Origin of the sequence: Burkholderia sp. MSh2 (assembly GCF_000731655.1) — a bacterium.
GTDB classification, from domain to species: domain Bacteria; phylum Pseudomonadota; class Gammaproteobacteria; order Burkholderiales; family Burkholderiaceae; genus Burkholderia; species Burkholderia paludis.
In genome coordinates this window covers 56771-114441 of sequence record NZ_JPGM01000025.1, presented here as the reverse complement: position 1 = coordinate 114441, position 57671 = coordinate 56771, and the positions used below count along the sequence as shown (strand labels likewise).

47 protein-coding genes and 1 tRNA gene (2 of these 48 running past the window's edge) are annotated in these 57671 nt (G+C 66.6%); 33 read left to right on the top strand and 15 right to left on the bottom strand.

What is annotated here, in order from left to right:
- From hrpA to GQ57_RS17035, 5 genes are all read left to right on the top strand, one after another.
- Positions 1–2828, top strand: the 3' portion of a protein-coding gene (hrpA, locus tag GQ57_RS17055; RefSeq protein WP_034198486.1) for an ATP-dependent RNA helicase HrpA. It extends 1384 nt beyond the left edge of the window; only the last 2828 of its 4212 coding nucleotides appear in the window; its start codon lies off the left edge, out of view; it ends in the stop codon at positions 2826–2828.
- A gap of 145 nt (positions 2829–2973) precedes the next feature.
- Positions 2974–3963 (top strand): YVTN family beta-propeller repeat protein, encoded by a 990-nt coding sequence (locus GQ57_RS17050; protein WP_031399501.1) that lies wholly within the window; start codon positions 2974–2976, stop codon positions 3961–3963.
- Positions 3964–3979: 16 nt separating this feature from the next.
- Positions 3980–4954: a sterol desaturase family protein gene (locus tag GQ57_RS17045; RefSeq protein WP_031399500.1), complete on the top strand. Its 975-nt coding sequence runs from the start codon at positions 3980–3982 to the stop codon at positions 4952–4954.
- 111 nt (positions 4955–5065) lie between these two features.
- Complete coding sequence (locus GQ57_RS17040) at positions 5066–5893, top strand: EI24 domain-containing protein (protein ID WP_031399499.1); 828 nt, start codon at positions 5066–5068, stop codon at positions 5891–5893.
- Entirely contained in the window at positions 5890–6705 is an 816-nt protein-coding gene (locus tag GQ57_RS17035) for a competence/damage-inducible protein A (protein ID WP_034198485.1), read from the top strand. Before GQ57_RS17040 ends, GQ57_RS17035 begins: the two co-directional genes overlap by 4 nt.
- A 123-nt stretch (positions 6706–6828) precedes the next feature.
- On the opposite strand, the gene GQ57_RS17030 is transcribed toward GQ57_RS17035, so the two are convergent.
- Positions 6829–7293 (bottom strand): rhodanese-like domain-containing protein, encoded by a 465-nt coding sequence (locus GQ57_RS17030; protein ID WP_031399497.1) that lies wholly within the window; start codon positions 7291–7293, stop codon positions 6829–6831.
- A 405-nt stretch (positions 7294–7698) separates the two neighbouring features.
- On the opposite strand from GQ57_RS17030, the gene glnA reads away from it, so the two are divergent.
- The 4 genes from glnA (at position 7699) to GQ57_RS17010 (ending at position 14169) form a co-directional block, all read left to right on the top strand.
- A complete protein-coding gene (glnA, locus tag GQ57_RS17025) occupies positions 7699–9114 on the top strand; it encodes a type I glutamate--ammonia ligase (protein ID WP_031399496.1) in 1416 nt (471 codons plus the stop codon).
- 161 nt (positions 9115–9275) lie between these two features.
- Positions 9276–10418 carry a nitrogen regulation protein NR(II) gene (gene glnL, locus GQ57_RS17020; RefSeq protein WP_031399495.1) on the top strand — a complete coding sequence of 381 codons (1143 nt, stop codon included), beginning with the start codon at positions 9276–9278 and terminating at the stop codon, positions 10416–10418.
- 46 nt (positions 10419–10464) lie between these two features.
- Positions 10465–11982, top strand: a complete 1518-nt coding sequence (gene ntrC, locus GQ57_RS17015) for a nitrogen regulation protein NR(I) (protein WP_034198484.1) — start codon at positions 10465–10467, stop codon at positions 11980–11982.
- 78 nt (positions 11983–12060) lie between these two features.
- On the top strand, positions 12061–14169 hold the full coding sequence (locus GQ57_RS17010; protein WP_034198483.1) for a prolyl oligopeptidase family serine peptidase: 2109 nt from the start codon (positions 12061–12063) through the stop codon (positions 14167–14169).
- Between the two features lie 19 nt (positions 14170–14188).
- On the opposite strand, the gene xth is transcribed toward GQ57_RS17010, so the two are convergent.
- Positions 14189–14965, bottom strand: a complete 777-nt coding sequence (xth, locus tag GQ57_RS17005) for an exodeoxyribonuclease III (RefSeq protein ID WP_034198482.1) — start codon at positions 14963–14965, stop codon at positions 14189–14191.
- A 181-nt stretch (positions 14966–15146) separates the two neighbouring features.
- On the opposite strand from xth, the gene GQ57_RS17000 reads away from it, so the two are divergent.
- From GQ57_RS17000 to GQ57_RS16990, 3 genes are all read left to right on the top strand, one after another.
- Positions 15147–15223: transfer RNA gene (locus GQ57_RS17000), tRNA-Met, on the top strand.
- A gap of 347 nt (positions 15224–15570) precedes the next feature.
- On the top strand, positions 15571–16500 hold the full coding sequence (locus GQ57_RS16995; protein ID WP_152603282.1) for a hypothetical protein: 930 nt from the start codon (positions 15571–15573) through the stop codon (positions 16498–16500).
- 298 nt (positions 16501–16798) lie between these two features.
- Positions 16799–17902 (top strand): acyltransferase family protein, encoded by a 1104-nt coding sequence (locus GQ57_RS16990; protein ID WP_081896682.1) that lies wholly within the window; start codon positions 16799–16801, stop codon positions 17900–17902.
- 53 nt (positions 17903–17955) lie between these two features.
- Here GQ57_RS16990 and GQ57_RS41785 read toward each other — a convergent pair whose 3' ends face one another.
- Positions 17956–18579 (bottom strand): hypothetical protein, encoded by a 624-nt coding sequence (locus tag GQ57_RS41785; protein ID WP_152603281.1) that lies wholly within the window; start codon positions 18577–18579, stop codon positions 17956–17958.
- Positions 18485–19075: a hypothetical protein gene (locus GQ57_RS41780; RefSeq protein WP_152603280.1), complete on the bottom strand. Its 591-nt coding sequence runs from the start codon at positions 19073–19075 to the stop codon at positions 18485–18487. Before GQ57_RS41780 ends, GQ57_RS41785 begins: the two co-directional genes overlap by 95 nt.
- A gap of 256 nt (positions 19076–19331) precedes the next feature.
- Between GQ57_RS41780 and GQ57_RS16985 the strand changes: the two genes are divergently transcribed.
- The 4 genes from GQ57_RS16985 (at position 19332) to GQ57_RS16970 (ending at position 25195) form a co-directional block, all read left to right on the top strand.
- A complete protein-coding gene (locus tag GQ57_RS16985) occupies positions 19332–19850 on the top strand; it encodes a sigma-70 family RNA polymerase sigma factor (protein ID WP_031399489.1) in 519 nt (172 codons plus the stop codon).
- Positions 19847–20812, top strand: a complete 966-nt coding sequence (locus GQ57_RS16980; RefSeq protein WP_052001350.1) for a FecR domain-containing protein — start codon at positions 19847–19849, stop codon at positions 20810–20812. The genes GQ57_RS16985 and GQ57_RS16980 overlap by 4 nt, the downstream gene beginning before the upstream one ends.
- A 115-nt stretch (positions 20813–20927) precedes the next feature.
- On the top strand, positions 20928–23399 hold the full coding sequence (locus GQ57_RS16975) for a TonB-dependent receptor (protein WP_034198479.1): 2472 nt from the start codon (positions 20928–20930) through the stop codon (positions 23397–23399).
- An 8-nt stretch (positions 23400–23407) separates the two neighbouring features.
- The gene (locus GQ57_RS16970; protein WP_034198478.1) at positions 23408–25195 is read left to right on the top strand and encodes an alpha/beta hydrolase-fold protein; all 1788 of its coding nucleotides are present in this window, start codon (positions 23408–23410) and stop codon (positions 25193–25195) included.
- 27 nt (positions 25196–25222) lie between these two features.
- Here the strand turns inward: GQ57_RS16970 and GQ57_RS16965 are convergent, their stop codons facing one another.
- Positions 25223–25915: an aspartate/glutamate racemase family protein gene (locus GQ57_RS16965; protein WP_034198477.1), complete on the bottom strand. Its 693-nt coding sequence runs from the start codon at positions 25913–25915 to the stop codon at positions 25223–25225.
- 136 nt (positions 25916–26051) lie between these two features.
- On the opposite strand from GQ57_RS16965, the gene dinB reads away from it, so the two are divergent.
- Complete coding sequence (dinB, locus tag GQ57_RS16960) at positions 26052–27215, top strand: DNA polymerase IV (RefSeq protein WP_034198476.1); 1164 nt, start codon at positions 26052–26054, stop codon at positions 27213–27215.
- 61 nt (positions 27216–27276) lie between these two features.
- On the opposite strand, the gene GQ57_RS16955 is transcribed toward dinB, so the two are convergent.
- The 4 genes from GQ57_RS16955 to fixL all read right to left on the bottom strand — a co-directional run bounded on the left by GQ57_RS16955 (position 27277) and on the right by fixL (position 33852).
- Positions 27277–29364: a M3 family metallopeptidase gene (locus GQ57_RS16955; RefSeq protein ID WP_031399483.1), complete on the bottom strand. Its 2088-nt coding sequence runs from the start codon at positions 29362–29364 to the stop codon at positions 27277–27279.
- Positions 29365–29603: 239 nt separating this feature from the next.
- The gene (gene folD / locus GQ57_RS16950) at positions 29604–30461 is read right to left on the bottom strand and encodes a bifunctional methylenetetrahydrofolate dehydrogenase/methenyltetrahydrofolate cyclohydrolase FolD (RefSeq protein ID WP_031399482.1); all 858 of its coding nucleotides are present in this window, start codon (positions 30459–30461) and stop codon (positions 29604–29606) included.
- Between the two features lie 239 nt (positions 30462–30700).
- Positions 30701–31339 carry an oxygen response regulator transcription factor FixJ gene (gene fixJ / locus GQ57_RS16945; protein ID WP_006493245.1) on the bottom strand — a complete coding sequence of 213 codons (639 nt, stop codon included), beginning with the start codon at positions 31337–31339 and terminating at the stop codon, positions 30701–30703.
- Positions 31336–33852 (bottom strand): oxygen sensor histidine kinase FixL, encoded by a 2517-nt coding sequence (fixL, locus tag GQ57_RS16940; protein WP_031399481.1) that lies wholly within the window; start codon positions 33850–33852, stop codon positions 31336–31338. Before fixL ends, fixJ begins: the two co-directional genes overlap by 4 nt.
- Before the next feature lie 273 nt (positions 33853–34125).
- On the opposite strand from fixL, the gene aceE reads away from it, so the two are divergent.
- The 3 genes from aceE to lpdA all read left to right on the top strand — a co-directional run bounded on the left by aceE (position 34126) and on the right by lpdA (position 40593).
- Complete coding sequence (gene aceE / locus GQ57_RS16935; protein WP_034198475.1) at positions 34126–36822, top strand: pyruvate dehydrogenase (acetyl-transferring), homodimeric type; 2697 nt, start codon at positions 34126–34128, stop codon at positions 36820–36822.
- 68 nt (positions 36823–36890) lie between these two features.
- A complete protein-coding gene (aceF, locus tag GQ57_RS16930; protein ID WP_034198474.1) occupies positions 36891–38543 on the top strand; it encodes a dihydrolipoyllysine-residue acetyltransferase in 1653 nt (550 codons plus the stop codon).
- A 271-nt stretch (positions 38544–38814) separates the two neighbouring features.
- The gene (gene lpdA / locus GQ57_RS16925) at positions 38815–40593 is read left to right on the top strand and encodes a dihydrolipoyl dehydrogenase (RefSeq protein WP_034198473.1); all 1779 of its coding nucleotides are present in this window, start codon (positions 38815–38817) and stop codon (positions 40591–40593) included.
- 211 nt (positions 40594–40804) lie between these two features.
- Here the strand turns inward: lpdA and GQ57_RS16920 are convergent, their stop codons facing one another.
- Positions 40805–41371 carry a phasin family protein gene (locus GQ57_RS16920; protein WP_031399477.1) on the bottom strand — a complete coding sequence of 189 codons (567 nt, stop codon included), beginning with the start codon at positions 41369–41371 and terminating at the stop codon, positions 40805–40807.
- A gap of 663 nt (positions 41372–42034) precedes the next feature.
- On the opposite strand from GQ57_RS16920, the gene pbpG reads away from it, so the two are divergent.
- Positions 42035–43207, top strand: a complete 1173-nt coding sequence (gene pbpG / locus GQ57_RS16915; protein WP_031399476.1) for a D-alanyl-D-alanine endopeptidase — start codon at positions 42035–42037, stop codon at positions 43205–43207.
- A 104-nt stretch (positions 43208–43311) separates the two neighbouring features.
- Here the strand turns inward: pbpG and GQ57_RS16910 are convergent, their stop codons facing one another.
- Positions 43312–44121: an IclR family transcriptional regulator gene (locus GQ57_RS16910; protein ID WP_031399475.1), complete on the bottom strand. Its 810-nt coding sequence runs from the start codon at positions 44119–44121 to the stop codon at positions 43312–43314.
- Positions 44122–44304: 183 nt separating this feature from the next.
- Here GQ57_RS16910 and GQ57_RS16905 point away from each other — a divergent pair, with 183 nt between their 5' ends.
- The 12 genes from GQ57_RS16905 (at position 44305) to iscX (ending at position 53509) form a co-directional block, all read left to right on the top strand.
- On the top strand, positions 44305–45027 hold the full coding sequence (locus tag GQ57_RS16905) for a (Fe-S)-binding protein (protein ID WP_031399474.1): 723 nt from the start codon (positions 44305–44307) through the stop codon (positions 45025–45027).
- 35 nt (positions 45028–45062) lie between these two features.
- Positions 45063–46475: a lactate utilization protein B gene (locus GQ57_RS16900; protein WP_031399473.1), complete on the top strand. Its 1413-nt coding sequence runs from the start codon at positions 45063–45065 to the stop codon at positions 46473–46475.
- 129 nt (positions 46476–46604) lie between these two features.
- A complete protein-coding gene (locus GQ57_RS16895; protein ID WP_031399472.1) occupies positions 46605–46832 on the top strand; it encodes a hypothetical protein in 228 nt (75 codons plus the stop codon).
- Between the two features lie 101 nt (positions 46833–46933).
- Entirely contained in the window at positions 46934–47416 is a 483-nt protein-coding gene (locus GQ57_RS16890) for a low molecular weight protein-tyrosine-phosphatase (protein ID WP_034198472.1), read from the top strand.
- Between the two features lie 115 nt (positions 47417–47531).
- Positions 47532–48071 carry a Fe-S cluster assembly transcriptional regulator IscR gene (gene iscR, locus GQ57_RS16885; protein ID WP_031399470.1) on the top strand — a complete coding sequence of 180 codons (540 nt, stop codon included), beginning with the start codon at positions 47532–47534 and terminating at the stop codon, positions 48069–48071.
- Positions 48072–48136: 65 nt separating this feature from the next.
- On the top strand, positions 48137–49360 hold the full coding sequence (locus GQ57_RS16880) for an IscS subfamily cysteine desulfurase (protein ID WP_031399469.1): 1224 nt from the start codon (positions 48137–48139) through the stop codon (positions 49358–49360).
- A gap of 68 nt (positions 49361–49428) precedes the next feature.
- Positions 49429–49836 (top strand): Fe-S cluster assembly scaffold IscU, encoded by a 408-nt coding sequence (gene iscU, locus GQ57_RS16875; protein ID WP_006754131.1) that lies wholly within the window; start codon positions 49429–49431, stop codon positions 49834–49836.
- Between the two features lie 142 nt (positions 49837–49978).
- Positions 49979–50302: an iron-sulfur cluster assembly protein IscA gene (gene iscA, locus GQ57_RS16870; RefSeq protein WP_014896627.1), complete on the top strand. Its 324-nt coding sequence runs from the start codon at positions 49979–49981 to the stop codon at positions 50300–50302.
- A 97-nt stretch (positions 50303–50399) separates the two neighbouring features.
- Positions 50400–50927, top strand: coding sequence for a Fe-S protein assembly co-chaperone HscB (hscB, locus tag GQ57_RS16865; RefSeq protein WP_031399468.1), 528 nt, complete (start codon positions 50400–50402; stop codon positions 50925–50927).
- A 54-nt stretch (positions 50928–50981) separates the two neighbouring features.
- Positions 50982–52850: a Fe-S protein assembly chaperone HscA gene (gene hscA / locus GQ57_RS16860; RefSeq protein ID WP_031399467.1), complete on the top strand. Its 1869-nt coding sequence runs from the start codon at positions 50982–50984 to the stop codon at positions 52848–52850.
- A gap of 88 nt (positions 52851–52938) precedes the next feature.
- Positions 52939–53280 carry an ISC system 2Fe-2S type ferredoxin gene (gene fdx / locus GQ57_RS16855; RefSeq protein ID WP_011352558.1) on the top strand — a complete coding sequence of 114 codons (342 nt, stop codon included), beginning with the start codon at positions 52939–52941 and terminating at the stop codon, positions 53278–53280.
- Positions 53281–53299: 19 nt separating this feature from the next.
- Positions 53300–53509: a Fe-S cluster assembly protein IscX gene (gene iscX / locus GQ57_RS16850; RefSeq protein ID WP_031399466.1), complete on the top strand. Its 210-nt coding sequence runs from the start codon at positions 53300–53302 to the stop codon at positions 53507–53509.
- A 138-nt stretch (positions 53510–53647) separates the two neighbouring features.
- On the opposite strand, the gene GQ57_RS16845 is transcribed toward iscX, so the two are convergent.
- From GQ57_RS16845 to recJ, 4 genes are all read right to left on the bottom strand, one after another.
- Entirely contained in the window at positions 53648–54370 is a 723-nt protein-coding gene (locus GQ57_RS16845; RefSeq protein ID WP_034198471.1) for a glycine zipper 2TM domain-containing protein, read from the bottom strand.
- A 348-nt stretch (positions 54371–54718) separates the two neighbouring features.
- On the bottom strand, positions 54719–56161 hold the full coding sequence (gene lysS / locus GQ57_RS16840) for a lysine--tRNA ligase (protein ID WP_407638591.1): 1443 nt from the start codon (positions 56159–56161) through the stop codon (positions 54719–54721).
- Positions 56162–56317: 156 nt separating this feature from the next.
- Positions 56318–57422 (bottom strand): peptide chain release factor 2 gene (gene prfB / locus GQ57_RS39555; protein ID WP_124455448.1). Its coding sequence is split into 2 segments (ribosomal slippage): positions 56318–57340 and positions 57342–57422, totalling 1104 coding nucleotides; the frame shifts between segments, so codons are not numbered across the junction.
- 153 nt (positions 57423–57575) lie between these two features.
- Positions 57576–57671, bottom strand: the 3' portion of a protein-coding gene (gene recJ / locus GQ57_RS16830; protein WP_031399463.1) for a single-stranded-DNA-specific exonuclease RecJ. 1602 nt of this gene lie beyond the right edge of the window; only the last 96 of its 1698 coding nucleotides appear in the window; its start codon lies beyond the right edge, outside the window — the gene reads right to left on this strand; its stop codon occupies positions 57576–57578.

Sequence of the window (57671 nt, the reverse complement as noted above, 5' to 3'; positions counted from 1 at the left end):
TCCGCTTGTACGAGGAAAGCGACTACCAGGCGCGCGCGCGCTTCACCGATCCGGAAATCCTGCGCTCGTCGCTCGCGTCGGTGATCCTGCGGATGAAGTCGCTGCACCTGACGGCGATCGAATCGTTTCCGTTCCTCGAACCGCCGCCGGGCCGCGCGATCGCGGACGGCTACCAGCTGCTCAACGAACTCGGCGCGGTCGACGACGACAATGCGCTGACGCCGCTCGGCCGTGAACTCGCGCGACTGCCGCTCGACCCGCGCGTCGGCCGGATGATCCTCGCCGCGCGTGACCAGCAGTCGCTGCGCGAGGTGCTGATCATCGCGAGCGCGCTGTCCGTGCAGGACCCGCGCGACCGTCCGGTCGAAGCGCAGGAACAGGCCGACCAGGCGCACCGCCGGTTTGCCGACGAGCGCTCGGAATTCCTGCAGTGGCTGAAGATCTGGGCATGGTTCGAGGAGGCGGTCGCGCACAAGAAGTCGAATCGCCAGCTGGTCGACGCGTGCCGGCAGAATTTCCTGTCGCACCTGCGGCTGCGCGAATGGCGCGACGTGCATTCGCAACTGCTGACGGTGGTGCGCGAGCACGGCTGGCGGCTCAACGAAGTCGAGGCGACCTACGAGCAGGTCCATCTGGCCCTGTTGACGGGCCTGCTCGGCAACCTCGGCCTGAAGGCCGACGACGATCCGCACTATCTCGGCGCGCGCGGGATCAAGTTCTACCTGTGGCCGGGCTCGGTGCTCGCCAAGAAGGCCGGCCGCTGGGTGATGGCGGCCGAGCTCGTCGAGACGAGCCGGCTGTACGCGCGCTGCCTCGCGAAGATCGAACCCGAATGGGTCGAGAAGATCGGTGCGCACCTGCTGAAGAAATCGCTGTCGGAGCCGCACTGGGAAAAGCGCCCGGCGCAGGTCAGCGCGTACGAGCGCGCGACGCTGTACGGGCTGCCGATCTATCACCGCCGGCGGGTCGCGTTCGGCAGGCAGGACCCGGCGCGTGCGCGCGAGCTGTTCATCCGCGGCGCGCTCGTCGACGGCGAATTCGATACGAAGCTCGCGTTCTTCGCGCACAACCGCAAGCTGCTCGCCGACATCGAGCAGCTCGAGCACAAGTCGCGCCGGCAGGACGTGCTGGTCGACGACGAGCTGATCTACGCGTTCTACGACCACGCGATTCCCGAGGGGATCCACACGGGCGCCGCGTTCGAGCGCTGGTATCGCGACGAGGTGAAGAAGGGCGGCCAGTCCGAGGACAAGTCGCGGCTGCTGTACCTGTCGCGCGACGACCTGATGCGCCACGAGGCGGCCGGCGTGACGACCGAGCTGTTCCCGAAGCGCGCGACGATGGCCGGCGTCGAGATGGCGCTGACGTATCACTTCGAGCCCGGCACGCCGCGCGACGGCGTGACGCTCGCGGTGCCGCTCTATGCGCTGAACCAGGTCGACGCGCGCCGTTGCGAGTGGCTCGTGCCGGGGATGCTGAAGGAAAAGGTGCAGTTGCTGCTGAAGTCGCTGCCGCAGAAGCTGCGCCGCCATTGCGTGCCGCTGCCCGAGTACGCGGCCGGCTTCGTCGAGCGGATGGGCCGCGAGCGTTTCGGCGCGGGCGGGCTCGTCGAGGCGCTGATCGCCGACGTGCGCGGCGAGACGCAGGTCGCGATGAAAACGGCCGACTTCAAGCTCGAGACGCTGCCCGCGCACCTGTTCATGAATTTCAAGGTGATCGACGAGCACGGTCGCCAGCTCGCGATGGGGCGCAACCTCGCGCAGCTTCGCCAGGAGCTGGGCGCGCAGGCACAGCAGCAGTTCCAGAAGATCGCGGCCGCGTCGACGATCGCGGTCGGCGGCGACGCCGATCCCGGTCAGGCCGTCGGCCAGGCGCCGGCGGCGCCTGCCGCGCCCGTTGCCGCTGGTCGCGGCGCGAAATCGGGCAAGGGCGCGGCGCCGCAGACGGCCGCCCCGGCGGAAGCCGGCGCGACCGCGCTGTACGAGAACCTGACGACCTGGAATTTCGGCAAGCTGCCCGAGCTGCTGGAGATCCGCCGGCGCGGGCAGACGTTGTACGGCTATCCGGCGCTCGTCGATCGCGGCACGCATTGCGACGTCGAGGTGTTCGATTCGCCGGAGGAAGCCGCGCGCATCCACCGGGCCGGCCTGCGGCGGTTGTTCGCGCTGCAGCTGAAGGAGCCGATCAAGTTCCTCGAGAAGAACCTGCCGGGCTTGCGCGAGATGGCGATGCAGTACATGTCGCTCGGCACGCAGGACGAGCTGCGCGACCAGCTGATCGACACGGCGCTCGACCGCGCGTGCCTGCAGGACCCGCTGCCCGACGACGACGCGAGCTTCCACGCGCGCCGCGACGAGGGCCGCAGCCGCCTGAACCTGCTCGCGCAGGAAATCGCGCGGCTGGTCGGGCAGATCCTGGCCGAGTACGCGGGGCTCGCGAAGAAGCTCGCGCAGGCGAAGCCGTTCGCGCAGGCGCACGCGGATCTGCAGCAGCAGCTCGGCGCGCTGGTCGGCAAGCGCTTCGTGATCGACACCCCTTACGCGCAACTGGCGCACTTTCCGCGCTACCTGAAGGGCATCGCGCTGCGGATCGACAAGCTGAAGGCCGATCCGGCGCGCGACGCGAAGCAGTCGGCCGACCTGCTGCCGCTGGCCCAGCAGTACCAGCGCGCGGTGTCGCAGCGCGGCGGCGTCGCCGACTCGCGGCTCGCGGAATTCCGCTGGCTGCTCGAGGAGTTGCGGATTTCGCTGTTCGCGCAGGAACTGCGCACGCCGATGCCGGTCTCTGTCAAGCGTCTGCACAAGGTCTGGGAGTCGATGCAGCGCTAGTGCGGCAGCGGTTTCCCGGCCCGGCGCCGGCGGCCGGTCCCGGCCGGCCGCGCCGTGCGTCCAAGTGGCGCAAGGTCGGCTTGCGTCAACCGGCGGGGCCGGTTGAACGTTTTACAATGACGGTTGTTCCACGACGTGAGTCTTCATGCGCACTTTTCTTTCCCTCGGCCGCACGCTCGCGCTGGCCGCCGCCGTGCTGGCGCCCGCCGCCCACGCGAATAACGTGATCGTCCTGAATTCGGCCGAAGCGACGCTTTCCCTGATCGACCAGCAGACCCGCGAGGTCGTCGGCACGATGCCGACCGGCAAGGAACCGCACCACCTGATGGTGACGCCCGACAATTCGTCGCTGATCGTTGCAAATTCGGTCTCGAACAGCCTGATGTTCCTCGATCCGAAGACGGGCAAGCTGCAGCGCACCGTCGAAGGGATCGACGATCCCTACCAGCTCGGCTTCTCGCCCGACCGCAAGTGGTTCGCGGCGGCCGGCCTGCGCCTCGACCGCGTCGACATCTACAGCTACGACGGCCGCGACCTGCATCTCGCGAAGCGCGTGCCGCTGGAAGTGATGCCGAGCCACCTCGCATTCACGAAGGACAGCAAGACGGTGCTCGTGTCGCTGCAGGTCTCCGGCGAGATCGCGGCGATCGACCTGGCGACGCAGACGGTCAAGTGGAAGATGAAGGTCGGCAAGGTGCCGGCCGGCCTGTGGCTCACGCCGGACGACAAGTACCTGCTCGTCGGGATGACGGGCTCGGATTATGTCGCGGTGGTCGACTGGCGCAACCAGAAGGTCGTCAAGCAGATCGTCACGGGCAAGGGCGCACACAACTTCCGCTCGCTCGCCGACGGCACCCACGTCGCGGTGACGAACCGGGTTGCGAACACGATCAGCATCATCGACGAGAACACGCTCACCAACGTCGGCGACATCACCGGCCTGCTGCCGGGCCCGGACGACATGGAGCTGTCGGCCGACAAGAAGACGCTGTGGGTGACGTTCCGTTTCGCGAAGAAGGTCGGGATCATCGATCTCGCGTCGCGCAAGCTGGTGCAGACGATTGCCGTCGGCCGCTCGCCGCACGGCATCTATTTCTTCGATCGCGCGCCGTGGCGCGCGGCGAACGGCGCGTAACGCACGGAGGCGCCCGATGCTTCACCTGATCGATACCTTCGTGTCGAACATCCAGACCTGGCTGTACGTCGACATCGTGCAGCCGCTCCTCTTCAAGTTCGACATGATGGACTACGACGAGGACACCTACGACGCGCTGTACTGGGTCGTGATCGGCGCGTTGCAGATGGTCGTGATGTTCGTGCTGCTGCGTCCGCTCGAGGCGCTGCGGCCCGTCGAGGACTGGAAGGACCGCAAGGCCGTGCGGGTCGACGTGATCTACACGGCGATCTCGAAGCTCGGGATCTTCTCGCTGCTGTTCTTCTTCGCGTTCCAGCCGCTGTTCGACAACTTCCAGGCGTGGCTGCGCCTGTACGGGGTCGCGAACCTCAACCTCGACTACCTGTGGCCGGGCGTCACGTCGCAGCCGATCGTCACGTTCGCGATCTATCTCGTCGTGCTCGATTTCGCGGGCTACTGGTATCACCGCTGGCAGCACAAGATCGGCATCTGGTGGGAACTGCACGCCGTGCACCACAGCCAGCGCCAGATGTCGCTGTGGTGCGACGACCGCAACCACCTGCTCGACGACGTGATCCAGGCCGGCTTCTTCGCGGCGATCGCGCTCGTGATCGGCGTGTCGCCGTCGCAGTTCGTCGTGCTGACCGCGGTCACCAACTTCCTGCAGAGCATCCAGCATACGAATGCGCAACTGTCGTACGGCTGGCTCGGCGAGCGCGTGCTCGTCAGCCCGATCTTCCACCGGCGCCACCATGCGGTCGGCTACGGTCACGAAGGCACCAAGTACGGCTGCAATTTCGGCGTGCTGTTTCCGTGGTGGGACATGATGTTCGGCACCGCGTCGTGGAACCGCACGATCGAGCCGACCGGCATCCGCGATCAGGTCGAAGGCGTGTCCTACGGCGAAGGCTTCTGGTCGCAGCACGGCCTCGCGTTCGTGCGGATCTTCCGGCGCCTGTTCCCCGCGAAGCGCGGCGCGGCGTCGGTCTGACCCGGCCATCCTCCCGTTGAGCGGCTCCCTGACGCGGCCCGCATGCGCTTTGGCGCATGCGGGCCGCGTGGTTTATCCTTTCCCCGTTTTTCTCCGTCGATACAGGCTCGCATGAACGACCTGCTGCGTTCCTTCGTCCGGGCACTGGCGAGTGCATTGCATCCGCGCATGCTCTGGCTCACCCTGATGCCGTTCCTCGTCTCGGCCGTGCTGTGGGGCGTCTTGCTGTGGTTCTCGTGGCAGACGCTGATCGACGCGGCGCGCGGCGCGCTCGACGGCTTCGTGCTGACGGCCGCGCTGTATCGCGCCTTCGACGCGATCGGCATGTCGCAACTGCATGCGGTCGTCGCGCCGTTCGTGGTCGTGTCGCTGGCGATTCCGCTGATCGTGCTGACCGTGCTGCTGCTGATCGCGACGCTGTCGATGCCGGTCGTGATCAAGCACCTGTCGAACCGGCAGTTCGCGGCGCTCGAGCCGAAGCGGGGCGGCACCTTCGTCGGCAGCGTTGCCAATTCGCTGTGGGCGGCGCTGGCCGGCGTCGTCGTGCTGGTCGTGACGATCCCGCTGTGGCTGATTCCGCCGTTCTTCGCGCTGCTGCCGCCGGTCATCTGGGGCTGGCTCACGTACCGCGTGATGACCTACGATGCGCTCGCGCTGCACGCGAGCCGCGACGAGCGCCGCGCCCTGGTGCGGCAGCGCCGCTGGCCGCTGATCGGCATCGGCATCGCGACCGGGCTGCTCGGCACCGTGCCGACCTTCGTGTGGGTGTCGTCGGTCTGGACGATGGTGCTGTTTCCGTTCGTCGCGGCGGCCATGATCTGGGTTTACGCTTTCATTCTCGTCTTCTCGGCGCTGTGGTTCGGGCACTATTGCCTGCGTGCGCTGGAGGACCTGCGCGCAAGCACGCGCGCCACCGCAATCGACATGGGGCAGGCATGAGCATCGGCATCATCATCATCGGCGACGAAATCCTTTCGGGCCGCCGGCAGGACAAGCATCTGGCGAAGGTCGTCGAGCTGCTCGGCGCGCGCGGCCTCGCGCTCGACTGGGCCGAATACGTCGGCGACGATCCGGCGCGCATCACGGCGACGCTCTCGCGCGCGATCGCGTCGGGCGACATCGTGTTCTCGACGGGCGGGATCGGCGCGACGCCGGACGACCACACGCGCCAGTGCGCGGCCGCCGCGCTCGGCCTGCCGCTCGAACTGCATCCGGAGGCGAAGGTGCTGATCGCGGAGCGGATCCGCGAAACGCACGCCGATCCGGCCGCGCCGGTCGACTTCGATGCGCCGGAGAACCAGCACCGCTTCAACATGGGCGTGTTCCCGGCGGGCGCGACGATCATCCCGAACGGCTACAACCGGATTCCCGGCTTCTCGGTCGGCGACCTGCACTTCGTGCCGGGTTTCCCGGTCATGGCGTGGCCGATGATCGAATGGGTGCTCGACACGAAGTATGCGCATCTGCACCATGCGACGCCGCACGCGGAGCGCTCGCTGCTGGTGTTCGAGCTGCCCGAATCGACCCTCACGCCGCTGATGGAGCGCATCGAGCGCGATTTTCCGGGCGTGCGCGTGTTCAGCCTGCCGAGCGTGGGCGATGCGGAGCGCGGCGGGATCTACGCGCGCCGTCACATCGACCTGGGCGTGAAGGGCGAGCCGGAGGCCGTCGCGGCCGCGTACGTGAAACTGCGCGAGGGTGTGCATCTGCTCGGCGGGGACGTCGTCGAGCCCGAGACGCCGCGCGCCTGAGCGGCTCCCGATCCGGCCGTACCGAGGCCGCGGGCCGTGCAACGCGGCCCGTCATCGGCATGTCATCGCCCGGCTCGACGATGGGATCGTCGCAGCCGGAGTGCGTGGCGTGTCGTCAGGCCGTCAGGCGCCGATCCACGGCAGTTTCCGGAAGCACCAGCCTTCGACCGTCTTGCGGTGGCCTTCGGCGTCCTTGGCGCCCTCGAAGCCTTCGAGCAGGTCGAACGCCCTGGTGAAGCCGGCCTGCGCGGCGGCGACCGCGGCGAGCTTCGAGCGTGCGGCGCTGCGACACAGGAACAGGATGGGCGTACCGGCCGGGAGGGCCGCCTTCAGTTCGTTGACGAATTCGGCGTTCGGCACGCCGCCCGGGTAGCGCGTCCATTCGAGGTGCAGGTACTGGCCGTCGCCGATGAGCGGGCGGCCGATCCAGTCGAGTTCGGCGCGGGTGCGCACGTCGACGAGGCGCGCCGCCGGGTCGAGCTGCAGCAGTTCGAAGGCTTCGGCCGGCAGCAGCGCGCCGGCGTAGTTGAGCGCGCCCTGGGCGCGGCGTTCGTCGGCCTTTGCGTAAAGCTGGTCGAGCGTACTCATGGCGGAGAGTCTCCTGTTGGTCAAACGACCATTCTAGCGCGGCGTCGCGGCACGGATGCCCGCATGCGGTACGGTGCACGCGCCGCCCACGCGTTCACCAAAACAGTGCAGAATGACGCGGATGCACCAGAATGATCCGGTCGGCGCGGCGCATCGCGGCGATCGCACCATTGCGGTGCCTGCGTTTGGCGGCCGGTGCGGCGTCGGGCCCCGGAATTGCGCAGTACAGCCCCGTCGCGGCGAGCGCCGGCGCGATTCGCGCCCATTTTTCGTACGGGTGGCACGGAAGCTGCTTTATAGGATTCGGTCGAATCGGGGCGTGCTGCGCCAAAGCAAGACCCCGGTCAGCTCGATAAACGAGGCGGTTCCCAGTCCGCCGGAATTGTTCAATCAGGAGAAGAGGTTATGAGTAAAACCGTCGCCGACGTCATGCAGCTCGTGAAGGACGAGGACGTCAAGTTTGTCGATTTCCGCTTCACGGATACGCGCGGCAAGGAGCAGCACGTGTCGGTGCCGGTTTCGGCGTTTGACGAAGACAAGTTCGAAAGCGGTCATGCATTCGACGGCTCGTCGATCGCTGGCTGGAAGGGCATCGAGGCGTCGGACATGCTGCTCATGCCGGACCCGAGCGCTGCCTTCGTCGATCCGTTCTATGAAGAGTCGACCCTCGTGCTGACCTGCGACGTGGTCGAGCCGGCCGACGGCAAGGGCTACGAGCGCGATCCGCGTTCGCTCGCGAAGCGCGGCGAAGCGTACCTGAAGAGCACGGGCATCGGCGACACCGCCTTCTTCGGTCCGGAACCGGAATTCTTCATTTTCGACTCGGTCCAGTGGAACACGGACATGTCGGGCTGCTTCGTGAAGATCAACTCGGAAGAAGCGCCGTGGTCGTCGGGCAAGGAATTCGAAGGCGGCAACACGGGCCACCGTCCGGGCACGAAGGGCGGCTACTTCCCGGTCGCGCCGGTCGACACGTTCCAGGACATGCGTTCGGAAATGTGCCTGCTGCTCGAGCAGCTCGGCATCCCGGTCGAAGTGCACCACCACGAAGTGGCGGGCCAGGGCCAGAACGAAATCGGCACGAAGTTCTCGACGCTGGTGCAGCGCGCCGACTGGACGCAATGGTCGAAGTACATCATCCATAACGTCGCGCATTCGTACGGCAAGACGGCGACGTTCATGCCGAAGCCGGTCGTCGGCGACAACGGTTCGGGCATGCACGTTCACCAGTCGATCTGGAAGGACGGCCAGAACCTGTTCGCGGGCAACGGCTACGCCGGCCTGTCGGAACTGGCGCTGTTCTACATCGGCGGCATCATCAAGCACGCCCGTGCACTGAACGCGATCACGAACCCGACGACGAACTCGTACAAGCGTCTGGTCCCGCACTTCGAGGCACCGGTCAAGCTCGCGTACTCGGCGCGCAACCGTTCGGCATCGATCCGCATTCCGCACGTGTCGAACCCGAAGGGCCGCCGCATCGAAACGCGCTTCCCGGACCCGATGGCGAACCCGTACCTGTGCTTCACGGCGCTGATGATGGCCGGCCTCGACGGCATCCAGAACAAGATCCATCCGGGCGAAGCTGCCGACAAGAACCTGTACGACCTGCCGCCGGAAGAGGATGCAAAGATCCCGACCGTCTGCGCGGGCCTGGACCAGGCACTCGAAGCGCTCGACAAGGATCGCGAGTTCCTGACCCGTGGCGGCGTGTTCACCGACGGCATGATCGACGCGTACCTCGCACTGAAGGAGCAGGAGCTGGCGAAGTTCCGCATGACGACGCACCCGATCGAGTTCGAGATGTACTACTCGCTGTAATCGGCAATGGCGCTTCGATTCAGCGCCGTCATGCCGGTTCGTTCCCGTCGCGCGGTCTGCGGCGGGAGCGGCGGAGTCTGAAAGGGGACGGCGTCCAGCCGTCCCTTTTTTGTTCCGGGAATTTTCATTTCATGGCCCGTTGGGGCGCGACAAGCACGCAGATGGTTCTGAAGAATCTGATCAAGGCGAGAACGGGGCAACCCGAGCGACTGACGGACGACGAGCGGCTCGCCCGCTCGGGCCTGCTGGCGGGGCTGGAAGCGTTGCCGACGGTCGTGATCGTGCTCGACCGCAAGACGCTGCGGATCGCGTTCGCGAATCCGTCCGCGGAGGCGATGCTCGACATCTCGCGCCGGCAGCTCGCGCAGCGGCCGTGGGGCGAGATCTTTCCGAACGCGAACGAGCTCGCATCGACGATCACCGCGATCGGCGAGGAGCGCTTTCATGCGACGCACCTCGATACCGTGCTCGACCGGCCCGGCCGCGAACCGCTGCACGTGCATGCGATCGTCGGTTTTCTCGAGACCGCGCCCGATTTCGTGCTCGTCGAGCTGTTCGAGAACGAGCGGCAGTCGCGCACCGACCGCGAGGAGCGCATCCACGACCTGACCGCGGTCAACAAGCAACTGATCCGCAACCTCGCGCACGAGATCAAGAATCCGCTCGGCGGCATTCGCGGCGCGGCCCAGTTGCTCGAATTCGAGCTCGGCGAGCGCGAGCGCGGCGAGTTGCGCGAATACACGCAGGTGATCATCAAGGAGTCCGACCGCCTGCAGACGCTCGTCGACCGGTTGCTGGAGCCGCACCGGCATCCGCACATCGTCGGCGACGTGAACATTCATGAGGTCTGCGAGCGCGTGCGCGCGGTGATGCTCGCGGAATTCCCGCGCGGGCTCACGATCGAGCGCGACTACGACGTGAGCGTGCCGGATCTGCGCGGCGACAAGGAGCAACTGATCCAGGCGCTGCTCAACATCGTGCGCAATGCCGCGCAGGCGCTGCGCGAACGGATCGCGCAGGGCGACGCGAAGATCGAGCTGCGCACGCGCATCGCGCGCAAGGTGACGATCGCGAAGCGGCTGTACCGGCTGGCACTGGATTTGCACGTGATCGACAACGGGCCCGGCATTCCGGAGGAGATCCGCGACCGGATCTTCTATCCGCTCGTGTCCGGGCGCGAAGACGGCAGCGGCCTCGGCCTCACGCTTGCGCAGACGTTTGTGCAGCAGCACGACGGGATGATCGAGGTCGAAAGCCGGCCCGGACGTACCGAGTTTCAGATTTTGCTGCCGCTCGACCACTGAGCGGCGACATTGCGATTCACCGGATTCACCAATATCTGACCGACCTATGAAGCCGATCTGGATAGTAGACGACGACCAATCGATCCGCTGGGTGCTCGAAAAGGCGCTCGCCCGTGACAGCTTCGCGACGAAGAGTTTCGCGAACGTGCGTGACGCGCTGGCCGCGCTCGACCACGAGACGCCGCAGGTGCTCGTGTCCGACATCCGGATGCCCGGCGGCTCGGGCCTGGAGTTGCTGCAGGCGATGCACGAGCGGCTTCCGGGCCTGCCCGTCATCATCATGACGGCGTTCTCCGATCTCGACAGCGCCGTCGCGGCGTTCCAGGGCGGCGCGTTCGAATATCTCGCGAAGCCGTTCGACGTCGACAAGGCGGTCGAGCTGATCCGCCGCGCGGTCGAGGAAAGCCTGCGCGGCGGCGCGCCGCAGGACGAGCGCGTCGCCGAGGCGCCCGAGATGCTCGGCCAGGCGCCCGCGATGCAGGACATGTTCCGCGCGATCGGCCGCCTGTCGCACTCGGCCGCGACCGTGCTGATCACCGGCGAATCGGGTACCGGCAAGGAGCTCGTCGCACGGGCGCTGCACCGTCACAGCCCGCGTGCGAACGGGCCGTTCATCGCGCTGAACACCGCGGCGATTCCGAAGGACCTCCTGGAATCCGAGTTGTTCGGTCACGAGCGCGGCGCGTTCACCGGTGCGCAGACGACGCGGCAGGGCCGCTTCGAGCAGGCGGAGAACGGCACGCTGTTCCTCGACGAAATCGGCGACATGCCGTTCGACCTGCAGACGCGCCTGTTGCGCGTGCTGTCCGACGGGCAGTTCTACCGGGTCGGCGGGCACAACCCGCTGCGCGCGAACGTGCGCGTGATCGCCGCGACGCACCAGAATCTCGAATCGCGCGTGCGGCAGGGGTTGTTCCGCGAGGATCTTTACCACCGGCTCAACGTGATCCGGCTGCGCCTGCCGCCGCTGCGCGAGCGCAGCGAGGACATCGCGCTGCTCACGCGCCACTTCCTGCAGAAAAGCGCGCGCGATCTCGGCGTCGAGCCGAAGCGCGTGTCCGACGACGCGCTCGCATACCTGACGTCGCTGCCGTTTCCCGGCAACGTGCGGCAGCTCGAGAACCTCGCGAACTGGCTGACCGTGATGGCGCCCGCGCAGACGGTCGAGATCAAGGACCTGCCGCCCGACCTCGTGCCGTCCGGCGCACCGGTCGTCGCGACGGCCGACGCCGCGGACGCGCACGGCGGCGCCGGCGAAGCGGCGCACACGCCGCCGGCGATCGGTATGGCGCCGGCGGCGTCCACGCCGGTGGCCGCCGCGCCGAACGGCGGCGCGCCGGCCGGCTATCCGCTGTGGGAGCACGGCCTGCGCACCGAGGTCGCCCGGCTGCTGCGCGAGAACTCGGCCGACGTGATGGACGAACTGGCGCGCCGCTTCGAGGCGGCCGTGATCCGCGAGGCGCTCGACTTCACGCGCGGCCGCAAGGTCGAGGCCGCGGAGCGGCTCGGCATCGGCCGCAACACGATCACGCGCAAGATCCAGGAACTCCATCTGGAGCCCTGAGCACGATTCGCGGCACGCGCGGGCATCGCGCGTGCCGCGATCGGACATAATCGCGGTTTGCCGTTACGCAGATCCGCCATGTCCGACTCCTTTCGCTGGCCCGCCGGGGCCGACCCGTTCCGTTTTCTCGAAGCGCTCGACAGCAAGCGCGCCCGCGCGTGGGTCGACGAGCAGAATGCGCGCACGCGCGCCGCACTGCGCGACGACGACGCATATCGCGCATTGGCCGCGCGTCTCGCGAAAGCGTATCTGCCGCGCGAACGCCCGGTGATTCCGACCCGCTGGCGCGAGTGGGCCTACGACCTGTGGCAGGACGATCTTCATCCGAAGGGGCTGTGGCGACGCACGCGCTGGGACGACTGGCGCGCCGGTCGTCCGGCGTGGGAAACGCTGCTCGACGTCGACGCGCTGGGCGCGGAGGAGGGCGAGTCGTGGGTGTTCGAGCAGGATGCCATCCTGTATCCGGACGGCGATCGCGTGCTGCTGTCGCTGTCGCCGGGCGGGGCCGACGCGGTCGTCGTGCGCGAATTCGATCTCGTCGAGCGTCGTTTCGTCGACGGCGGCTTCACGATCGACGAGCCGGGCCATCACACGGTCGGCTGGATCGATCGCGATACCGTCTACGTGAGCTGGGATCGCGGCGAAGCGCATGCGACGGCCGCCGGCTATCCGTATGAAGCGCGACGCTGGGTGCGCGGCACGGCGCTCGCCGATGCGCCCGTCGTCTTTCGCGGCGAACCCGACGATATCAGCGCGGGCGCGTGGTTTGACCCGATCGACAAGCGCCACGTCGCATGGCGCAGCGTCGACTTTTTCGATGCGCATGCATACCGGCTGACCGATGCGGGCGAATGGGCGCGCTACGACGTGCCGACGCATGTGGAGGTCGGCTTCTGGGAAGGCTGGCTCGTGCTGGAGCCGCGCCTCGACTGGGACTGCGACGGCGTGCGCCATGCGGGCGGCTCGCTGCTCGCGATCCGCGAGCAGGCGTTCCAGGCCGGATCGCGCGCATTCACGACCTTGTTTGCGCCGCAGCCGTCGACGTCCGCCTGCACGTGGACGCATACGCGCACGACGCTGATCGCGAGCTGGCTCGACGACGTGCACAACCGCACGATGCTGTGGCAGCCGCGGCAGGCCGACGACGGCGCATGGACGTGGGACGCACGGCCGTTCGACTGGCCGGGCGACGCGCAGATCGACGTCGAGCCGGTGGAGGCGACGCTGAACGACGAGGTCTATGTCGATGTCGACACCTATCTCGATCCGCCCGAGTGCTGGCTGGCCGATCTTGCCGATCGCGCGGACGATGCGCCGTCGCGCCGCGTGCTGCTCGACCGGCCGCCGGTGCAGTTCGACGCGGCCGGGCTCGTCGTGCGCCGCGCGAGCGCGCGCTCGCCGGACGGCACGACGGTGCCGTACACGCTGATCGGGCCGCGCGACTCCCTCGACGCGACCGACGGCGCCGCGCGCGTTGCGCGGCCGTGCCTGCTGTCCGGCTATGGCGGTTTCGCGATCCCCAACCTGCCGGGCTACAGCGACGCGTTCGGCATCGCGTGGCTCGAGCGCGGCGGCGTGATGGCGTTCGCGCACATCCGCGGCGGCGGCGAGTTCGGGCCGCGCTGGCACGTCGGCGCGCAGCGCGAAAACCGCCAGCGTTCGTTCGACGATTTCATCGCGGTGGCCGAGGATCTGGTCGCGACCGGTGTGACGAGCGCCGCCCGGCTCGGGATCGAAGGCGGCAGCAACGGCGGGCTGCTGGTCGCCGCGTGCATGGCGCAGCGGCCGGAGCTGTTCGGCGCGGTGCTCTGTCGCGTGCCGCTGCTCGACATGCGACGCTATCCGAAGCTGCACGCGGGCGCCGCGTGGCTCGACGAATACGGCGATCCGGACGATCCGCGCGAAGGCGCAGCGCTGGCCGCGTATTCGCCGTATCACCGCGTGCGCGAAGGCGTCGCCTATCCGCCGTTGCTGTTGACCACGTCGACGCGCGACGACCGGGTGCATCCCGCGCACGCGCGCAAGATGGCCGCACGCATGCATGCGCTCGGTCACGAACGGGTGTGGTACTGGGAGAACACCGACGGCGGCCACGGCAGCGCCGACGATCTCGAACGCGCGGAAGCCGACGCGGCGGAGTTCGGTTTCCTGTGGGCCCATCTCGGGCCGGCGCCCGCGCGGCGTTGAGCGCGCGGGCGGGGTGTGGTCAGCCGACCACCGCGATGACGGGGGTGTGGTCGGACGGCTGATCCCACGTGCGCGGCGTACGATCGACCTCGCACGACGTGCAGGTCTGCGCGAGCGCCGGCGACAGCAGGATGTGGTCGATGCGCAGCCCCGCGTTGCGGCGGAACGCCATCATCCGGTAGTCCCACCACGTGAAAGTCTTCTCGGGCTGTTCGAAGCGGCGGAACGCATCGACGAAGCCGAGCTCGATCAGCTGCGCGAAGTGCGCGCGTTCCTGCGGCGACACGAGGTTCTGGCCTTCCCATTTCGCGGGATCGTGCACGTCGCGGTCTTCCGGCGCGATGTTGTAGTCGCCGAGCAGCGCGAGCTTCGGGTAGCGCTGCAGCTCGGTGCGCAGCCATGCCTGCAGCGCGTCGAGCCATTGCATCTTGTAGACGAACTTGTCGGAGTCGGGCGCCTGGCCGTTCGGGAAATACGCGGACACGATGCGCACGCCGTCGACCGTCGCGGCGACCACGCGCTGCTGCGGATCGTCGAAGCCGGGGATGTTGCGCACGACGTCCGCCTCGTCGACGGAAAGCGTGTCGCGCGCGAGGATCGCAACGCCGTTGTAGGTCTTCTGGCCCGTGAACCAGCTGCGGTAGCCGGCCGCCTCGAGATCCGCGCGCGGGAATTTCTCGTCCGGCAGCTTCAGTTCCTGCAGGCACAGCACGTCGGTTCCGCTTTGCGCGAGCCAGTCGATCACATGCTGCTTGCGGACGTTGAGCGAATTGACGTTCCAGGTGGCGATTTTCATGAACGGGAGTGTGCGTGCGGGGTGAATGCGAAGGCCGCCATCTTACCGCGAGCCTGCGGCGCGAACGCGTTCGACGCGGAGCGGAGCGGGGCGCGCGTGCCGCCGCCTCCGCGAGGTTGACGAAAATTGTGACAAAAGTATTGACGTGAGTACTTCATCACCCTATAATTTATTTCTCTGACGCGGGGTGGAGCAGTCTGGCAGCTCGTCGGGCTCATAACCCGAAGGTCGTAGGTTCAAATCCTACCCCCGCAACCAGTTTCAAGCGAAAGGCCTTGATTTCATAGCGAAATCAAGGCCTTTTTGCTTTCCGGGTGGTGCTATACCATGGCTGCCCGAGAGCATCCGCAACCAAACGCGCAAGTGAGCGCTTCGGCCTGTACTCGCACCGGGTTCCCCCGGCTCTACGTCTCCCGGCACGGTGTCTGTTACTGGCGCGAACGCAATCGCTGGCGGAGCCTTCGCACCAATGATCCGCGTGAGGCGTCGGTTTGCGATGGAACGCAATCTCTACCTCGCGCGGCAACGACACCGCCAGGGCCGCATGAGCATCATTGACCCGAACTAACCCCGGCCCAAGCCCGATCCCGACGCCGATCTGCGCTTTGAGATCGACCGATGTGCGCCGGGGTATCTGCAAGACGGACGGCGCGCCCGAGGACGCCCGGGCGCTGCGCGAGACCCTCGAAATCGTTCGGCAAATGCCGCTGCCCGCGCCGGAGCCTACGGCCCCGCTGCCGGTTGGAATCGCCCCGAACGAAGCGGAAGTGCCGTGGGCCGCCATTGATGAGGCCGTGGCCGAGCGCGAGCGGCACGAGGCCGCCCTGCAGGGCGGCCTGATGCTCTCCGATGTGGCCGACATGTGGCTGACCGAGCGGACCCTGAAAAACACGCCGCGCATGGTCAATGTAAAACGCCTGCACCTGGAAGATTTCCGCTGCCGGATCGGTACTGCCGAGCCGAACGATGTGCCGATCAACATGCTGCGGAAATCCGTGCTGGTGGGCTGCAAGGCCGCGTTGCGGGCCGAACGCCAGACCGGCAAGACGGCCGACAACAAGCTGCTGACGCTGCATGATTTTTTCAAATATGCCATCAACAACGGGCACTACACCGCCTCGGATCTGAACCCGGTGGCCGGCTTGTTCGTGCTGAGCAAATGCGAATGGCTGGCCAAGGCGCGGTCCTGCGAGCCGATCACGCCGGACGACATGCGCGCCGTGTTCGAGTCCGCGGGCTTCAAGACCTGGGCCAGCGCGCCGGATCTGTGGTTTCCGCCGCTGATGGCGCTGTTCACCGGCCTGCGGATCAGCGAGGCGACGCGGATCGCTCCGGCGGATGTGAAGCTGGCCGACAACGGCGTCCATTACATCAGCATCACCGACGGCAAGACGGCAGCGGGCGTCCGTAACGTGCCGGTGTGCGATGCGCCGATCCGCCTTGGCGTCCTGCGCTACGTCGATGAAGTGCGAGCCGTCGGGCATGACCGGCTCTACCTGCACCGGCCGTTCGTGAAACCGTCGTGGGCGCATTGATCGCCCTGGACGGGGCGGCGGGTCAAGGATCGCGCAGCAACCCCGCAGGGGCTTGTCCTTGACGTGCTGAGCCGGCCGGACACGCTCACGCATGGGGCGGGCAGAGCCAGAGCGCTGCCCGCCCCATGCCGATCCAATACGGTGACCGCTGCTGCGATCTCCGCAAGGATTTCAAATCCTTGGGTCGCTTGCGCTCAGGGTCCCCCAGCCCGCCAAGCTGACGTCACCATGCGGGCCAAAACTGTCACGGAAACGTTGACCGGTTTAGGTAGGGCCAACGATACTATCGCCTCGGGGAATGTCAGCATTCAATAGAAAACAACGAGATAAAAATTCAAAAATGAAGTGCAATGAAAATAATTTCGATTTTTTAAGACTTTTTGCAGCATCAATGGTTTTATTCAGCCATCAGCATGCATTGATGGGGCGACCTGGTATAGATACTGGTCTAGGTGAACGTTTCGGGCTCGGGGGCTTGGGCGTTTGCATCTTTTTTATCGTCAGCGGTTATCTCGTCACCCAAAGCTGGCTGCGTGATCCGAACGCTTTCAGATTTCTGGCAAAGCGCTTCCTGCGGATCTGGCCAGGGCTGTTCATCGTGACGTGTATTGCCGCGCTCCTGGTCGGACCGATTGTTTCTGGCCTTGATGTCAAGAACTATTTTTCATCGCCAGGACTACGCGAATACTTTGGCAATCTCCGGGTGATAGGCGGCGGCACTTCCTACTTGCCGGATGTTTTTACCCACAACCCCTTTCCAAGGGCCGTCAATGGCTCCTTGTGGACTATTCCGGTTGAAGTGCATTGGTATCTAGTGCTCGTCGTTGCCGCGGTTGCAGGCGCGCTTCGCTGGCGCTGGATAGCGCTATTTGGAATCGTCGGCTTGGCCATTTATCACTTTGGTGTCTACCACGGCGAGACCAATCCTGTCCGAAATTGGTCGAGGGAATATGGGCTGTTCTTTCTTGCCGGAGCGCTGCTTCAACTATTTCGCGACTGGTGGGCGGATCGCCAAGTCTTGCTGATTGTCGGCTCCCTGACTGTCGGAACAGCGCTGTTCATGCTGGGCTGGCATGTGCTGGGCGTGTTGGTTGCGATGCCGTGCCTGGTCATTTTTACAGGCGAAGCTTCCACTCCGTTTCTTCGGCGGTTTGGTCGCTTCGGGGATCTTTCCTATGGCGTCTACATCTATGCATTTATTGTGCAGCAAACGCTGATATGGAAATTCGGGGCATCCGGGTCATTTACGCTTCACTTGCTTTCAACGGTTGTGGTGACCTTCATCTGTGCATGGCTGTCCTGGCATCTGGTTGAAAAGCGGGCGCTTTCATTCAAGCCGTCGCGGATACGCTCAGGAAAAGAGCGTATCCATGAGGTCGACCTGGAAAAAAATCTTGCATAGCAAGCTTTGCATCGTCGCTGGCAGATACGATATGCGTGGGGACTTGTCGAGGATCAACTTGCACAGAAATGAGTCTCAAAAAAAGAGTCCCATGCGCTGTAAGCGTCGGATTGGCCTGTCATGTATTCAACATCTGTTGTTCCGCCTGGACAACTGCAACCGCCGGTCTCCGGGTTAGCTTGGCACATGACCTGATCTGCGGGAACTAATGCACCACCGGGCCAGTATTTCCGAAGGACGTATTGGCCGCCGCCAGAGCCGCCAGTAGTCCACGCCCCACTTTTACAAAACAGGTCCTGCGCTCCGTCATTTCCGATTGCAGCATCAGGAGCGCGGCCACCTCCAGCCGATGCGCCTCCCGTCGGCTTCATGTAACTACCCTGAACCTTTCGAGTAACGGCCAGGTATCCGTTTCCGTAGATATTGTCGCCAGCGTTGAGGTATCCATTGGTGGTTTGCAAGCTGGTGGACGAGTAGATTTCGCCAGTCGCTGTGATGCTTCCTCCCGCGCCAACGCCGCCGGAAATGTTCGCATTGCCTAGGATCGTCGCTGTCCCAGTCATATCCAGGTTACCGTTCGATTTATCGTAGCTGGTGACGACCTGGGTGGATTGAAATTGCCCCGTGCCGGTGATATTGCCGGCGTTGTTGATGTTGTGAATGATGCCGTCCGACATGTTCAGGCCACCTGTCATTGGCAAGGAGCCGTCCCGGCGCAGGTAGACTGAATAGAGGTTGGTCCCCGTGCCGGCCTGAAAGCCCAGTAGGCCCAGCGATCGCCCGGTTGTGATCGGTGCGTTCCAGACGCCTCCGTAGCCGTCGATCTGCGCGGCACTGGCTCGGCCAGGGCTGTGGCGTGGCAACCAGTCCTGTCACGTCCCAGTTGGGCGACGTGCCGGAAACAGACAGGGTGATGTTGTAGCGCGCCCCGAAGCTGTTCGGGTTCTGATGGGTCGCGGGCAACAGGCCTTCGTTCACCAGAGTCTGGATCATGATCGCGCAGGTCGTGCCCGAGCAGGTGCGCGGGCCAGGATCGCCAGCCCCACCGGCTGCGTTCTGCAACTGGCTGATCGGCGTGTAACGATTGGCGATGTAGGTATCGACGGCTTGGCCGACCGTCTGCATCTGCTGTCCTACGATCCGGGCCTGGTTGCTCTCGGTATCGCTTTTCATGTCAAGGCCTCTGACCGGGTTTGGGGCGACGCTCCTACCCCCGCAACCAAGCACACCAGACGATGTGCAGCGCAAGTGACCGATGCGCGTTTCGTCGACAGGAACCCGGCTCCATGCCGGGTTTTTTGTTTTCCGGCCCCGGAAACGCTGCAGCGGGCAGGGATTCCCGCTTGCCAGGTTCGCCATCCGTCTCATAAAATGAATGAGAATCATTATTATTAATGGGGCGCTGCGCGACCAGGCGGCGTCGGGGAACATGGGCGTCATCGACAGTCATGCGCAACGGGGCTTCCGTGCGCTCTACAACGATCATCACGGCTGGCTGCGCGGCTGGCTGCGCAAGCGGCTCGGCAATGCGTGCGACGCGGCCGATCTCGCGCACGATACCTATCTGCGCGTGCTCGCATCCGGCACGACGCCTCAACCCGACGATTCGCGTCGTTACCTGACCCAGATCGCGAACGGCCTCGTGATCGACCTCTATCGCCGGCGGCATATCGAATCGGCCTATCTCGATACGCTGCGGTACCGGCCCGAGGCCGAGGCGCCTTCTCCTGAAACCCGCGCACTCGTGATCGAGACGCTGTGCGAAATCGACGCAATGCTTGATCGCCTGCCCGCGAACGCGCGCTCGGCGTTGCTGCTGTGCAAGCTCGACGGGCTGACCTATCGCGAGATCGCCGAGCGGCTCGGCGTGTCGGTGTCGTCGGTCGAGAAGTATGTCGCGTCCGCGCTGCGCGCGTGCTACGCGGCGCTTTACGGGAGCGCATCGTGAGCGGGCGGCAGGGCGACGCATTGCCCGAAGCCGTCGTCGAGCAGGCGATCGGCTGGCTTGCCCGCCTGTGGTCGGGCGATGCGACCGACGACGACCGGCGCCGCTGCGAGGCCTGGCGTGCCGAACACCCCGAGCACGAGCGCGCGTGGCAACGGCTTGCCGGCATCGACGCGAAGTTCGCCAGCGTGCCGGCCGATACGGCGCGCGGCGTCCTGCTCGCGCAGCCGGCCCGGCCCGCACGCCGGCGCGCGATGCGCGCGCTCGGCTGGGCGATCACGCTCGGCGGCGCGAGCTACGGCGTACGCAGCACGCGTCTGTGGCAATCGGCCGCGTCCGACTATGCGACCGACATCGGCGAAGTGCGCGACGTCACGCTCGCGGATGGCACACAGGTCTGGCTCGATACGGCGAGCGCGATCGACGTGCGCTTCGATTCGCACGAGCGCCGCATCGTGCTCGTGCGCGGCGCCGTCCACGTCGAGACGGCGCACGATGCGGCGGGGCGGCCGCTGCGCGTCGAGACGCGGCAAGGGGTGGCACGCGCGCTCGGCACGCGCTTCACGGTGTCGGACGAAGGCGTGCGCACCCGCGTCGACGTGTTCGACGGTGCCGTCGAGATCCGCCCGGCCCGCGCGGCCGGGCGTGTGCTGCGGCTCGAAGCGGGCGAAGCCGTCCGCTTCGACGCGGACGGCTTCGCGCCGCGCGAGCCGGCCGCGGCGCGCGCGAACGCATGGACGCAGGGCCGGCTGATCGCCGAACGCATGCGCGTCGACGCATGGTGCGCCGAACTCGCGCGCTACCGGCCCGGCGTCCTGCGCTGCGATCCGTCGCTCGCGCGCCTGTCGGTGTCGGGCGTGTTCTCGCTGACCGACACCGATCGCGCGCTCGCCGGCCTGCGCACCGCGCTGCCGGTCGAGGTCGTCTACCGCACGCGCTACTGGGTCACGGTCGTCCCGCGCTGAACGCCGGCACACGGTCATCAGAAAAAAATTTCGCGACGCGATTGAGGGTTTCGGCGGTTCGTTCGGAATACACGATGCACCTTCGCAACATTCCGAACCCAAAGGATTCTTCATCATGGCGTTCCGCCGGTTTTCCCCGTATGCAGCTTCCCGTTCCGCCAGCCGGCCCGCGCGCCGCCGCGCCGCGTCGCGCGCGCTCGAACCGGCGCTCGCCGCCGCACTGGCGCTTGCCATGCCGATCGGCGCGCAGGCGCAGCCCGACGATCCGCCGTCGCGCGTCGATACCGACGAGCGGCGCGCCTATGCGATTCCGGCCGGCCCGCTCGACGTCGCGCTGAATCGCTTCGCGGTGGCGGCCGGCGTCGAACTGGCGAGCGACGCGGCGCTCACGCAGCACCTTTCGAGCGACGGGCTGAACGGGCGCATGAGCGTCGCGGAAGGTTTCGCGCGCCTGCTGGCGCCGCACGGGCTCGAGGCCGTGCGCACCGGCGGCGGCTACCTGGTGCGCCGCCGCGCATCGGCCTCGACGGCCGCGGCGGGCGCCGGCGCGACGCTGCCGGCGATCATCGTGAACGCGCGGGCGGACCAGCTGCCCGAGGCGTACACCGGCGGGCAGGTCGCGCGCGGGGGCCGGCTCGGCATGCTCGGCAACGCCGATTTCATGGACGCGCCGTTCAACATCACGAGCTATACGTCGGCGCTGATCGAGAACCAGCAGGCCAGCACCGTCGCCGACGTGCTGGAGAACGATCCGTCGGTGCGCTTCACGACGTCGACCGGCCACATCGTCGAGAACTACACGATCCGCGGCTTCAACGTAATCGCCGACGATCTCGCATTCAACGGGATGTACGGGCTCGCGCCGTACGGTCACTCGCCCACCGAGTTCATCGAGCGCATCGAAGTGCTGAAAGGGCCGAACGCGCTGCTGAACGGCATCTCGCCGAGCGGCGGCGTCGGCGGGGCGATCAACCTCGTGCCGAAGCGGGCGGGCGATACGCCGCTCGCGCGGCTCACCACCGACTACATCTCGGACGGCCAGTTCGGCGTGCACGCGGATCTCGGCCGGCGCTTCGGCGACAAGAACCAGGTCGGCATTCGCGTGAACGGCGCCTATCGCGACGGCCGCACGACGATGGACGGGCAGAGCAAGAAGCGCGAACTCGCGTCGCTCGCGTTCGACGTGAAGGGCGAGCGCGCGCGGTTCTCGCTCGACGCCTATACGGACACGGAGCGCTTCGACAACGGCAGCCCGTGGATGGCGTCGTTCGCCAGCAAGGTCGTGAGCCCGCCGTCGCCCGGCACGAACCTGCTGCACGGCGCATGGGGCAAGCTCGAGAACCAGGCGATCGTCGCGCGCGGCGAACTCGACCTGACCGACCGCATCACCGCGTATGCGGGGATCGGCGGCCTCAGCTATCGCTACTCGGGTTTCATCAACGGGACGCGGGCCGGCGCGATTCAGCCGAACGGCAACTATCGCGCGGTCACGTACAACCAGAACGGCTACACCGACACGACGTCGATCGAGGCCGGCGCCCGCGCCAAGTTCAACACGGGGCCCGTCAGCCATCAGGTGTCGCTCGGCGTGACCTCGCTGCAGATCGAGTCGGGCACGATCAACCGGACGAGCGCGACGTTCGCGTCGAACATCTACGCGCCGATCGATCCGCCGCTCGCGCCGTCGCCGGGTTCTGCGCCGAAGACGTCGGAGGCCGAACTGACGAGCGTCGCGCTGGCCGACACGCTGTCGTTCGCGCGCGATCGCGTGCAGCTCACGCTCGGCTTGCGCAGCCAGCGGGTCCATGCGAAGACCTATGCGGCCGCGACGGGGCTGAAGACCGCCGATTACAACGAGACCGCGCTGACGCCGGCGTTCGCGATCGTCGTCAGGCCGTTCGGGCCGGACGTATCGCTGTATGCGAACTACGTCGAGGGGCTGACCCAGGGCGACACCGTGACCGACGTCACCGCGAAGAACTACGGGCAGATGTTCGCGCCGTACAAGAGCAAGCAGGTGGAGGTCGGCGCGAAGTGGGAGACCGAAACCTTCGCGAACACGCTGTCGCTGTTCCAGATCACGAAGCCGAGCATGCTGAAGGACGTCGCGACCAACCTGTACAGCGCCGACGGCGAGCAGCGCAACCGCGGCGTCGAATGGAACGTGTTCGGCCAGGTGGTGCCGAGGCTGCGCGTGCTGGGCGGCGTCGCATACACGCAGGCGCTGCTGACGCACACGGCCGGCGGCGCCTATGACGGCAACACGGCGTACGGCGTGCCGAAATGGACCGCGAACCTCGGCCTCGAATGGGATACGCCGTGGGTGCAGGGGCTGACGTTGTCCGGCCGCGCGGTGGCGACGAGCGCGCAGTTCGTCAACTCGACGAACACGCAACGCATCCCGGGCTGGACCCGGTTCGATCTCGGCGCGCGCTACGCGACGCAGATCGCCGGCAAGGCGGTCGTGCTGCGCGGCGCCGTCGAGAACGTCGCGAACCGCACGTTCTGGGCCGGCACGTTCAACGACGGCTTCGTCACGCAGAATGCGCCGCGCACCTTCAAGGTGTCGGCTACCGTCGACTTCTGAGGCGCACGATGACTCATCTCCTGAACCGGGCCACGCGCATCGCGTGCATGTGGCGCGTCGGCGCGGCGCTGGCGCTGGCGGCGATCGGCATGCCGATCTCGCATGCGGAAGGCGCGTTCGCGTCGGGCGACGTGGTGACGGGCAATGTCGCACGGGCGCCGGCGGCCTACGCACTGGCGCTCGACGCCGGTACGTTCGTCCAGGGCCGCCTCGACGGCGCGGCGGCCAATGTCGATCTCGCGACCGAAGACGGCCGGCATCTGCGGCGACTCGTGACGGCCGACGGGCAGTCGCGCGATTTCATGTTCGTCGCGCCGGCGAACGGCGGCTATGCGCTGCAGGTGTCGGCGCCCGACGCCGGTGCGCTGCCGCCCGACGGCCTGTGCGCATACCGGCTCGCGATCGTGAGCCGCGTGCCGCGCGCGCAGCAGCATGCGCCGGTGCCCGGCATCGCGAGCCCGCGCGTCGCGAAGCTGGCCGCCGAACTCGCGGCGGGCGGCACGACCGACGCGTTCTGGCGCGAGGCAGCGGCAAGCGGCACGCCGCTCGTCGAACCGGCGCCCGCGCAGCCGGCCCGTACCGATGCGACGATCGCGCGCGGCCTGAACCCGCCCGACGAAGCGACGCGGCTCGTCACGTTCCTGTGGCGCGGCGCCCGCGACAATGTGCGGCTGCTCGGCAGCCCGTCGGGCGAGCACGACACGTTGCTGCACCTGCCGGGCAGCGACGTCTGGTATCGCAGCTACGTGGTGCCGGCCGCGACCCGCATCAGCTATCTGCTCGCACCGGACGTGCCCGAACTGGATCTCGATGACGGCGCGCGGCGCCGCGCGATTCTCGCGACCGTGCAGCGCGATCCGCTCAATCCGCGCTCGTTCATGCACCCCGCGCCCGACGTGTACCAGGGCAAGTCGGTGCTCGAGTTGCGCGACGCTCCGCCGCAGCCGTGGATCGCGCCGCGCGCGAACGTGCCGGCCGGCACGGTGACCGCACACCGGTTCGCGAGCACGGTGCTCGGCAATACCCGCGACGTGTACGTGTATCGACCGGCCGGCTATCGTGCGGACGATCCCGCGCGCGCACTCGTCGTGGTGTTCGACGCGCACGCCTACGTCGACACGGTGCCGACGCCGACGATCCTCGACAACCTGATCGCGGAGGGACGCGTGCCGCGCACCGCGGCGCTCATCGTCGGCAATCCGGACAGCGCGACGCGCGGCCGGGAACTGCCGCCGAATCCCGCGTTCGCGCGCTTTCTCGCGGAAGAACTGATGCCGTGGGCGGCGCGCGAGGGCGTGAGCGCGCCGGCGGCGCGGACCGTGATCGCAGGGTCGAGCTACGGCGGCCTCGCGTCTGCCTACGCGGCGCTGCGTCACCCCGAGCTGTTCGGCAACGTGCTGAGCCAGTCGGGCTCGTTCTGGTGGGCGCCCGTGCAGGGCGATGCGCGCACGCGCACCGCCGAATGGCTCACGCGCGAGTACGCGGCGCGGGAGCGTCTGCCCGTGCGCTTCTATCTGGAGAGCGGCCGCTTCGAGGACGGCAAGGGGCCGGCAGGCATCGGCACGACGAGCCGCCATCTGCGCGACGTGCTGCAGGCGAGGGGCTACGCGGTGCGCTATGCGTCGACGGCGAGCGGCCACGACTACCTGCACTGGCGCGGGTCGCTCGCGTGCGGGCTGATCGCGTTGATCGGCACGCCGGGGCAGGGCGAGCGCGCGCCGTTCGCGGCCGCGTGCCCGTTCGAACAGCCCGGCGAGTCGCGCGAACCGTCGCGCGTACCGGCCGAAGCGTCCTGAGCGTCCTGGGCTGAAGGCGGCGGGCCGTTAGCCCGCCGCCCATTCGACCGCCGCCTTAGCATGCAGCGCGGTCGTGTCGAACACCGGCAGCGGCGAGTCGTCCGCGTCGATCAGCAGCGTGATCTCCGTACAGCCGAGGATGACCGCCTGCGCGCCGCGCTTCGCCAGTTGCTCGATGATCGTCACGTACGTCGCCCGCGATTGCGGCGAAATGATGCCGTGGCACAGCTCGTCGTAGATGATCCGGTGCACGTCGTCGCGCCCGCGTTCGTCCGGCACGAGCACCTCCAGCCCGAATTTCTCGCGCAGCCGTTCCACATAGAACGGCAACTCCATCGTGTAGCGCGTGCCGAGCAGCGCGACGCGCCCGATGCCCGCGTCGCGTAGCGCGGCGCCGGTCGGATCGGCGATGTGCAGGAACGGCAGCGTCACCGCGGCTTCGATCGCGTCGTGCACGCGGTGCATCGTGTTGGTGGTCAGCACGACGAGATCGGCGCCGGCCGCTTCGAGCTGCCGTGCGGCGCCGGCCATCCGTTCGCCAAGCGCGGCCCAGTCGCGCGTGCGCTGCAGCGCTTCGATCTCCGCGAAATCGACCGTGACCAGCACGCTCTTCGCGTTGTGGTGGCCGCCGTGCACCGCCTTCGAATGGCGGTTGATCATCCGGTAATACTCGGCCGACGATTCCCAGCTCATGCCGCCGATCAGTCCGATCGTCTTCATCCGTCACCTTTGCCTTATGCACGTCAAGGCGGACGAGTATAGGCGCCGCCGCCGGCGCCCGGCGGTACGATCCGCGCGAAGCGGGCCGGTACGGCGCCGCCGCCCGGGGGCGTACGCGACAGTTGAAACCGGCACTGTGTTTTTGTACAGTATCGGCACCGTGAACCCGACCGTCATCCCGCCTGCCGATCCGTCCGCGCCGCCGCCGGGCGACGCGCCGCCGCGCATGCGCAAGATCATCCATTGCGATTGCGACTGCTTCTACGCGTCGGTCGAGATGCGCGACGACCCATCGTTGCGCAACCGGCCGCTCGCGGTCGGCGGCCGGCCCGACCAGCGCGGCGTGATTGCCACCTGCAACTACGAGGCGCGGCGCTATGGCGTGCATTCCGCGATGTCGTCGGCGCTGGCGATGCGCAAGTGCCCCGAGTTGCTGATCCTGCCGTCCGCGATGGACAAATATCGCGCGGCGTCGCGGCAGATCATGGCGATCTATCGCGACTACACGTCCGATGTCGAGCCGCTGTCGCTCGACGAGGCGTACCTCGACGTCAGCGGGTCGGAGCGGTGCCAGGGCAGTGCGACGCTGATCGCACAGGAGATTCGCCAGCGCGTGTACGACACGGTCGGCGTGACGGTGTCGGCCGGCGTCGCGCCGAACAAGTTCATCGCGAAGATCGCGTCCGACTGGAACAAGCCCGACGGCCTGTTCGTCGTGCGGCCGCACGAAATCGACGCGTTCGTCGCGGCGCTGCCGGTGCGCAAGCTGCACGGCGTCGGCAAGGTGACGGCCGCGCGGCTCGACCGGCTCGGCATCCAGACCTGCGCGCAATTGCGCGACTGGCCGCTGATCGACCTGCATCGCGAATTCGGCGCGTTCGGGCGCAGGCTTTACGAACTGTCGCGCGGGATCGACGAACGGCCCGTGCAGGCCGACCAGGAGCGCAAGTCGGTCAGCGTCGAGACGACCTACGTGACCGACCTGACGACGCTCGAGCAGTGCGCGGAGGAAATTCGCCGTCTCGTCGTGCAGCTCGACGCGCGCATCGCCCGCGCAGGCGCCGCACGATCGGTCCGCAAGCTGTACGTGAAGATCCGCTTCGCCGATTTCCAGCGCACGACGGTCGAGTGCGTGGCTGACGCGACGAATGCGGAAACGGCGGTCACGCTGCTCGCGAAGGGGCTGCAACGGCGCGCGCAGGCGGTGCGGCTGCTTGGCGTCGGCGTGCGGATCGACGAGGATACCGCCGAGCGCCACGGGCAATTCTCGCTGTTCGGCGACGAAACGTCCGCGCCATGAAAAAGGCACCGCCGCAGCGGTGCCTTGCCTTCCACGCGGCCGCCGGGGCCGGGCGGCATGCTCAGTGGGCGGGCGAGGCCATCCCGTTGTGGCGCAGCAGCGCATCGATCTGCGGCTCGCGGCCGCGGAACGCCTTGAACGAATCCATCGCCGGGCGGCTGCCGCCGACCTCGAGGATTTCACGGCGATAGCGCGTGCCGGTCGCCGCATCGAGCACGCTGCCGCTCGCGGCGGCCGCTTCCTCGAATGCCGCGTAGGCGTCGGCCGACAGCACTTCGGCCCACTTGTAGCTGTAGTAGCCGGCCGCGTAGCCGCCCGCGAAGATGTGGCTGAACGTGTTCGGCCAGCGCGAGAACGCCGCCTGCGGGATCACGTGGTAGCGCTCGTTGATTTCGCGCGCGAACGCGGTGACGCCGGTGCTGCCCGCCGGATCGAAGTCGACGTGCAGCAGCATGTCGAACATCGAGAACACGATCTGGCGCAGCGTGCCGAGCCCGCTCTGGAAGTTCTTCGCGGCGATCATCTTGTCGAACAGTTCGCGCGGCAGCGCGGCGCCCGTGTCGACGTGCGAAGACATCGACGACAGCACGTCCCATTCCCAGCAGAAGTTCTCCATGAACTGCGACGGCAGCTCGACCGCGTCCCATTCGACGCCGTTGATGCCCGACACGCCGAGCTCGTCGACGCGCGTGAGCATGTGGTGCAGCCCGTGGCCGAATTCATGGAACAGCGTGATCACTTCGTCGTGCGTGAAGCACGCGGGCTTGCCGCCGACCGGCGCGGAGAAGTTGCAGGTGAGATAGGCGACGGGCGTCTGGACGGCGCTGCCGCGCTTCGCGCGCGAACGCGCATCGTCCATCCATGCGCCGCCGCGCTTGCCTTCGCGGGCATACAGGTCGAGGTAAAACTGCGCGACCAGCGAGCCGTCGCGGTTCTCGACGCGGAAGAAGCGCACGTCCTTGTGCCACACCGGCGCGTCGTCGGGCTTGATCCGCACGCCGAACAGCGTTTCGGTGACGGTGAACAGGCCCTTCAGCGCGGCCGGTTCCGGGAAATACTGCTTGACCTCGTTTTCCGAGAACGCATAGCGCTGCTGGCGAAGCTTCTCGGATGCGTACGCGACGTCCCACGGCGCGAGCTCGGCGAGACCGAGTTCCTTCGCGGCGAACGTGCGCAGTTCGTCCCAGTCCGTCTCCGCGTGCGGGCGTGCGCGGGTCGCGAGATCCTCGAGGAACGCGACGACCTGCTGCGGCGATTCGGCCATCTTCGGCGCGAGCGACACTTCGGCGAAGTTGCGGTAGCCGAGCATCTGCGCCTCTTCGCGGCGCAGCTTCAGCTCATCGGCGACGATCGCCGTGTTGTCCCATTCGGCCTTGCCTTCGCCGTACTGCGGCCCGAGTTCCGATGCGCGCGTCGCATAGGCGCGGTACAGCGTCTCGCGCAGCGCGCGGTTGTCGGCGTATTGCAGCACCGGGAAGTACGACGGGAAGTGCAGCGTGAATTTCCAGCCGTCCTTGCCGTCCTTTTGCGCGGCCTCGCGGGCGGCTTCGATCGCGTCGCCCGGCAGGCCGGCCAGCTCGGCTTCGTCCTGCACGAAGTACGCGTACGCGTTGGTCGCGTCGAGCACGTGGTCGGAGAACGCCTTCGACAGCGCGGCCTGCTGCTCCTGCAGTTCCGCGAAGCGCGGCTTCCGGTCCTCGGGCAGTTCGGCGCCCGACAGGCGGAAATCGCGCAGTGCGTTGTCGAGGATCTTGCGGCGTTCGGCGGACAGCGTGGCGTATTCGGCGCCCGCGGCGATCGCCTTGTACTTCTCGTACAGCGCGAGGTTCTGGCCGACGCTCGACCAGAATTCGGTCACGCGCGGCAGGTTCTCGCCGTAGGCGGCCCGCAGTTCGGGCGTATCGGCGACCGCGTTCAGGTGGCCGATGACCCCCCAGGCGCGACCGAGCGGCTCCGTCGCGTGCTCGACCGTCTCGACCACTTCCGCCCAGGTCGCCGGCGTCGCGGCCGCGCTCGCGGTTTCGACCGCGCGGTTGGCGGCCTCGAGCAGCGTGTCGAGCGCGGGCGTCACGTGTTCCGGGCGGATCTCGCCGAAGCGGGGCAGGCCCGAGAAATCGAGAAGCGGATTGGTGTTGGCGCTGGCGGACATAAGACTCCCTGTCTGTTGCCGGATGAACCGGAGTGAAAAGGGTAAGGCGCGCCATGCGAGGCGGCGCCCGATATCGACATTATTGGGGCGCATCGCGCGCTTTCCAATCGTTAGTTTCTAACGATGCGATTGACGCGGGGTCGAATGCGGGATGAAAGGCGGCCTGGGGACGGCCGGCAGGGTGGCCGGCGAGAGGCCGGCGCGCGCATGCGACGCGCGCCGGAACGGCGGAGGGGGAATCAGGCGGCCGCGGCGGCGCGCTCGGCGGCTTCGATCGTGTTGATCAGCAGCATCGTGATGGTCATCGGGCCGACGCCGCCCGGCACCGGCGTGATATGGCCGGCCACTTCCTTCACGCCCGCGAAATCGACGTCGCCGCACAGCTTGCCTTCGTCGTCGCGGTTCATGCCGACGTCGATCACGGTCGCGCCGGGCTTCACCATGTCGGCGGTCAGGATGTTGCGCTTGCCGACCGCGGCGACCACGATGTCGGCCGCGCGCGTGTGCGCGGCGAGGTCGCGCGTCTTGCTGTGGCAGATCGTCACGGTCGCGCCGGCGTCGAGCAGCATCATCGCCATCGGCTTGCCGACGATGTTCGAGCGGCCGATCACGACCGCGTTCGCGCCCTGCAGCGCAATGCCGTGCGCTTCGAACATCTTCATCACGCCGTACGGCGTGCACGGGCGGAACAGCGGCTTGCCGGTCATCAGCGCGCCGGCGTTGGCGACGTGAAAGCCGTCGACGTCCTTCTCCGGCGCGATCGCCTCGATCACCTTGTGGCTGTCGATATGCGCGGGCAGCGGCAGCTGGACGAGGATGCCGTGGATTTTCGGATCGCGGTTCAGTTCGTCGATGCGCGCGAGCAGGTCGGCTTCCGACAGCGTGGCCGGGTATGCATCCTTCAGCGAGAAGAAGCCGTTGTCCTCGCACGCCTTGATCTTGTTGCGCACGTAGACTTCGCTCGCCGGATTGGCGCCGACGAGGATCACCGCGAGACCGGGCTGGTGACCGCGTGCGGTCAGGGCGGCGGCGCGCTCGGCGGCCTGGGCGCGCAGGGTCTTCGAAAGGGCGTTGCCGTCGATGAGGAGGGCTGTCATGGTGGTGGTCCTGCCGGGAAGTTGGAATGCGGGCGTGCGGCGCCCGGGGGCGTCGCAGCAAAGCACGGGATTATACCGTTCGCCTGCTGCCGTCCGACACCGAATGAGCGGGAAGCGTCATGGCCGCGGCGCGTGTGCGCCGGGAGAGCGGCCGCCGCCGCGCGAGTGGGCCGCATCGCGCGGGACGGCCGGGGCTGGCTGCGGGCCGGGCGGACGGTGCCGCCGCGGCCGGCGCGGGCTCAGGCCTGTTTCTTCGACAGCGCGAGGCGCAGCAGGTCGGCCACCGTGTTGACGTTGAGCTTTTCCATGATGTTCGCGCGGTGCGCTTCGACCGTCTTGATGCTGATGCCGAGGTCGTCGGCGATCTGCTTGTTCAGGCGGCCCGCGATGATCCGCTCGAGCACCTGCTGCTCGCGCGCGGTCAGCTTCGACAGGCGCTCGCTCGCGGCACGCTGTTCCTGGACGCTCTTGCTTTCGCTTCGGGCCTTGTCGAGCATCCGCTCGACGAGCTTGCGCAGCTCGGCCTCGTCGAACGGTTTCTCGATAAAGTCCATCGCCCCCTTTTTCATCGTCGAGACGGCCATCGGCACGTCGCCGTGACCCGTGACGAAGATGATCGGCAGCGCGGCATTGTCGGCGATCAGGCGTTCCTGCAGTTCGAGGCCGCTCATGCCCGACATCCGCACGTCGAGGATCAGGCAGGCGATCTGGCCGGCCTGCTGCGCGGGCTGGTACGCATCGAGGAACTGCTCGGCGCTCGAGAAGCATTGAACGCGATAGCCGTTCGCCTCCAGCAGCCAGCGCAGCGAGTCCCGTACGGCCTCGTCGTCGTCGACGACAAAGACGGTTTCCTGAGTGGTGGTGACAGGGCTATTCATAGTTCTCCCGTAACGGTATGTGATGCCGATGCCTCGCGCCCCCCTTGGCCGAGATCAGCGGGTTCCCCAATGGGCAGGCTGCAGTGGAACGTCGCGCCGGAAATGCGGCCGTCCGGCTCGACGTTGTTGACCACCCACAGACGCCCCCGATGCGATTCGATGATCGAACGGCAGATGTTCAGCCCCATGCCCATGCCATCGGACTTGGTGCTGTAAAACGGTTCGAACAGGCGCTCGGCGGTCGCTTCGTCGACGCCCGGGCCCTGGTCGATCACGCGGATGTCGACGAATCCCGCGTCGATGTCGGCGACGACGCGAATCACGCCGTCCGCCGACGCCGGCTTCACGTCGGCCATCGCTTCGGCCGCGTTCTTCATCAGGTTCACCAGCACCTGCTCGATGAGCACGGGGTCGACATAAATAATAGGCATTCTTGCGAGGATTTCCGTGACGATCCGGATCCTGCGCTTCCTGGCCTCGATTTCGGCGAGCCCGACCGCGTCGGCGACGATGTCCGCCACCCGCGCCGGCTGGCGCTTCGGCTCGCTGCGCTTCACGAATTCGCGGATCCGCTTGACGATCATCCCCGCGCGCAGCGCTTGCTGGGCGGTCTTCTCCAGCGCGGGCTGCAGCGTCTCCGGCGTGCCGCGGCCGCTCTTGACGAGCGCGAGCGTGCCCGAGCAGTAGTTGTTGATCGCGGCGAGCGGCTGGTTCAATTCGTGAGCAATCGACGACGCCATTTCACCCATCGTCATCAATCGGCTGGTGAACTGCAGCTTCTCTTCCTGCTGGTGCGCGAGTTCCTGCGCCTTCTTGCGGGTCGTGATGTCGGTCGCGATCTGCATCTGCGCGAGGTGGCCGTCCACCCACTGGATGTACTGGCGGCGCACCTCGAACCACTTCTGGATGCTCTCGACGTACACCTCCTGTGCATCGGCGGTGCTGCTCGTGAGCGCGGCGGCCGGCAGGCCCGCGAACGCGTCGACCATGTCGATCGAGTCGGACGACGCCTGCGCGCGGTCGAAGCCGCCGCCGGACAGCTCGAGATGGCCGTCCGGGCGGATGCCGAACAGGTGGCGGTAGTAGCGGTTCGCGAACAGCAGCTCGGCCTCGTCGGCGGCCAGCACCGACACCGCGGCATCGAGGCTTTCGAGCACCGTCGTGAAGCGCTCGTGCGCGGCCGCGAGCTCCTCGCGCGCGCGCTTCGGCTCGGTGATGTCGGTCATCGACGACATCCAGCCGGTCTGGCGGCCCGAACTGTCGATCAGCGGCGACACGTACAGGCGCGCGTGGAACAACGTGCCGTTCTTGCGCCGCACGCGCAGCTCGAAGCCGGAACTCGGCGCCTTGCCGCGCAGCGTCATGTCGAGCTGGCGCTGCATTTCCGGGTACGCATCGCGCGGCCAGTACGGGAACGGCGCGACCTTGCCGACGAGGTCGGTCTCGTCCCAGCCCGTCATCCGGCAGAACGCCGGGTTCACGTGCGTGATGCGGCCGTGCATGTCGAGCACGCGCATGCCGATCAGCACCGAGTTTTCCATCGCGCGGCGGAAGAACGCTTCCGCGTACAGCGCCTGCTGGGCCTCGAAGCGCTGGCGCGTGTGCTTCCACAGGCTCCAGAGGCTCCACAGCACGAAGCACGACAGCCCGGCGACGAGCCACACGAGCGTGTTGTTGGTCAGGTTCGTGAGCTGCGGGAACGCGTACACGCGCACGGTCAGCCCCTGGCCGGGCGGATCGAGCGGCAGGTCGTAGTGCGAGTCGCGCGGCAGGCGCGGGCGCGTCGAGGTGGACGACAGCTCGCGGTTGTTCGCGTCGGTGATCGAGATCTTGTACTTCGACGACAGTTCCTGCGGGATGTCGTGCTTCAGGATCCCCTCGACCGAGAACACCGCGGCGATCGAGCCGAGATACTCGCGGTCGCCGCGCATCACGGGCGTCTGCAGCGTGATGAAGCCGTTGCCGAAATCGTCGTAGATCAGCGGCGAATAGGCCTGGCGGCGTGTACCGCGCGCTTCGTCGTAGGCGCCGCGCACGGCGTCCTGCATCTGCGCGTCGCCGGGCTTCGCGAGCCGCTGGCCGAGCAGCGGCGGATGCACGGTCGGCCAGCGCTGCACGCCGGGCGAGGTGTACCAGTTCAGGTAGAGGATTTCCGGATGCGTCTGCATCACGTCCGCGACGGCCATCTGGAACGCGTTCTGGTCGAGGCGGCCGGACGCGAGATCGCGGGAAAGCGCCTGCAGCTGTTCCTGCGCGCCCGTCATCGACAGGCGGATCTGCTGCTGCGCCCACGCGACGTTACGGAACAGGGTGTCTTCCTGCTGCTGCTGTTCGCGGCGGTTGAGGCTCCACAGGATGAGGCTCATCACCACCAGGAACACCAGGATCGACAGCAGCGGCGTCAGCAAATAGGAGTTGGACCACCACGGTCCGTGGTGCCAGCGGGACGGCTGCGACTCCGCCGGCGGGCCCGACGGTCGCGCCGAGCGTGCGAAAAGCCGATCGGTCAACATGGCAGGATTGTAGCGCAGCGCAATACATGGAAAACCTATACCGGATATGTTGAACGGAAACGGATTTGTTTCGCCGCGCCGCGCCGCAGAGCCCCGAAATATGGGTGCAGCGCAGCAATATTTCGTATTGCGAGAAAAGATCTCACAATTCGAAAATTTTGTTGCGCATGCCCGCGGGCGCTCATTACAATCCGCTGGAGCTTGCCCGCAGCCGGTCGCGTCGCGTCGTCTGCACGAGAGCGATCCTCACATTCCAGGACCCAGGAGACGAGAATGTCCGCTGTACCGAACGAAGTGATGAAATATGTCGCCGCCGAACGTGACGACGACCCGCAAGAAACCGTCGAGTGGCTGGAGTCGCTCGATGGCGTGATCTCCTCCGTGGGCACCGGCCGTGCGCATTACCTGATCGAAAAGCAGATCGAGTTCGCCCGCATGCACGGCGAGCATCTGCCGTTTTCCGCGAACACCCCGTACATCAACACGATTCCCGTGGCCGGCCAGGCGAAGATCCCGGGCGACCAGGACATCGAGCACCGCATCCGCTCGTACACGCGCTGGAACGCGCTGGCGATGGTGCTGCGTGCAGGCAAGGACACGAACGTCGGCGGCCACATCGCATCGTTCGCGTCGGCCGCGACGCTCTATGACGTCGGCTACAACCACTTCTGGCACGCAGCGTCCGAGCAGCACGGCGGCGATCTCGTGTTCGTCCAGGGCCACTCGTCGCCGGGCGTGTACTCGCGCGCGTTCCTGCTCGGCCGCCTGAAGGAAGAGCAGCTCGACAACTTCCGCCAGGAAGTCGACGGCAACGGCATTTCGTCGTACCCGCACCCGTGGCTGATGCCGGACTTCTGGCAGTTCCCGACCGTGTCGATGGGTCTCGGCCCGATCATGGCGATCTATCAGGCGCGTTTCATGAAGTATCTGGAAGCGCGCGGCATCGCGAAGACGGAAGGCCGCAAGGTGTGGGCATTCCTCGGCGACGGCGAGACGGACGAGCCGGAATCGCTCGGCGCGATCGGCATGGCGAGCCGCGAAAAGCTCGACAACCTCGTGTTCGTGATCAACTGCAACCTGCAGCGTCTCGACGGCCCGGTGCGCGGCAACGGCAAGATCATCCAGGAACTGGAATCGGAATTCCGCGGTGCCGGCTGGAACGTGATCAAGGTCATCTGGGGCAGCCGCTGGGATGCGCTGTTCGCACGCGACAAGACGGGCGCGCTGATGCGCCGCATGATGGAAGTCGTCGACGGCGAGTACCAGACGTACAAGTCGGAATCGGGCGCGTTCGTGCGCGAGCACTTCTTCAACACGCCTGAACTGAAGGCGCTCGTCGCCGACTGGTCGGACGACGACATCTGGGCGCTGAACCGCGGTGGCCACGATCCGCACAAGATCTACGCGGCGTTCCACGAAGCCACGCACACGAAGGGCGCACCGACCGTCATCCTCGCGAAGACCATCAAGGGCTACGGGATGGGCGAGTCGGGCCAGGCGATGAACATCACGCACCAGCAGAAGAAACTGCCGGTCGAGCAGCTGAAGAAATTCCGCGACCAGTTCCGCCTGCCGATTACCGACGAGCAGATCGCCGACGTGCCGTACCTGAAGTTCGAGGAAGGCTCGAAGGAACTCGAGTACATGCGCAAGCAGCGCATGGATCTCGGCGGGTCCCTGCCGCACCGCCGCGAGAAGGCGACGTCGCTGCCGGTGCCGGCGCTCGACGTGTTCGAGCCGCTGCTGAAGGGCACGGGCGAAGGCCGCGAGATCTCGACGACGATGGCGTTCGTGCGGATCCTGAACATCCTGCTGAAGGACAAGGCGCTCGGCAAGCGCGTCGTGCCGATCGTCCCGGACGAATCGCGTACGTTCGGCATGGAAGGCCTGTTCCGCCAGATCGGCATCTGGAACCAGCAGGGCCAGAAGTATGTGCCGGAAGATTCCGACCAGCTGATGTTCTACAAGGAATCGGAAACCGGCCAGATCCTGCAGGAAGGCATCAACGAAGCGGGCGGCATGTGCGACTGGATCGCGGCGGCGACGTCGTATTCGACGCACGGCGAGATCATGGTGCCGTTCTACATCTTCTATTCGATGTTCGGCTTCCAGCGGATCGGCGACCTCGCTTGGGCCGCGGGCGACATGCGCTCGCGCGGCTTCCTGCTCGGCGGCACCGCGGGCCGCACGACGCTGAACGGCGAAGGCCTGCAGCACGAAGACGGCCACTCGCTCCTGTGGGCGGCATCGGTGCCGAACTGCGTGAGCTACGACCCGACGTTCGGATACGAACTCGCCGTGATCATCCAGGACGGCCTGCGCCGCATGGTGCAGGAGCAGGAAGACGTGTACTACTACATCACGGTGATGAACGAGAACTACGAGCACCCGGCGATTCCGCAGGGCGAGCACGTGGCGGCCGACATCATCAAGGGCATGTACGCGTTCAAGAAGGCCGACGCCGGCAGCAAGGCGCCGCGCGTGCAGCTGCTGGGCGCGGGCACGATCTTCAACGAAGTGATCGCTGCAGCCGACCTGCTGAAGAACGACTGGGGCGTCGAAGCCGACCTGTGGAGCGTGCCGAGCTTCACCGAACTGGCGCGTGAAGGCCACGAAATCGAGCGCTGGAACCTGCTCCATCCGACCGAAGAGCGTCGTCTGTCGCACGTGCAGCAGTGCCTGAAGGACACGCAGGGCCCGGTCATCGCATCGACCGACTACGTCCGCGCGCTGGTCGACCAGATCCGCGGCCAGATCGATCGCCGCTTCGTCGTGCTGGGCACCGACGGCTTCGGTCGCTCGGACACCCGCGAGAAGCTGCGTCACTTCTTCGAAGTCGACCGTCACTGGGTCACCGTCGCTGCGCTCAACGCGCTGGCCGACGAGGGCACGATCGAGCGCAAGGTGGTCGCGGACGCGATCGCCAAGTACAACCTCGATCCGTCCAAGCCCAACCCGATGACCGTTTAACGCACACGCCGTGTGATGCCGCGCGCCGCTCCCGCGAGGAGCGCGCGCGGCCATGGAGACAGAAACAGATGAGTCAAGCGATCGAAGTGAAGGTGCCGGATATCGGCGATTACAAGGACGTGCCGGTGATCGAGATCGGCGTGAAGGTCGGCGACACGGTCGAGCCCGAGCAGTCGCTCGTCACGCTCGAGTCGGACAAGGCGACGATGGACGTGCCGAGCCCAGTGGCGGGCGTCGTGAAGGAAATCAAGGTCAAGGTGGGCGATTCCGTGTCGGAAGGCTCGCTGATCATCCTGCTCGAAGGCGGCGCTGCGGCGCAGGCCAATGGCGCGGCTGCGCCGGCCGCAGCCCCGGCGCCGGCGGCCGCGCCGGCACCGGCCGCAGCAGCACCGGCGGCCGCGCCGGCAGCCGCCGGCGGTACGCTCGAAGTGAAGGTGCCCGACATCGGCGACTACAAGGACGTGCCGGTGATCGAGATCGGCGTGAAGGTCGGCGACACGGTCGAGAAGGAGCAGTCGCTCGTCACGCTCGAGTCGGACAAGGCGACGATGGACGTGCCGAGCCCGGCCGCCGGCGTCGTGAAGGACATCAAGGTGAAGGTGGGCGATTCGGTGTCGGAAGGCACGCTGATCGTGTTGCTCGAAGCCGCAGGGGCGGCAGCTGCCGCACCGCAGGCAAGCGCACCGGCTCCGGCCGCTGCTGCGCCGGCACCCGCCGCCGCACCCGCGAAGGCCGCACCGGCAGCGGCTGCTGCTGCTGCTGCGCCGCTGCCGGCCGCAGCGCCGTCGGGAGAATACCGCGCCAGCCACGCATCGCCGTCGGTGCGCAAGTTCGCGCGCGAACTCGGCGTCGACGTCGCACGCGTGCAGGGTTCGGGCCCGAAGGGCCGCATCACGAAGGAAGACGTCACCGGCTTCGTGAAGGGTGTGATGACGGGCCAGCGCGCAGCACCGGGCGCAGCGGCAGCCGCGCCGGCAGGCGGCGGCGAGCTGAACCTGCTGCCGTGGCCGAAGGTCGACTTCTCGAAGTTCGGCCCGTTCGAGGCGAAGCCGCTGTCGCGCATCAAGAAGATCTCGGGCGCGAACCTGCATCGCAACTGGGTGATGATCCCGCACGTCACGAACAACGACGAAGCGGACATCACCGATCTCGAAGCGCTGCGCGTGCAGTTGAACAAGGAGCACGAGAAGGCGGGCGTGAAGTTCACGATGCTCGCGTTCGTGATCAAGGCGGTCGTTGCCGCACTGAAGAAGTTCCCGACCTTCAACGCGAGCCTCGACGGCGACAACCTCGTGTTCAAGCAGTACTTCCACGTCGGTTTCGCGGCCGATACGCCGAACGGCCTGGTCGTGCCGGTGATCCGCGACGCGGACAAGAAGGGGCTCGTCGATATCGCGAAGGAAATGGCCGAACTGTCGAAGGCCGCACGCGACGGCAAGCTGAAGCCGGACCAGATGCAGGGCGGTTGCTTCTCGATCTCGTCGCTCGGCGGGATCGGCGGCACCAACTTCACGCCGATCATCAACGCGCCGGAAGTGGCGATCCTCGGGTTGTCGCGCGGCCAGATGAAGCCGGTGTGGGACGGCAAGCAATTCGTGCCGCGTCTGACGCTGCCGCTGTCGCTGTCGTACGACCATCGCGTGATCGATGGTGCGGAAGCCGCGCGGTTCAATGCGTATCTCGGCGCGTTGCTCGCGGATTTCCGTCGCATCATTCTTTGATGAGCTGAGGGCTCTCGCAGGGGCGTGGGTTTCTTGTCGGTCATCCATGCCCTGTCGTTGAACCTGTATTGCTGATGGTCTATTGGCGTCGCCCCTGCGCGGGGCGGCGGTCACTTTTCTTGGTCTTCCAAGGAAAAGTAACCAAAAGAAAGGCGCGTCCTTGGGCGGACGGCAAAGGTGGTGCTGCCCAGGACCCCGTTCTCCAGTCAGGCCGTCGTTCAGCGGTTGAGCCCTCTCCCTCTGTCAGCAGCTAAACAAGAAGGGGACGTATATGAGTCTCATCGAAGTCAAGGTTCCGGATATCGGCGATTTCAGCGGCGTCGATGTCATCGAAGTCAACGTGAAGCCGGGCGACGTGATCGAAAAAGAGCAGACGCTCATCACGCTCGAATCGGACAAGGCCTCCATGGAAGTGCCCAGCGACGTCGCCGGCACCGTCAAGGAAATCAAGGTCAAGGCCGGCGAGAAAGTCTCGCAAGGCACCGTCATCGCCATCGTCGACGCAGCAGCCGGTGCCGCCGCCCCCGCGAAAGCACCCGAAGCGGCGAAGCCCGCAGCCGCCGCGCCGGCACCGGCCGCAGCCGCTCCGGCACCCGCTCCGGCACCCGCGCCGCAAGCCGGCAGCTACGCAGGCGCCGTCGACGTGGAATGCGACATGCTCGTGCTCGGCGCCGGCCCCGGCGGCTACTCGGCCGCGTTCCGCGCCGCCGATCTCGGCATGAAGACAGTGCTCGTCGAACGCTATTCGACGCTCGGCGGCGTGTGCCTGAATGTCGGCTGCATTCCGTCGAAAGCGCTGCTGCATACGTCGCTCGTCGTCGAAGAAGCCGCGGCGCTCGCGTCGCACGGCATCACGTTCGGCAAGCCGCAGGTCGACCTCGACAAGCTGCGCGATTTCAAGGGCGGCGTCGTCAGGAAGCTGACGACGGGCCTCGCCGGCATGGCGAAGGCGCGCAAGGTCGAAGTGGTGACGGGCGTCGGCGCATTCGTCGATCCGTACCACATGGAAGTGCAGGGCGAGAACGGCAAGAAGGTCGTCCGGTTCAAGCAGGCGATCATCGCGGCGGGCTCGCAGGCGGTGAAGCTGCCGTTCATGCCGGAAGACCCGCGCGTCGTCGATTCCACCGGCGCGCTCGAACTGCGCCAGCTTCCGAAGCGGATGCTCGTGATCGGCGGCGGCATCATCGGCCTCGAAATGGCAACGGTGTACTCGACCCTCGGCGCCGAGATCGACGTCGTCGAAATGATGGACGGCCTGATGATGGGCGCCGATCGCGATCTCGTGAAGGTCTGGGAAAAGTACAACGCAAAGCGTTTCGGCAACGTGATGCTGAAGACCAAGACGGTCGGCGCGGAAGCGAAGGAAGACGGCATCTACGTGAAGTTCGAGGGCGAGAAGGCGCCGGCGGAAGCGCAGCGCTACGATCTCGTGCTCGTCGCGGTGGGCCGCAGCCCGAACGGCAAGAAGATCGGCGCCGACAAGGCGGGCGTTGCCGTCACGGATCGCGGCTTCATCGACGTCGACAAGCAGATGCGCACGAACGTCCCGCACATCTTCGCGATCGGCGACGTCGTCGGCCAGCCGATGCTCGCGCACAAGGCCGTGCATGAAGGCCACGTCGCAGCGGAAGCCGCGCACGGCGAGAAGGCGTACTTCGACGCACTGCAGATCCCGTCGGTCGCCTATACCGATCCGGAAGTGGCGTGGGCCGGCAAGACGGAAGACCAGTGCAAGGCCGAAGGCATCAAGTACGGCAAGGCGGTGTTCCCGTGGGCGGCATCGGGCCGCGCGATCGCGAACGGCCGCGACGAAGGCTTCACGAAGCTGATCTTCGACGAGGAAACCCATCGCGTGATCGGCGGCGGCATCGTCGGCCTGAACGCGGGCGACCTGATCAGCGAAGTGTGCCTCGCCGTCGAGATGGGCGCGGACGCGGAAGACATCGGCAAGACGATCCACCCGCACCCGACGCTCGGCGAATCGGTCGGCATGGCCGCCGAACTGTACGAAGGCGTCTGTACGGATCTGCCGCCGCAACGCAAGAAGTAACGCGACCGGCAACGGCCGGCCACGCGCCGGCCATGAAAAACGCCGCCGCCCGGGTTTCCCGGGCGGCGGCGTTTTCGTTGGTGCGCGGCCTGCGGTGTGTGCGTCGTGCCGAGTCGGGCGGCAATGCATGCAAGCGCGTCTCGATCGCGTGTTCCGGCGCCGCAAACGAAAAAGCCGCGCTGGGCGCGGCTCTTTCAGGAGCGGGGGACGCTTAGACGGCCGGCTTGGTCGAACGACGTGCAGCAGCGGCGCTGGCAGCCTTCGTCGCGACGGCAGCCGCGGCGTTGAAGTTCGTCTCGGCGATCTCGACGGCTTGCTTCGTGGCCTTCTGAACCGTTTCGTACGTGGTGTTCGCAGCGTTCAGCGCCGACTTCAGGGCGGCAACAGCCGTTTCCGAACCGGCCGGGGCGTTCTTCGCGACGTTGTCGACGAGTGCCTGGACCTTCTTGTTCTGCTCTTCGAATTGCGCTTCGGCAACCTTCGCGAACTCGGCTTGCGTCGACGATGCGATTTCATACAGGTGACGGCCGTACGACAGCACCTTTTCCGCGACCGGCTGCGACAGGCTGGCTTGCAGCGCGATCAGTTCCTGTGCGTCCTTCACCGACAGCAGGCGCTGCGCGTTTTCCTGACCCTCTGCCAGCGTCGACTTCACGACTTGCAGGTTCAGTTCGATCAGCTTTTCGACGCCTTCGAACGCCTTGGTCGTCAGACCGAACAGGCTTTCGAGGTTGGCTTTCTGTGCAGCGGCGATTTGCTCGGGGGTCAGCAAAGACATGTCAAGCTCCTGAAAAGCGATCGTGTCGATCGCAGGGGAAAGGGCACTACGCTGGGGAACCTCGGATGCGCGCGCTTTGTGCAACGCAGCAATGAGGCTTATTTTAGGGCAGAGAAAACCGTTGTCAAGTATTTTTTGTGCGTTGCACAATCACGACAAATTATCGATAAAACAACGAGTTATCGAGCCTGTCCGGAATCGGTTTCAGGCGCGTTACCAGCGCGCGTTCCCAGATGGTGCGCACAATCGCCGGGCAAGCGTGGCGCACCATGATCACGCACAGGTAAACCTGACAGGCCTGTGGAACGTTATCCTTCTGTTCCGGTCGAAAACGCGCCGTTGCGATGCGCGTGCCGTGGCGACGTGCCGCCACCGTCGAGACCGGCGCCCCTTGGCACTCCGAGCGCCGGATACGTAGTTTCCCCGCTTTAAATCGCCTCCGAAGTGACGTTATCTCAATTAAGCGCGTGGTAATCGGGAGACGGGCGCTGTCGGGCAGTGCGTCCCATGATTTTTTTCGATGGGAGCGGGCGGGTCGATCGACCGAAGTTGGCCGACCCTTACATTCCGGTTTAACGACAATCGGTAAGTGCCTAATATTGCTCTTTTTTTCAGCTTTAACTACACTTGCGGAAACCTCCCGCCCGCTTTGTCCAGACCCCAATGAAAGCCGAATCGTTTTCACCGCGCAGATTGTTGCAGAGCATGACGCTCGGCACGGCCGTGTCGGTCGCAGTCGCCTTGCTGGCGACCGCTGCGTCCGTCACGCCTGCTGACGCCTTTGCCGCCACTGCGAAGACCCATCAACAGGCCGCCAAGAAGAAGGCTGCCGCTCCTGCTTCGTCCGCGAAGAAGAAGTCGGCGAAGGCTGCCTCCGACAAATCCGCCAAGGTCGCTGCGGCCGATGCGCCGCGCGCGAAGGCCTCGCGCAAGCGCGTCACGCTCGCGGCGAACGGCGTGCATGCCGGCCACCACGTCGCGGTCCGCAAGGTCGCGTTCCAGCCGCGCCGGCAGAGCGTCGGCCAGGCGTTCGGCCTGCACGACACGCCCGACGCGCTTGCACTGCGCTCGAGCGTCGCGTACGTCGTCGACCAGAATTCCGGCGAGCCGCTGTTCGACAAGAACTCGCATGCCGTCGTGCCGATCGCGTCGATCTCGAAGCTGATGACCGCGATGGTCGTGCTCGACTCGAAGGCCCCGATGACCGACCAGATCGAAGTCACCGACGAAGACCGTGACTACGAGAAGGGCACGGGCTCGCGCCTGTCGGTTGGCTCGGTGCTGTCGCGCGAAGACATGCTGCACATCGCGCTGATGGCGTCGGAAAACCGCGCGGCCGCCGCGCTGTCGCGTTACTACCAGGGCGGTCGTCCGGCGTTCATCGCCGCGATGAACGCGAAGGCGAAGTCGCTCGGCATGGCCGATACGCATTTCGAGAATTCGACCGGCCTGTCCAGCTCGAACGTGTCGAGCGCGCGCGACCTCGTGAAGATGGTCAATGCCGCGTATCAGTACCCGATGATCCGCCAGTTCTCGACCGATCGCAGCTACGAGGTGAACACGGGCAAGCGCAACCTCGCGTACAACAGCACGAACGCGCTGATCCGCGGCAACGGCTCGTGGGATATCGGCCTGCAGAAGACGGGCTTCATCAACGAGGCAGGCGAATGCCTCGTGATGCAGGCCACGATCCACGGCAGGCCGATGGTGATGGTGCTGCTCGATTCGTTCGGCAAGTATTCGCGCTTCGCCGACGCGGCGCGCCTGCGCAACTGGCTCGACGCCGGCGGCGGCGAGCGCCTGACGGCGGCCAACGCCGCGAACGGCGGTACCTGATCGCGCCTGCGGCGGTTCGCCGCCGCGCCGATCGGCTGAAAAAAAGCCCCGCATTCGCGGGGCTTTTTATTTGTGCGGGAGAACCGGGGCAGGCGAGAGCGGGCTCATGCCTGCCGCTGCAGCCCGTCCGCATCCTTGTCGGGCGCGGGCCGGTAGCCAAGCGATTCGGAGATGGTGAGGGCCGTGCGGCTCAACTGGCCGAGCCACGCATCCTGGAGGCGATCGGCCGGCGCCGACAGCGACAGGCCGGCGACGAGCTTGCCCGAATCGTCGTAGATGCCGGCCGCGATGCAGCGTACGCCGAGCTCCAGTTCCTCGTTGTCGCGCGCGCACGATTGCTGGCGGACGATCGTCAGCTCGCGCTCGAGCTTCGCGATGTCGGTGATGCTGTTCTGCGTATGGCCGGACAGCCCCGTGCGCGTCGCATAGGCGCGTACGCGCGACGTTTCGTCGGCCGCGAGGAACAGCTTGCCGACCGACGTGAGGTGCAGCGGCGCACGGCCGCCGATCGCGCGGACGACCTGCATTCCCGAGCGCTCCGAATACGCGCGCTCGATATAGACGATCTCGTCGCCCTGACGTACCGACAGGTTCACGGTCTGTCCGGTGAGGCGATGCAGCTCGCGCATCGGCATCAATGCCGCGTCGCGCACCGACAGGCGCGCCTTCACGAGGTTGCCGAGCTCGAGCAGCCGCATGCCGAGGCGATACGTGCCGGGATCGGAGCGGTCGACGAGGCGGCAGGTCACCATGTCGTTCAGGATGCGGTGCGCGGTCGACGGGTGCAGCTCCGTCCGCTGCGCAAGCTCCTTCAGACTGACGGGATCGCTGTGCGCGGCGAGCGCGTCCAGCAGCCGCATCATGCGTTCGATCACCTGGATCGACGTTTTTGAATCCGGGGTGGGTTGGCTCATGTCGGGGGAGAAATCGGTTGACGCGTCAAGCGGTGTTGGAACGATTGTATCTCGTATCGTGAAAAAAGCGAACGCCGTTCGAGGAAATCCTCGTTTTGCGCAGTGCGGGCTTGCGTGCGGGCCGGCGTTGGTCTCGCCGGCCAAACGGCGGATAATGAGAGCCGTTTTCTCGAAGGAGCACGTATGCGAGTCGGTTTGTTCGTGACCTGCCTGGTCGATCTGATGCGTCCCGAAATCGGTTTCTCGGCGCTCAAGCTGATTCGCGACGCCGGCTACGAGGTGATCGTGCCGCCCGCGCAGACCTGCTGCGGCCAGCCGGCCTACAACTCGGGCGACCGCGCGCTCGCGCGCGATCTCGCGGAAAAGACGCTGCGCGAATTCGAGCAGTTCGATTACGTCGTCGCGCCGTCGGGTTCGTGCGGCGGGATGATTCGCGCGCACTACGGCGACCTGTTCCGCGACGATCCCGAGCTGATGGGGCGCTACACGCGGTTCCAGCAGAAAGTCCATGAGCTGACCGACTTCCTCGCGAACGTCGCGAAGGTGTCGCTCGCGCCGGGAGAGTTCACGGGGCCCGTCACCTATCACGATTCGTGCTCGGGCCTGCGCGAGCTCGGCGTGAAGGCGCAGCCGCGCGCGCTGCTCGCGCAGCGCGGCGTCGCGGTCACCGAGATGAAGGATTGCGAGCACTGCTGCGGCTTCGGCGGCACGTTCGCGGTCAAGTACGGCGACATTTCGGCGGCCATCGCGGACGAAAAATGCGCGAACGTGCGCGCATCGGGCGCCGGCGCCGTCGTGCTCGGCGATCTCGGCTGCATGCTGAACATCGAAGGGCGGTTGCGCCGCACCGGCGACCGCGACACGCGCGTGCTGCACGTCGCGCAGGTGCTGGCGGGCGACGTCTGACGCCCGGTTCCGCTCACTTTTCCCCCGATACCGCGATGCAAGTCCAATCGATGCATTTCAAGGCGCGCGCCGGCCAGAAGCTGGCCGACCAGCGCCTGCAGCAGAACCTGAAGAAGCTGTCGACGAAGTTCGTGTCCGCGCGCGCCGACGCGATGACCGAAATCGACTTCCCGGCGACCCGCGCCGCGCTCAAGGCGCGTCGCAACCGTGCGCTGGAGAACCTCGACGTCTGGCTCGAAGCGTTCGAGCGCGAGGCGACGCGGCGCGGCACGACGGTGTTGTTCGCCGAAACGACCGCGGATGCCGCGCGGCTCGTGGCGGACATCGCGCGCCGCCACGACGTGAAGAAGGTCATCAAGACCAAGTCGATGGTGTCCGAGGAAATGCGCCTGAACGCGGTGCTCGCGGAGATGGGCGTGCAGTCGATCGAGACGGACCTCGGCGAGTACATCCTGCAGATCAACGACAACGAGCCGCCGAGCCACATCATCGCGCCCGTCGTGCACAAGGACAAGGACGAGATCGCCGACCTGTTCGCACGCACGCACCACCGCGAGCGGCTGACCGAGATTCCCGACATGACGCGCGAGGCCCGCGAGGTGCTGCGCCCGCACTTCATGTCGGCCGACATGGGCGTGACGGGCGGCAATTTCGTGATCGCCGAGACGGGTTCGGTCGCCATCGTCACGAACGAAGGCAACGAGGGCATGTGCACCGTGATGCCGCGCGTGCATGTCGCCGTGACGGGCATCGAGAAGGTGCTGCCGACGCTCGAGGATCTCGCGACCGCGATGCGCCTGCTGCCGCGTTCCGCGACGGGGCAGAAGACGTCGAACTATTTCTCGCTGCTGACCGGGCCGCGCGGGCCCGGCGATGAGGACGGCCCGGAGCACAACTACGTCGTGCTCGTCGACGGCGGCCGTACGGGACTGATCGGCGGAGCGTTCCAGGAGATGCTGCGCTGCATCCGCTGCGGCGCGTGCATGAATCATTGCCCGGTCTATCAGAAGGTAGGCGGCCACGCGTACGGCTGGGTCTATCCGGGGCCGATGGGATCGGTGCTGACGCCGAGCTACGTCGGGCTCGAGCGCACGCTCGACCTGCCGCAGGCCGCGACGCTGTGCGGCGAATGCGACAGCGTATGCCCGGCCGGGATTCCGCTGTCGCAACTGCTGCGCACGCTGCGCGAGAAGCAGGTCGAGCGGCACTTGCGGCCCTGGCGCGAGCGGGCGGCGCTCGCCGCGTGGGGTTTCTTCGCACGGCGGCCGATGCTGTACGCGCTGACGACCAAGCTCGCGGTGCGCGTTCTGGAGCGGCTGGGCGGCGACGGCGGCACGCTGCGGCGCCTGCCGATGATGGGCGGCTGGATGGATACGCGCGACATGCCGACGCCGACCGGGCGCACGTTCCGGGAGCTGTACGCGGCGTCCCAGAGCCACCTCGGCTGACGACTGTTCACCAGGCGACAACAGTGCGTTCGCTATTCGCATATTTATCTCGATAGGTGCGGGCTATAGAATCCTCCCTGTAGTCCCCGGAACTGCATTTCGGGGTACCCAGTCAAGGAGGTCCGCATCATGAAAAAGACAATATCGATGTACTGGCCGCTGGCAATCGTCGTTCCGCTGGCCGCGGCAGCCTATCTCCACGCGATGGCCGACGCGCCGTCGCGCGGTCCGCTCGCGATGCACCAGGCGTCCGCCGAACTGGCGCGCGCGGTGTCGTTCGGGCTGGTCGACGACGCGGCCAAGCCGCTGCCGGCCGCCTCCGGCGACGTCGTGCTCGCCGCGCCGAAGGCGCTGTGAGGCAGGGCGCCGTCGCTTTGCGCGGCGGCGGGATTTCGTCCGCCTTTGTATAATGGCGTGTTCTTCTCCCACGCGGTCCGCCGCGGCTTCCCGATAGTGCGATGACCCGCGTTGCGATCTGTTTCGTCTGTCTCGGCAACATCTGTCGTTCGCCTACCGCGGAAGGCGTGATGCGCCACCAGGTCGACGCGGCCGCGCTGGCGGATTCGATCGCGGTCGATTCGGCCGGCACCGGCGACTGGCATGTCGGCGAGCCGCCCGATGCGCGTGCGCAGGCGGCGGCCCGCAGCCGCGGCTACGACCTGTCGGCGCTGCGCGCGCGACAGGTGAGCGCGGCGGATTTCGAGCGCTTCGACTTGCTCCTCGCGATGGACGAAGCGAACCTCGCGGAGCTGCGCCGCCGTTGTCCGCCGCAGCATCGCGACAAGGTGCGTCTGCTGATGGCGTTCGCGCCGGATTCGACCGAAACCGAAGTGGCCGATCCCTATTTCGGCGGTGCGCAGGGTTTCGAGCAGGTGCTCGACCAGGTCGAACGCGCGTGCGCGGGCCTGCTGGAGACGCTCCGGGCCCGTACGGCGCGCTGAGCGCACGGTATTCAGCGGTCTGCGAATACCCTTTCAAAGACATGGATACTTGACTAAAAACGTCAAATATTTATACTTGACCAAAATCGTCAAGATTGCAGTCCCCTAGACCACCATGAGACTCACCACCAAAGGCCGTTTCGCCGTCACGGCGATGATTGACTTGGCACTGCGCCAGGAGCAGGGCCCGGTGACGCTTGCAGGCATCAGCCAGCGCCAGCGGATTTCGCTCTCGTATCTCGAACAGCTGTTCGGCAAGCTGCGCAGGCATGAAATCGTCGAATCCGTGCGCGGTCCGGGCGGCGGCTACAACCTCGCGCGCCGCGCGCAGGATGTCACCGTTGCCGACATCATCATCGCGGTTGATGAACCGCTCGACGCCACGCAGTGCGGCGGCAAGGGCACGTGCGACGGCTCGAAGCAGCCCGACGGCCATTGCATGACGCACGAGCTGTGGTCGACGCTGAACCAGAAGATGGTCGAGTACCTCGATTCGGTGTCGCTGCAGGATCTCGTCGATCAGCAGCGCGCACGCGAGGGCGCGCCTGCGGTGTTGCGCGACCGGCGTACGCCGGAGCCCGTCGCCGCACAGGCCGAGCCCGTGCGTACGATGCCGCTCGGCCCCAATTCGGTGTTCAACATCGCGAGCTCGTGAGCGCATAGGCGCCCGCCATACCCCATAACGCACATAGTCCCTGCACAGAATACCCGGAGCGACAGATGACCCAAGAGACTCTCCACCTGCCCATCTATATGGATTACAGCGCGACGACGCCGGTCGATCCGCGCGTGGTCGACAAGATGGTGCCGTACCTGCGCGAGCAGTTCGGCAACCCGGCGTCGCGCAGCCACGCATATGGCTGGGACGCTGAGCGCGCAGTCGAGGAAGCGCGCGAGCAGGTCGCCGCACTCGTGAACGCCGATCCGCGCGAGATCATCTGGACGTCGGGCGCGACGGAGTCCGACAACCTCGCGATCAAGGGCGCCGCGAACTTCTACAAGGGCAAGGGCAAGCACATCGTCACGGTGAAGACCGAGCACAAGGCCGTGCTCGACACGTGCCGCGAGCTCGAGCGCGACGGCTTCGAGGTGACCTACCTCGACGTGAAGGACGACGGCCTGATCGACCTCGACGTGTTCAAGGCCGCGCTGCGCCCGGACACGATCCTCGTGTCGGTGATGCACGTGAACAACGAGATCGGCGTGATCCAGGACATCGCGACGATCGGCGAGATCTGCCGCGAGAAGGGCATCGTGTTCCACGTCGACGCCGCACAGTCGACCGGCAAGGTCGAGATCGACCTCGCGAAGCTGAAGGTCGACCTGATGTCGTTCTCGGCGCACAAGACCTACGGTCCGAAGGGCATCGGCGCGCTGTACGTGCGCCGCAAGCCGCGCGTGCGCATCGAGGCGCAAATGCACGGCGGCGGCCATGAGCGCGGGATGCGTTCGGGCACGCTGCCGACGCACCAGATCGTGGGCATGGGCGAAGCGTTCCGCATCGCACGCGAGGACATGGCGACCGAGAACGAGCGCGTCCGCATGCTGCGCGACAAGCTGCTGCGCGGCCTGTCGCAGATCGAGGAAACCTACGTGAACGGCGACATGGAGCACCGCGTCCCGCACAACCTCAACATCAGTTTCAACTTCGTCGAAGGCGAGTCGCTGATCATGGCGATCAAGGACGTCGCGGTGTCGTCGGGCTCCGCGTGCACGTCGGCGTCGCTGGAGCCGTCGTACGTGCTGCGTGCGCTCGGCCGCAACGACGAGCTGGCGCACAGCTCGATCCGCTTCACGGTCGGCCGCTTTACGACGGAGCAGGAAGTCGACTTCGTGATCAACCTGCTGAACAGCAAGATCGCGAAGCTGCGCGAACTGTCGCCGCTCTGGGAAATGCACCAGGAAGGCGTCGATCTGTCGACGATCGAATGGGCCGCACACTGAGCGCCGGATTGAACATACCCGCGGGCGGATTCGCGCACGCAGACGTAACGAGTCAAGGAGTCTGAGTCATGTCTTACAGCAACAAGGTTCTGGATCACTACGAAAACCCGCGCAACGTCGGTTCGTTCGCGAAAGACGACGACGCGGTCGGCACGGGCATGGTCGGCGCGCCGGCCTGCGGCGACGTGATGAAGCTGCAGATCCGCGTCGGCGCGGACGGCGTGATCGAAGACGCGAAGTTCAAGACCTACGGTTGCGGTTCGGCGATCGCATCGAGCTCGCTCGTCACCGAATGGGTGAAGGGCAAGACGCTCGACGAAGCACTGTCGATCAAGAACACGCAGATCGCCGAGGAACTCGCGCTGCCGCCGGTGAAGATTCACTGCTCGATCCTCGCGGAAGACGCGATCAAGGCAGCCGTGGCCGACTACAAGAAGCGCCACGACACCACGGAAGGCGATCAGGCAGCAGCCTGAGCGGGATCGCGCGGCTTCTCGAGAAAACGCAGGGCCGCCCCAGGTTTTCTTGACCCCCTCGGGGGACTGGCGCGTAGCGACAGGTCTGGGGCGCCTGGAAGGAACGCGGCGAGCCCCGGTGGCGCGCCGCGGCAAGGACATCATGGCAATTACACTGACCGAAAAAGCAGCACAGCACGTCCAGAAATACCTCGTCCGTCGCGGCAAGGGTGTGGGCCTGCGGCTCGGCGTTCGCACGACCGGTTGCTCGGGGCTCGCGTACAAGCTCGAGTATGTCGACGAGCTGGCTCCCGAGGATCAGGTGTTCGAGAGCCATGGCGTGAAGGTCATCGTCGATCCGAAGAGCCTCGCGTACATCGACGGCACCGAACTCGATTTCGCGCGCGAAGGCCTGAACGAAGGGTTCAAGTTCAACAACCCGAACGTGAAGGACGAGTGCGGCTGCGGCGAATCGTTCCGCGTGTGACGACGCGGATTTCCGCGCGACGCGGGCAAGAGGCGGCACAGGCCGCCTTTTTAATGTGCGGCGTTTGCCGCGCGACGAACCGGAATTGAACGCGACGATGGTCTCGCTGAAAGACAGCCATTTCGACCTGTTTAACCTGCCGGCGCAATTCGCGCTCGACGAGGCGGCACTCGATGCCGCCTACCGGACGGTGCAGACGCAGGTGCATCCGGACCGCTTCGCGGCGGCCGGCGACGCGCAGAAGCGCATCGCGATGCAGTGGGCAACCCGCGCGAACGAGGCGTACCGTACGCTGCGCGATCCGCTGAAGCGCGCGTCCTATCTGCTGTCGCTGCGCGGCGTCGACATCGGCGCGGAAAACAATACCGCGATGGAGCCCGCGTTCCTGATGCAGCAGATGGAATGGCGCGAAGGCATCGAGGATGCCGCGGCCGCCCGTAACGTCGACGCGCTCGACGCGCTGCTCGGCGAGTTGCGCGACGAGCGGCGCGTGCGCGTCGAGCGCCTCGGCACGCTGCTCGACAGCGGCGCCGACCAGGCAGCCGCCGAGGCCGTGCGTCAGCTGATGTTCATCGAACGGGTCGCGTCGGAAGTGGGCGCGCAGATCGAGCGCCTCGAAACTTAACCGCGCGCCTTGCGGTGCGCGTAGCAAACGGGCCGAGCGCCCGAACGAACCAAGATGGCTTTACTGCAAATTTCCGAACCGGGGATGGCGCCGGCGCCGCATCAGCGGCGACTCGCCGTCGGGATCGACCTCGGCACGACGAACTCGCTCGTCGCGGCCGTACGCAACAGCGTGCCTGAAGTGCTGCCGGACGAAGCGGGCCGCGCGCTGCTGCCGTCGGTCGTCCGCTATCTCGAGAAGGGCGGCCGCCGTATCGGCCACGAGGCAAAGGAGCAGGCCGCGACCGATCCGCGCAACACGATCGTGTCGGTCAAGCGTTTCATGGGCCGCGGCAAGGCGGAAGTCGAAGGCGCGGCGAACGCACCGTACGACTTCGTCGATGCGCCGGGCATGGTGCAGATCCGCACCGTCGACGGCGTGAAGAGCCCGGTCGAGGTATCGGCCGAGATTCTCGCGACGCTGCGCTATCGTGCGGAGGATTCGCTCGGCGACGATCTGGTCGGCGCGGTGATCACGGTGCCCGCGTATTTCGACGATGCGCAACGGCAGGCGACCAAGGATGCCGCGCGCCTCGCGGGGCTCAACGTGCTGCGCCTGCTGAACGAGCCGACCGCCGCGGCGATCGCGTACGGTCTCGACAATGCGGCCGAAGGCCTCTACGCGGTGTACGACCTCGGCGGCGGCACGTTCGACCTGTCGATCCTGAAGCTGACGAAGGGCGTGTTCGAAGTGCTGGCCGCGGGCGGCGATTCCGCGCTCGGCGGCGACGATTTCGACCACGCGCTGTTCGGTCACGTGCTCGCGCAGGCCGGCATCGATGCGAAGACGCTCGCGCCCGAGGACGTGCGCCTGTTGCTCGATCGCGTGCGCGTGCTGAAGGAAACGCTGTCGTCGGCGCCGCAGGCGTCGCTCGACGTGACGCTGTCGGGCGGCGCGCATCTCGTGCAGACGATCGCGCACGATGCGTTTGCGTCGCTGGTGGAGCCGCTCGTGCAGCGCACGCTCACGCCCACCCGCAAGGCGCTGCGCGACGCGCAGGTCACGCCGGCGGACATCAAGGGTGTCGTGCTGGTCGGCGGCGCGACGCGCATGCCGGTGATCCGCGACGCGGTCGCGAAGTATTTCGGCCAGCCGCCGCTCGTGAACCTCGATCCGGACCAGGTCGTCGCGCTCGGCGCGGCGATCCAGGCCGACCTGCTCGCAGGCAATCGCGGCACCGGCGACGACTGGCTGCTGCTCGACGTGATTCCGCTGTCGCTCGGTGTCGAGACGATGGGGGGCCTCGTCGAGAAGATCATTCCGCGCAACTCGACGATTCCGATCGCGCGGGCGCAGGAATTCACGACCTTCAAGGATGGCCAGACCGCGATGGCGATCCATGTCGTGCAGGGCGAGCGCGAACTCGTCGCCGATTGCCGGTCGCTCGCGCGCTTCGAGCTGCGCGGCATCCCGCCGATGACGGCCGGTGCCGCGCGCATTCGCGTGACCTATCAGGTGGACGCGGACGGCCTGCTGTCGGTGTTCGCCCGCGAGCAGCTGTCGGGCGTCGAGGCGTCGGTCGTCGTGAAGCCGTCGTACGGTCTCGCCGACGACGACATCGCGAAGATGCTCGAGGACAGTTTCAAGACCGCCGAGATCGACATGCGCGCGCGTGCGCTGCGCGAAGCGCAGGTCGAGGCCGAGCGGATGATCGAGGCGACGCAGGCCGCGCTGACGGCCGACGGCGAATTGCTCGATGCGAACGAGCGCACCGAGGTCGACGCGCTGGTCGCGGCGCTGCGCGCGGTCGCGCAGGGCGACGATACGAATGCGATCGAAGCGGCGACCAAGGCGCTGGCCGACGGCACCGACGAATTCGCCGCGCGCCGGATGGACAAGAGCATCAAGCGCGCGCTGTCGGGCCGCCGGCTCGACGAGATCTGAACTCACGAACTGCGCATCGGCCGGTGACGGCCCGCGCGACATTGAACCGTGCGGCGCGTCGCGCCGCACCCTGACTGACGGAACGGACATGCCTCAACTGGTGGTGCTGCCTCACGTCGAACTGTGCCCGGATGGCGCAGTGATCGACGCGACGCCCGGCAAGAGTATCTGCGACAACCTGCTCGAACACGGGATCGAGATCGAGCATGCATGCGAGAAGTCGTGCGCGTGCACGACGTGCCACGTGGTGATCCGCGAGGGCTTCAACGACCTGACGCCGTCCGAGGAGGACGAGGACGATCTGCTGGACAAGGCGTGGGGCCTCGAGCCGACGTCGCGCCTGTCGTGCCAGGCGATCGTGAAGGAAGATTCGGACCTGGTGGTCGAGATTCCGAAGTACTCGATCAACCACGCGAAGGAAAACCACTGACAGGAACCGGAGGCAGGCGATGAAATGGACCGATTCGCGTGAAATAGCCATTGCGCTGGCGGACAAGTACCCGGACATCGACCCGCAGCGGATCAACTTCGTCGACCTGCGCCAGTGGGTGCTCGAACTCGACGGCTTCAACGACGATCCGAAGCACTCCGGCGAGAAGATCCTCGAAGCGATCCAGGCGCACTGGATCGACGAATCGGATTTCGACGACGAGGACTGATTGCGCGGTGCGCCGCGACGGCGCATGCCGCCGGCAATGGGAAAACGGCTCGTGAGCGATCGCTCGCGAGCCGTTTTCATTTTCAGGCGGCCTGCCCGCGCGCGGTATGCGGGCAGGGGCCGTAACGCGATCGGGCGATCACGCGCCGATCAGCGTCCCGTTCTCGATCCGCACGCGCTGGCCCTGGCCAAACGGCGGCTGCTGGTTGCGGTACGTGAACGTGCGCGTCGCGCCGCTCTCCATCTGCACTTGCACCTGGTAGTCGGTTTCCGCGCGCACCTGCTTTTCGACCTGGTTGCCCGCGAGGCCGCCACCCAGTGCGCCGATGATCGTCATCGCGGTGCGACCGTTGCCGTGGCCGAACTGGTTGCCGAGCAGGCCGCCCGCCGCGGCGCCGCCGACCGCACCGATGCCCGAACTCTGGCCCGGCGTGCGGATCGGCGTGATCGCGACGACCGTGCCGCAGCTCAGGCAGTAGGCGGGTGCGGAGGGCTGCTGCGCATACTGCGGCGGCTGCGGCGCCTGCGTATGACGGCGATGCGGTGTGGCCGGGCGCGGCGCGGGCTTCGGTTCGGCCTGTGCGACGGCCTTCTGTTGCGCGGCGGCCTGTTCTGCCGCCTGCTGCTGCGCTTGCGCGGCGAGTGCGGTGCTGGCGGCTGCGGCCGTATCGACGGCCGGCTGCGAGGCGATCAGCGCGGCCTGGGTCTGGCCGTTCTGTTCGTTGCTGCCGTTGGCTTTCGGGAAGATGCCCGTGACGGCCGCCGTCGCCGCGAGGCTGGCAACGATGACGGCGCCGGCTGCCGTGGCGATGAGCGGGTGGAGGCGTTGCTTTTGCGGTGTGGTCTGATTCGGGTTATCCATTTTTTTCTCCGGTGTCGATCCGGATCGGCGCTGTGGCGCCGGGCCGGGTCCCACGCGTCGGGATCGGGAAGGCGCGGTGCTTCGGCGCTTCGTTCCGATCCCTCGGTGCTGCGTGGTGACGCAAACGGAGTGTCGTCCACCGGCGAGCGGCGTACCGTATCAAGGTGTAACGAATTGCAGCGCAGGCGTGGCCATCGTTACGGGGAAACCCCGGGAAAGGCCGTCGCGACGAGGAAGTAAAACGGGGGAGGATCTGCAGCCGGCGGACGCCGGCGGGCGGGATTTACGCGTCGTTACAAAGCTGATGCGTGTACGCCGCGGGACGCGGCGCACACGCGGGCGCGGCGATCAGTCTTCGCGGCGCAGATGGGGGAACAGCAGCACGTCGCGGATCGTCGGGCTGTCGGTCAGCAGCATCACCAGGCGGTCGATGCCGATCCCGCAGCCGCCGGTCGGAGGCATCCCGTATTCGAGCGCGCGGATGTAGTCGGCGTCGAAGAACATCGCTTCCTCGTCGCCCGCATCCTTTTGCTCGACCTGCTTCTTGAAGCGTGCGGCCTGGTCTTCCGGATCGTTCAGTTCCGAGAAGCCGTTCGCGATCTCGCGGCCGGTCATGAACAGCTCGAAGCGCTCGGTGATGCCCGGCACCGTATCCGATGCGCGTGCGAGCGGCGACACTTCGACCGGGTAGTCGATGATGAAGGTCGGTTCCCACAGTTGCGCTTCGGCGGTTTCCTCGAACAGCGCGAGCTGCAGCGCACCGGTGCCGGCGTTCAGGAACGCGGGCTGCGAGACGTCGACGCCGAAGCGCTTCAGTTCGGTGCGCAGGAACGCGTCGTCCGACAACTGGCCGTCGGTGTAGTCCGGCGCGTACTTCCGGATCGCCTGCGTGATCGTCAGGCGGTGGAACGGCTTCGCGAGATCGAGCTCGCGGCCCTGGTACTGGATCGTCGCGGTGCCGAGCGCATCGATCGCCGCCTGGCGGATCAGTTGCTCGGTGAAGTCCATCAGCCAGCGGTAGTCGGTGTACGCGGCGTAGAACTCCATCATCGTGAATTCCGGGTTGTGACGCGGCGACACGCCTTCATTCCGGAAATTGCGGTTGATCTCGAACACGCGTTCGAAGCCGCCGACGATCAGGCGCTTCAGGTACAGCTCCGGCGCGATCCGCAGGAACATCTGCATGTCGAGCGCGTTGTGGTGCGTGACGAACGGCTTCGCGGCCGCGCCGCCCGGGATCGGGTGCAGCATCGGCGTCTCGACTTCCATGAAGTCGGCGTTGTCCATGAACTTGCGGATCGACGCGATCGTCCTGGTGCGGGCGCGGAACGTGTCGCGCGTTTCCGGCGTGACGATCAGGTCGACGTAGCGCTGGCGATAGCGCATTTCCTGGTCGGAGAGGCCGTGGAACTTGTCCGGCAGCGGGCGCAGCGCCTTCGACAGCAGGCGCAATTCCTTGCACTGCACCGACAGCTCGCCCTTGTTGGTGCGGAACAGCACGCCGCGCGCGGCGACGATGTCGCCGAGGTCCCACTTCTTGAATGCGTCGTAGGTTTCCGCGCCGACGTCGTTCGGCGTCACGAAGAACTGGATCTGGCCCGAACCGTCCTGCACCGTCGCGAAGCTTGCCTTGCCCATCACGCGCTTGAGCATCATGCGGCCGGCGACCGACACCTCGACCGGGTTCGCTTCGAGCGCGGCCTTGTCGGAGTCGGCGAAGGTCGTTTGCAGATCGGCCGCGTGATGCGTCGGACGGAAGTCGTTCGGGTAGGCGACGCCTTGCTCGCGCAGCGCGCGCAGCTTGTCGCGGCGCTCGGCGATGATCTGGTTTTCGTCCGCGGCGACGGCGGGCTGCGTTTGGGTCGGTTCGGTCATGATGGTCGGAATTCGGAGTGGGTGCGGCAACGCAAACGGGAAGGGCGGCGCGGCGGGGCCGCGCCGCGGCGCTTACACGCCCTGTTTGAGGCTCGCGCTGATGAAGTCGTCGAGATCGCCGTCGAGGACAGCCCTCGTGTTGCTCATTTCGACGTTCGTGCGCAGGTCCTTCACGCGGCTCTGGTCGAGCACGTACGAACGGATCTGGTGGCCCCAGCCCACATCGGTCTTGCTCGATTCGAGCTTGTCCTGTTCGGCCTGGCGCTTGCGCATCTCGACTTCGTACAGGCGCGACTTCAGCATCGCCATCGCTTCGGCGCGGTTGCGGTGCTGCGAGCGGTCGTTCTGGCACTGCACGACGATGCCGGTCGGCATGTGCGTGATCCGCACCGCGGAATCGGTCTTGTTGATGTGCTGGCCGCCCGCGCCGGATGCGCGGTAGGTGTCGATGCGCAGGTCCGCCGGGTTGATCTCGACTTCGATCGAGTCGTCGATTTCCGGATAGACGAACACCGACGAGAACGACGTGTGGCGGCCGCCCGACGAGTCGAACGGCGACTTGCGCACGAGGCGGTGGATGCCCGTCTCGGTGCGCAGGAAGCCGTATGCATATTCGCCCGTGACCTTGACCGTCGCGTTCTTGATGCCGGCGACGTCGCCGTCGGACTCTTCGAGCACCTCGGCCTTGAAGCCCTTGCGTTCGCAATAGCGCAGGTACTGGCGCAGCAGCATCGACGCCCAGTCGCACGCCTCGGTGCCGCCGGCGCCGGCCTGGATGTCGATGAAGCAGTTGTTCGGGTCGGCCGGGTTCGAGAACATCCGGCGGAACTCGATGTCGCCGACGCGTGCCTCGAGCTTCGCGGCGTCTTCTTCCGATGCGAGGAGGGTGTCCTCGTCGCCTTCCTCGCGTGCGAGCTCGAACAGGTCGAGCGCGTCGCGCAGGTCGCCATCAAGCGCCGTCAACGTCGTGACGACGCCTTCGAGCAGCTTCTTCTCGCGACCGAGCGCCTGGGCGTTCTTCGAATCGTTCCAGACGTTCGGGTCTTCGAGTTCCTTGTTGACTTCGGTCAGACGCGCAGCTTTGGCGTCGTAGTCAAAGATACCCCCGAAGCTCGCCCGCGCGGTTGCGCAGGTCGAGCAGGGAGCTTTCGATCGCGTTGAGACGTTCCGCTTCCATGATCGTTCGCTATTCTTGCTTCGTAAAAAAGCGGAATTATAGCCGATCGGCAGGGTTGCCCGGTGACGCAAACGGTGCTCGCATGCGCGCCGCGGCCCCGTCCGGCGCGGCGCGCATGCGCGAGACGGGCGCGGCGGGCCGGGCGGCGCGCGCTCAGCCGGCCGCGTGCTCGACGATCAGCTGGACGCGCGTGACGCCGTTCCAGGTGTCGGCGACGAGCCGGTAAGCGATCAGCGCGCTTGCCGGCAG

What these genes read in the sequence shown, in the direction of transcription:
- GQ57_RS17050 (WP_031399501.1), top strand. Translation starts at nt 2,974, where the DNA reads ATGCGCACTTTTCTTTCCCTCGGCCGCACGCTCGCGCTGGCCGCCGCC.
- GQ57_RS17045 (WP_031399500.1), top strand. Translation starts at nt 3,980, where the DNA reads ATGCTTCACCTGATCGATACCTTCGTGTCGAACATCCAGACCTGGCTG.
- GQ57_RS17040 (WP_031399499.1), top strand. Translation starts at nt 5,066, where the DNA reads ATGAACGACCTGCTGCGTTCCTTCGTCCGGGCACTGGCGAGTGCATTG.
- GQ57_RS17035 (WP_034198485.1), top strand. Translation starts at nt 5,890, where the DNA reads ATGAGCATCGGCATCATCATCATCGGCGACGAAATCCTTTCGGGCCGC.
- GQ57_RS17030 (WP_031399497.1), bottom strand. Translation starts at nt 7,293, where the DNA reads ATGAGTACGCTCGACCAGCTTTACGCAAAGGCCGACGAACGCCGCGCC.
- glnA (WP_031399496.1), top strand. Translation starts at nt 7,699, where the DNA reads ATGAGTAAAACCGTCGCCGACGTCATGCAGCTCGTGAAGGACGAGGAC.
- glnL (WP_031399495.1), top strand. Translation starts at nt 9,276, where the DNA reads ATGGTTCTGAAGAATCTGATCAAGGCGAGAACGGGGCAACCCGAGCGA.
- ntrC (WP_034198484.1), top strand. Translation starts at nt 10,465, where the DNA reads ATGAAGCCGATCTGGATAGTAGACGACGACCAATCGATCCGCTGGGTG.
- GQ57_RS17010 (WP_034198483.1), top strand. Translation starts at nt 12,061, where the DNA reads ATGTCCGACTCCTTTCGCTGGCCCGCCGGGGCCGACCCGTTCCGTTTT.
- xth (WP_034198482.1), bottom strand. Translation starts at nt 14,965, where the DNA reads ATGAAAATCGCCACCTGGAACGTCAATTCGCTCAACGTCCGCAAGCAG.
- GQ57_RS16990 (WP_081896682.1), top strand. Translation starts at nt 16,799, where the DNA reads ATGTCAGCATTCAATAGAAAACAACGAGATAAAAATTCAAAAATGAAG.
- GQ57_RS41785 (WP_152603281.1), bottom strand. Translation starts at nt 18,579, where the DNA reads ATGTCGGACGGCATCATTCACAACATCAACAACGCCGGCAATATCACC.
- GQ57_RS41780 (WP_152603280.1), bottom strand. Translation starts at nt 19,075, where the DNA reads ATGAAAAGCGATACCGAGAGCAACCAGGCCCGGATCGTAGGACAGCAG.
- GQ57_RS16985 (WP_031399489.1), top strand. Translation starts at nt 19,332, where the DNA reads ATGGGCGTCATCGACAGTCATGCGCAACGGGGCTTCCGTGCGCTCTAC.
- GQ57_RS16975 (WP_034198479.1), top strand. Translation starts at nt 20,928, where the DNA reads ATGGCGTTCCGCCGGTTTTCCCCGTATGCAGCTTCCCGTTCCGCCAGC.
- GQ57_RS16970 (WP_034198478.1), top strand. Translation starts at nt 23,408, where the DNA reads ATGACTCATCTCCTGAACCGGGCCACGCGCATCGCGTGCATGTGGCGC.
- GQ57_RS16965 (WP_034198477.1), bottom strand. Translation starts at nt 25,915, where the DNA reads ATGAAGACGATCGGACTGATCGGCGGCATGAGCTGGGAATCGTCGGCC.
- GQ57_RS16955 (WP_031399483.1), bottom strand. Translation starts at nt 29,364, where the DNA reads ATGTCCGCCAGCGCCAACACCAATCCGCTTCTCGATTTCTCGGGCCTG.
- folD (WP_031399482.1), bottom strand. Translation starts at nt 30,461, where the DNA reads ATGACAGCCCTCCTCATCGACGGCAACGCCCTTTCGAAGACCCTGCGC.
- fixJ (WP_006493245.1), bottom strand. Translation starts at nt 31,339, where the DNA reads ATGAATAGCCCTGTCACCACCACTCAGGAAACCGTCTTTGTCGTCGAC.
- fixL (WP_031399481.1), bottom strand. Translation starts at nt 33,852, where the DNA reads ATGTTGACCGATCGGCTTTTCGCACGCTCGGCGCGACCGTCGGGCCCG.
- aceE (WP_034198475.1), top strand. Translation starts at nt 34,126, where the DNA reads ATGTCCGCTGTACCGAACGAAGTGATGAAATATGTCGCCGCCGAACGT.
- aceF (WP_034198474.1), top strand. Translation starts at nt 36,891, where the DNA reads ATGAGTCAAGCGATCGAAGTGAAGGTGCCGGATATCGGCGATTACAAG.
- lpdA (WP_034198473.1), top strand. Translation starts at nt 38,815, where the DNA reads ATGAGTCTCATCGAAGTCAAGGTTCCGGATATCGGCGATTTCAGCGGC.
- GQ57_RS16920 (WP_031399477.1), bottom strand. Translation starts at nt 41,371, where the DNA reads ATGTCTTTGCTGACCCCCGAGCAAATCGCCGCTGCACAGAAAGCCAAC.
- pbpG (WP_031399476.1), top strand. Translation starts at nt 42,035, where the DNA reads ATGAAAGCCGAATCGTTTTCACCGCGCAGATTGTTGCAGAGCATGACG.
- GQ57_RS16910 (WP_031399475.1), bottom strand. Translation starts at nt 44,121, where the DNA reads ATGAGCCAACCCACCCCGGATTCAAAAACGTCGATCCAGGTGATCGAA.
- GQ57_RS16905 (WP_031399474.1), top strand. Translation starts at nt 44,305, where the DNA reads ATGCGAGTCGGTTTGTTCGTGACCTGCCTGGTCGATCTGATGCGTCCC.
- GQ57_RS16900 (WP_031399473.1), top strand. Translation starts at nt 45,063, where the DNA reads ATGCAAGTCCAATCGATGCATTTCAAGGCGCGCGCCGGCCAGAAGCTG.
- GQ57_RS16895 (WP_031399472.1), top strand. Translation starts at nt 46,605, where the DNA reads ATGAAAAAGACAATATCGATGTACTGGCCGCTGGCAATCGTCGTTCCG.
- GQ57_RS16890 (WP_034198472.1), top strand. Translation starts at nt 46,934, where the DNA reads ATGACCCGCGTTGCGATCTGTTTCGTCTGTCTCGGCAACATCTGTCGT.
- iscR (WP_031399470.1), top strand. Translation starts at nt 47,532, where the DNA reads ATGAGACTCACCACCAAAGGCCGTTTCGCCGTCACGGCGATGATTGAC.
- GQ57_RS16880 (WP_031399469.1), top strand. Translation starts at nt 48,137, where the DNA reads ATGACCCAAGAGACTCTCCACCTGCCCATCTATATGGATTACAGCGCG.
- iscU (WP_006754131.1), top strand. Translation starts at nt 49,429, where the DNA reads ATGTCTTACAGCAACAAGGTTCTGGATCACTACGAAAACCCGCGCAAC.
- iscA (WP_014896627.1), top strand. Translation starts at nt 49,979, where the DNA reads ATGGCAATTACACTGACCGAAAAAGCAGCACAGCACGTCCAGAAATAC.
- hscB (WP_031399468.1), top strand. Translation starts at nt 50,400, where the DNA reads ATGGTCTCGCTGAAAGACAGCCATTTCGACCTGTTTAACCTGCCGGCG.
- hscA (WP_031399467.1), top strand. Translation starts at nt 50,982, where the DNA reads ATGGCTTTACTGCAAATTTCCGAACCGGGGATGGCGCCGGCGCCGCAT.
- fdx (WP_011352558.1), top strand. Translation starts at nt 52,939, where the DNA reads ATGCCTCAACTGGTGGTGCTGCCTCACGTCGAACTGTGCCCGGATGGC.
- iscX (WP_031399466.1), top strand. Translation starts at nt 53,300, where the DNA reads ATGAAATGGACCGATTCGCGTGAAATAGCCATTGCGCTGGCGGACAAG.
- GQ57_RS16845 (WP_034198471.1), bottom strand. Translation starts at nt 54,370, where the DNA reads ATGGATAACCCGAATCAGACCACACCGCAAAAGCAACGCCTCCACCCG.